This is a genomic window from Xaviernesmea rhizosphaerae, from assembly GCF_001938945.1.
Lineage (GTDB): Bacteria > Pseudomonadota > Alphaproteobacteria > Rhizobiales > Rhizobiaceae > Xaviernesmea > Xaviernesmea rhizosphaerae.
The window spans coordinates 397,407-450,976 of the sequence record NZ_MKIO01000021.1 but is presented as its reverse complement, the minus strand read 5'-3'; the positions used below and the strand labels follow the sequence as shown (position 1 = coordinate 450,976).

Sequence of the window (53,570 nt, the reverse complement as noted above, 5' to 3'; positions counted from 1 at the left end):
CTATGCGGAAACCAACAAGGTGATCGAGGCCGCCGGCGGCAAGTGGGACAGGCGCGCAAGGGCGCATGTCTTTTCCGGCGAGGCGCTGGAGGCCATCGAGCCGATCCTCCTGACCGGCAGCTACAGCCGGACGAAACAGGATTTCGGGCAGTTCGACACCCCGGAGCCCTTGGCCGATGAGGTCGTCACCCGCGCCGGCATCATGCCCGGCATGACCGTGCTGGAGCCCAGCGCCGGCATCGGCCGCATGGCCGCAGCAGCGCGCCGCGCCGGCGCCGCCGTCACCTGCTGGGAGATAGACGCCAGGCGCGCCGAGCCGCTGCGCGCGATCGCCGACAGCCTGACGATCGGCGATTTTCTGGCCGCCGCGCCGGCTGTAGGCTTTGACCGCGTGGTGATGAACCCGCCTTTCGCCCGGCAGGACGACATCCGCCACGTGATGCATGCGCACCGGTTCCTGGCGCCCGGCGGGTTCCTGGTCGCGATCATGTCGGCCGGCGTCCAGTTCCGCGAAAACCGGCTGTCGAGCGATTTCCGCGCTTTCGTCGAGGCGCAGGGCGGGGCGATCGAGCCCCTGCCCGACGGATCGTTTCGCGAGAGCGGCACCCATGTGGCCACCTGCTTGGTGACCCTGCCCGCCTGACCCTCTCACCCCCTCACATGAAGGAGACCCGCATGACAAAAGCCCTGCAGCGCATCACCGACGCCGAGCGCACCACGCGCGAGATGGCCGACCACATGCGCGCCTATCCCGGCTGCACCACAGGCGATCTCGCCTGCCATTTTCCGGCAGGCGACATCGCGCTCTACGGCGATGCTGCGGCAAAGCTGGCGCTGGCGGGCGACACCAAGCGCATCGACGGCAGGCGGAGTGCGCAGTGATGGACACGGCCGCCATCGCCCGCCGCCGCGCCCGCGCGGCGCGCGCCGAACGCAACGTCCGCCACACCCTGCTTTGGGCCACCACCGCCCTGATCGTCGGCGGGATCTTCTGGGCGGTTTTTCTGATGACGGTCTTTGGAGGACGATGAACCGCTTCGGCGTCCCGCGCCGATCGCGCGGGACTGCGAAACCGTTCCCCTCTTTGAAAGGAGCATGCCCCATGAAACTGCCTGACAGACCCACGCTCCAGCATCTGACCCGCCGCGCCTGGTATCAGGCGCCGATGGCCACGCTGGTCATTTCCGTCGCTTGCTTGCTCATCATCGGCACCCAGATGTCGCTGCAGCTGATCGAGATCGAGCGGCGCATGGCCATCGAGGCGCGGGTATGATCCGCCGGCTCCTGCCGGGCGCCAGCAACCGGCGCGACTGGCCGGCCAGCCTTGCCCTCGGCCTGCTCTTTTCGCTCGCCGGGCTTGGATATCTCGGCCTTGCGCTCGCGGTGATCCGCGCGCTCTGGCGCTAAGCCGCCGCCACAGCCAAAAAGCCCGGCCCTCCCGCCGCACCCGCGGCACACCCGACATCGACACCTCACCCCAACGCGCCCGCACAAGGAGACGCGAACGATGACGCATATCACCATCCTGCTGGACGAGGCCACGGAGGCGCGCCTGCGCCAGGCGGCCGAGGAGCATGACCGCTCGCCCGAGGACATCGCCTTCCTGACGCTCGCCGAAGGCCTTCACCACGCTTTCGTGACGCGCGAGGACGATCCCGGCGCAGACCTGCCGGCCCCGCATCCCGACTATGCACGCGCCCGCGCCGAGGCCGCAACGGGGCTGCTGTCATGACCACAGGCCCACGTTACCCCTCGATCCGCAACCGCCACATGCCCGCCGAAAGCGTGGTGCTGCGCGACTGGCACGCGGGCGTGACGCCCGTCCAGATGGCCGCGCGCTATGGCGTGGCGCGCAAGACGGTCATGAAATATCTGGCCGCCCGCACGCCCTTCTGGCGCGCCGAGCGCACCCGTCCGCTCATCGCCGATGAACGCCGCATCCTGGTCGAGCATATCGAGCGCACGGCCCAGAGCGATCAGATCTCGCTGATCTCCCTGCCGCGCAACAGCATGCACCTGGCCCAGCGCCGCGACAGCGGCACGATGCGAGGCCTCCATGTCTGACAGAAAAAACCACGTCACCTTCGCCGCGCAATGGCTGTACGTCCTACAGCCCTTCATCGAGTATGGCCAATCCCTTCCGGAGGAGACCACCTTTATCCACGGTCACCTGTTCGTGGAACCGGCGCGCCAGGGCGGCGCGCTGATCATCGCCGCGAACGCGCATGCGCTTCTGCTCATCCACGATCAGCAAGCCTCCTGCAGCGGACCACTCACCCTGGACGTTCCCGAAGATGCCTTTCAGGCCGCCACGCCGCCCGAGCCTGCGATCTTCTGGCAGGAGGGAGAGAGACTGACCGCCGAAATGCCGGAATGGATGCAGCCGGGGCGCTTCGTTGCGCACGACCATGGCATGTGGATCGAGCCGCGCATGCGCCATCCGCAGTGGGCCGAGGAGCGGCAGGACTTCTTCCCGATGCTCCAAATGAGCACGACCGTCCCTGCGGGATATACCGTTCAGGGCCTCGATTTCGAGATTACGCCCGGAATCAAGCCGCAGTGGCGCAGGATGCTGACTGCGGCCTTTGCCGATGCCGGCGACGGCGCGACAGCCCCGCTGGCCTTTGACCCGGCCATCGTCAGCCAATTCGACAGGATCTGCGCGCTGACCAGAAAGCAGTCCGGCGAAAAGGGCGCCGCAACCTTTCACCGCGCCACCAGGAACAGAGAGGGCACGCCCGGCCCCATCATCATGACCTTCGAGGGCCATCCGCACATTGTCGGCACCTACATGCCGCAGCGTGCCGACGGCTATGTCGGCCCGTCCTGGGCCCTGCTGCATGCGGCGCGCGAGGGAGGCAAGGCCAATGGCTGAGAAGAGCCTGATCGTCACCACCACATGGCGCAACGACAATCCCGGCACGATCTGGAACCAGCTTGCGCTCCGCCTAGGACGGCAGCCGACGAATGCGGAGGTGGCAGCGGAATGCCGGCAGATAATGCGGGAAGCGCGGAGCAACGCGAATGGCTGACCTCCCCGTCCCCTTCACCGGCGCCATGGTCCGCGCCCTGATCGAAGGGCGCAAGCGTCAGACCCGCCGCACGATCAAGAGACTACGCGGCGGAGCAGCATTTTGCCGGATTGCGGATCTTTGGCCTGCGCCCGCCGTCCTTGATTACAGATTCGAGGACGCGAACGGCGTCTGGCACGACATTAATAAAGACGAGCTGCTCGACCGCCTGCCCTATCGCGTCGGCGACCGTCTTTGGGTCAAGGAAAAATACCTGCCAGACCCTCCGGCGAACGATCCGTCGTGGGATGACCACACATGCACCTATGTCGAATGGAGCGGGTGCGGGAGCAAGGTCAGCGATATCCCACCAGCGCTGCGCCTGCCGGATCATGTCCTCTATGCGACAAATCCGTCCTTTTTCGGATACCAGATGCGCTGGCGCCCCGGCATGCACATGCCCCGCTGGGCCTCCCGGATCACGCTGATCGTGACGGAGGTTCGCGTGGAGCGCCTGCAGGCAATCCGTGAGGCCGACGCGATCGCGGAGGGTATCGAGCCACATAAGTCTGGATGGATGCCTTATGCGACCATGTTTTACGAGTCGGACGGCGTAACGCCCGCGAACTATCATGTTGATCCACGCATCAGCTATATGCAGCTCTGGGAGAGCATCAACGGTCCGCGGAGTTGGGACGAAAACCCTATGGTTGCCGTCTACACCTTCGCCCCGCCTATCCTCGCGAACATCGATAGCCTGCCAGGGGCTGCGCCATGACCCCAGCGCCCCTCGCCCACGCGCTCGCCCTCCTGCCCAATATCGTCGAGACCGCAGTCCTCGCCGCGCCTCGCTGGACCGAGAGCCGCAACGAGGCCGCCGCCCGGCTGGAACTCTGCCTCTATGAAGAAGGCACGGGCAAGGTCACGCCAATCGCCGTGATCCTGCCGGACTGCCCCTTTGCCGACCGGCGGCTGATGACCAACGCGCCGGTGTGGATCGCCGCGCTCCTCACTCTCCTGGCAGAGGTTTGGCGCCGCCTCGAGGCGCAGGGCCAGCCATGCCCCTTGGCCATCGCGCTGCCCGAAAGCCTCATCGACATCGATGCCGCCAAGGGAGCATGGCCCGTCATCCGCGATACATCCGGACTGGTGGAGGGGCGATGGGGCGAGGGCTTTGACACCACGACGGGCAAGCCGGGCGTGGAGCGGCTAGACCCGATGACTGGCGCATTCGAGCCGATCGCGACGGTGCTCCGCGCCTGCCCCTTCGACGACAAGCGCCTGCTCATCAGCGCGCCGGAGCACATCGCCGCCCTCGTGGCGCTCGTCCGCGACGCGCTGCGCCGCCTGCGCGCGCTGGAGCCGCCGCCCGCGCCAGCCCCGCCGCGCGGGCGCAAGGGCCCGGCCGACCACGCCCAGCTCGCCGGCATCCTCTGCGGCCAGCGGATCTTCCAGGTCTTCCTGGCTGAGCGCCACGGCGTCGAGAGCGCGGACGAGACCCGCGCCGCCAACCGCGTCCGCTCGCTCTGCCGCGTCACCTCGCGCGCCGAGCTCAACACCAACCCCGCCGCGGCCGGCGCTTGGCGCCGCTTGCATGACGAATTCCAGCTTTGGAGACAGGGACGATGACGTCAGGAGATCTCGCCCGCCTGCGCGCCGCCAACATTGCGCGTCAGGAGGAATGGTGCCCAGGCCGGAAGCCGGACATGAGCTTTCGCGCCATCGAACTCGCTGGCGAAGCTGGCGAGGCGCTCAATGTGGTCAAGAAGCTGGAGCGCGAGCGCCAGGGCTGGGCCGGATCCCGCGCTACACTCGAACAGCTGGCCGAGGAGCTGGCGGATGTCGTCATCTGCGCCGACCTGCTCGCCCTCGCCGCGGGCATCGACCTCGCCGTCGCCGTGCCGCGCAAGTTCAACGCGACATCGGAAAAGGTGGGGCTGGCAACGCGCATCGAGAGCGGCAGGGATGCCCTGCGCGCCGCCTACAAGCAGCTCGAGCAGCAGATGATGGAGGCGGGTTTCGCTGTCACGAGCAGCGAGCCTCTCGCTTACATCTCTCTGCAGACGCTGGTTCGGCTGGTCGCGGACAAGAGCGGTCAGTATCAGATGACGGTCCCGCGCGATCAACCCGGGCCGACAGAGATCGCGCTCTTCACCTGGCCCACGCCCTTTCCTGAAGCCGATCCGCCACAGCTGCAAAATGTCACGGCCGAGGGCGGTTGCGATCAACAGCCTGGAGGTGCTGCGGAAGCGGTGACCGCATCTGGGGCCGCAGCCTTGGAGAGCAGAAATGCCTGACCTCCTAACGCCGGCGGAGGCAGCGGCACAACTGCAAATTTCCGTACGCCAACTTCGTGACTTGACCGACGACGGGCAGTTGCGGTGGATTAACGTTGGCAGAGGCTCGGTGCGAGCCTTGCGCCGTTACGCGCAGGAAGATCTGGACGAGTTCAAAGCCAAACGATCGAAAGTCTCATGTCCCTCTACAAGCGCCCCGGCAAAGACACATATTCCTATGACTTCGTCGTCAGGGGCCGTCGATTTTCTGGCGATACTGGCGCAACGAAAAAGCGGGACGCAAAAGCCGTCGAAGACAATCAGCGGGAAATCGCCAAGGCGCTGATGGCAGCCGAGGCCGCCCTTCCATCCGACAGGATGGGTTTCGAGGCCGCAGCCTTGCGCTGGTATCATGAGATCGGCCAGCACCATAAAAACTATGAGACGACGCTGAAGGTGCTGGACTGGCTCAAGACCCAGATCGGCGGCAACACCGACCTGATGGACATTGACGACGCCCTAGTGGCGCGCATCGTCGCCAAGCGCCGCGGCGAGCGGGTAAGTCGCCGGCATGCCGATGGCAAGATCCATGAAGGCAAGCTCGTCAGCCCCGCGACCGTCAACCGAACCTGCACCCAGCCGCTGCGCGAGATCATCCTGCGCGCTCGCAAAGTCTGGAAGATCCGGACAGGCGATGTCCGATGGGGAGAGCATCTCCTGCGCGAGCCTCAAGAGCGCGTCCGCGAGGCCTCGATCGGCGAAGAGGACGCCATCATGTCGCAGCTCGAGCGCGGCTATGACGACGCGATCCGCTTCGCCTTCCTGAATGGATGTCGGCGGATGGAAATCCTCGGGCTGGAATGGTCACATGTCGACTTCTTTTCCCGGCGATTCACAGTGACAGGCAAGGGCGGGAAAATCCGCACCATCCCCATGTCGCAAGAGACGTTCGACATTCTGTGGTCGATCAAGGACCATCACCCCGTCAAGGTTTTCACGTTCGTCGCGAAAAGAACCGTAAAAAAAGAACAGCTGGTTCGGGGCCAGCGATACCCGCTCAGCGAGAGCGGTTTGAAGAGCGCGATGCGCCGGGCTGTCCCAGCGGCAGGCGTGGTCAACTTCCGGTTTCACGACACTCGCCATACAGCCGCCACCCGCGTGCTGCGCGCCAGCAATCTGCGCGTGGCGCAAAAGCTGCTCGGCCATGCCGATGTAGCCACCACAGCCAAATACGCGCACGCCCTCGATGATGACCTGCGCGCCGCCTTGGAGGCGACAGCAAATCCCACGAAAATTCCCACGAAGGACGATGCCACCGTGGCTAAGGAGTTTAAGATAAAGAGAAATTCGGAGTGAGGGGATCGTTCCCCCAGTCAAGTGCGCTACCGGGCTGCGCTACGCTCCGACACGGCGAGATCCCTATAGGACCAATAATTTAGGCGCAAGCCCCTTTTTCACTTTTCTTCAGAAAACGGGCCAGAAGCAGGTGCGTGACAGGATCTGACGGCATGATCTCCGCAAGGTCGCATTCGGGGCAAACCTGCCGCGCGCCGTGCAAGCAACAACCAGGCGCAGCGACACGCCAGAGTCAGAGCGCGGAATGCGAGCAATTGCCTGTATTTGCGTCGTTTCGGCGAAGGACCGTGTGAATTTTCGTATAAAATTAATAGCATAGGATCTAATAGAAAGCAGAAATTGCCTGCCGTAGATGACGAACAACGCAGATCCGTTCGTTGCCGATCGCGCGGCGTGACCTGGGGCCGTGCAGCAGGCCGAGAAACGCCAGAGGGTGTCGATGATGCGCCGCCAGTTCCCTCAAGAGCCTCCTCGCCCGGCCGAAGCGGCGATGATCAGAAGGACCAGCCGGCCGGCCGGTCCGCTCTTGCGCCTCCTTCGTTCCCGCAGTGGCGGTATGGCGCTGATCGGCGCGCTGACCCTGCCCATGGTGATCGGCGTCGGCGCGCTTGCTGTGGACTACGGCCGCGCGCTCAATAGCCAGGCGGAACAGCAGCGCGCCGCCGATCTCGCCTCCTATGCCGGCGCACTCGCCTATGGCGGCACCAAATCGACCGACAGCATGCGCGCGGCGGTGATCAATGTTGCCGCATTGCAGAAAATTCCCGCAAGCGCCGTCGTCGCAGAGCTGGTCGATTCGCCCCGCACTTCGGGCGCCAAGGCGGTGAATGTGACGATCACCACCAGCGGTCCGACCTTCCTTGCAAAGCTGTTCGGTACCAATGCGCTGACGATCCAGGCGATTGCCTCCACGGAGATTGGTAGCGGCAGCAGCGGCGATGCGGCCGGCTGTGTCATTGCGCTCGATGCCCAGGGCACCGGTGTCACGATGTCCGGCGGCACCACGCTCAATGTGCCCAACTGCACTGTGGCCTCCAACGCCACGATTACCTCGCCCTGCGGCACCAAGATTGTCACCAAGGGGGCCTTGTACAATTCCGCCTCGCCGCCCGATCAGCCAAGCTGGTGCCAGACGATCCAGAAGCAGGACGGCACGCCGGCGCCGATCAGCAAGGGCGTGACGGCCGATCCGCTGGCCAGCAATCCCGGCGTGCTGGCAGCGGTCGCCCGTTTCAACGACCAGCCATCGCTGCAGGCGCCGGCAAAACCGGCGACTGTCAATGGAGCGGATCTCGTTTTCGATCCCTGGGACACGAGTAAGCAGCAGGCGCTCAAACAGGCGCTTGCCGCGCAAGGCTGTCAGGCCAGCTATAGCGACAATGAAAAACTCTGGCGCGTGACCTGCACCAGCACATCGATGACCTTCGGCGATCTGATGATCGGCAGCAGCCTGAAGCTCGAGTTCAACCTCGCCGGCCCCGCTAACACGACCTATAATTTCAAGAGCATCCGTTCGACCGGTGGCGGCAGCTACGCCTTCGGCCCCGGCACCTTCACCGTGTCGGGCGGTATTTCTCTGAATGGTGATGCCGGCTCCTTCGGCGCAGGCACATTCCGCATCGGTCCTGCAACGAATGATTGCGGCTACAGCCTCTGCGGCAACAGCAACGGCCAGCTGACCTTTGCCGGCCCCTCCACCTTCGAGCTGTCCAACGGCGTCAAGGTGTCCGGCAGCAATGTCACCACGCTCGGCAGCGGCACGGGCAACAGCTACAAGATCGGCCCCTCCTCCGACGGGCGAGCCTTGTTCGTCGATAGCGGTTCCGCCTATCTCAGCACTGCGTCGAGCACGGCTCAGCTCTTCCGCCTGTGGGGCAAGGTCCAGAGCGGCGGCGGCACCTGCGTCGTCTTTCCCGCCGCCTCCCAGCACGACATCATGGGCTCGGTGGACATGGCCGGCGGGCTCGAATTCGGCTCCGGCCCCTATACGATCGACGGCTATATGGGCCTTGGCCAGAACAATGGCGGCTCGGTCACCTGCCAGGGCAAGGATCTGAGCTTTTCCGGCCGCGATGTCACCATCACCCTCTCGGGCAAGGAGACCATGACGAGCGATGCCTGCAAGGGCACCGCCTACTGCGCCTCCGCGGGCTATAAGGACATGGTGATGCGCGCACCCGGCTCGGGCCAGTTCGCTCAGCTTGCGGTGATCGGCCCGACCAAGGTCAAGGCCGGCGGCACGCTGACGGCCGGCGCGAGCGGCAGCAATATTTCCGGCGCCTTCTATTTCCCGCTCGCGCCGATTTCCATGAGCGGCGGTGCCTCGGCCCAGGATGCCTGTCTGTTCCTCATCGGCTCGGCCATCTCCATTTCCGGCGGCAGCGCGGCGGCGTCGCAGTGCGACAAGCTGCTGTCTTCGGGCGGGGGCGCCGGCAAGAGCGCGAAACTGGTGCGATAACCATGGTCCTTCCCTCTTTCCCCTCTCCCTCTTTCTCGCTTGCCCGCCTCGCCCGCGCGCGCGAGGGAATCGCGGCCGTCGAATTCGCCTTCATCGCGCCCCTCTTCGTGCTGCTGATGGCCGGCGTCTCCGATGTCAGCCTATTCATCATCAAGCGCATGAAGGCGGACGCGGCGGTGTCCTCGGCGGCGAACCAGGCTCTGACGAGCGGCGCCGGCCTGACATCCTCCACGGCAGACTCGACCGCCAATCTGCTCGCAGCCATCCTGCGGGCGCCGGACCCGGGTGGCACGGCGCGGATCCTCATCAATGGCAGCCGTCAATATGATGTGACCGCCACGACCATCACCGCCTCGGGTCCGGCCTCGGCGGCCGATGAATGCCGCTGCCCCACCAGCAGCGGCGGAACGATCACCTGGGGCGGAGCGGTCTCCTGTACCAGCACCTGCGCCAGCGGCGCCCCGGCCGGCAAATATGTCAGCATCGCCTATAATCGCCCCTACAAGACGATGTTTCCGAATTACGGCGTGATTCCCGGCAACGGCATCACCATCCAGACAGCGGCCCAGGTGCAGTAGATGCGTATTGCCAAGCTTGCCCGCGCCAGACAGGGAGCGACGGCGGTCGAATTCGCCATTCTCATCGGCCCGATGCTGCTCCTGCTGTTCGGGGGAATCGAGGTCTCCCGGGTGATGTGGATCAACCATGCGCTGGAAAAGGTCGCGCTGACCAGCGCGCGCTGCATCGGCATCCGCAACAATGCCTGCTCGAACGCGGGCGCCTATGACGCCAGCCGCGCCAACAGCTACGTCATCACCGCGGCAGCGGGTCTCGGCATCACCCTGGTCGCCTCGAATATCGTCATCGAGGATGGCGCAACCTGCTACGGCGCCACCGGCTTTTCCAAGGTGACGCTGACGAAGACGGTGACCTCGCCCATACCGAAGCTGATCGACCTTTTGTCAAACTCCGCCCATCAGCTCACGGCACAGGCCTGCTTCCCGACCGCGGCATCGTGAGATCCGATGCATGAAGGCGCGAAACGGACTGCCATGCTCCCATGGCAGTCTGCCTCGGCCAGCGCAGAATCCTGCCTCCGCCTTGCGCATGCCCCGCCCCGCTGAACCCTGCGCCAAGCCTGCGGCTCCGCTCATGAGCAAATTTTTCCTGTGGAAAAGCTTGCCGCCGATTCGCAAATCAGCTATGGAACAAAGCGGGAACACTTCTTCAGGAGCAGCCAGCATGAACCGGACCCAGGACGTCATCGCCTCCGCTCTCGCCGCCGTCGCTGCGTCGCGCGAAGCCCGTGAAGCCGCGGAGCGCCGCCGCCGCGAAACCTTTTCGCGCATCGATATTGCCCGCAAGCCGCAATACGAACCAAAGCAGCTGTCGCTGAAGCTTCACTGAGCAGGTCAGGCGAGAGGCGTTTTTGGGGCAAGTCAGAAATCCAGCCGCATGGCGAGCCGGCGTGCAGGATCGAGGCCTTTTGCCACCTCCGCGTCCAGAATGGCCTGAAGCCAGGGCAAGGATGCGTCATCGACGGGCCGGAAGCCCAGGGAAGCATAGAAGGGCGCATTGAAGGCTGCAAGACGGTCGGTCGTCAGCGTGGCGCCCGGCAGGCCGCTTGATCTCCCCTTGTCCAGTATCCCTTTCATCAGCCGCCGGCCGATGCCCTGGCGTTGCCATGCGGGGTGAACGTCGAGTTCGCCGACATGCAGCCAGCCCTGCAGCAGGGATGCGCCGACATAGCCAATCGGCTGCCCGGCCGCGTCCATCGCCAGATCGAGACAATCCGCCTCAAGATAGCGCCGGAGGTCCGCATCGCCGCTCACCGCAGCAGGGCCGCTGACGGCGCCGGCCCGGCGCAGGGTCTCAAAGGCCGCATGCTCGATCGCGCGCAGGGCAGGAAAGTCCTCGGCGGTCGCCGCGCGGATCAAGGAATCTGTCATCATCGCCTCGCCGACCTTCAGCCTGCGCTCGCTGTAGAAACAGGTCCGAACAGAACACGGGCACGTTCGGTCTCAGCGCACCTGATCCAAGAGGCGCTTGCATTCCAAGAGATCGTAAAGCGCCTCCTGCAGCAGCGCCCGATCCTCCTTGTTGATCGAGCCCTTGCCGATCGACACGTCGGCCATGTCCTCCTGGCTGCCGCCGAAGGAAAAGAAGCGGCGGCTGGCCGGCGGCTTGGCGCGGCCGACGATCTGGTCGTCCTCGCCATGCGCGATTTTCGACGTGCCATCCTCGTTGCTGGCGGCGGCCAGCGCCTCCACGGTCGCCAGATCGCCGCTGGCAATCGCTGCCACGAACTTGTTGCCGTTGAGCTTCAGCAGCTTCTGCACGCCCTTGATCGTATAGCCGTGATCATAGAGCAGATGGCGGATGCCCTTGAGAAGATCGACATCCTCGGGCCGGTAATAGCGCCGGCCGCCGCCACGCTTCATCGGCCGGATCTGGGTGAAGCGTGTCTCCCAGAAACGCAGCACGTGCTGCGGCAGGTCGAGTTCGTCGGCAACCTCACTGATGGTGCGAAAGGCGTCGGGACTTTTGTCCATCATGTCTGTCGAAAGCCTCTGGCGCCGCGCCGGCGCATGCGGATTGCTGGTGTCGTGGATCCGCGCCGACCGCACGAGCCGTCCGGTGCTTGGCGCCGCCGGGAAAGCCCGATCCGCAGCCCTGACGATGGCCCACGACATGAGGCCGGAGTTTCACACAAACAGGGCGAAGATCAATGGCTTATCGGCTGGTTTTCAACGCATTTCCTGACATGGCCGGCTCCTGAAACAGCCACGCGTGCGACAGCGCCGGATCAGGCCACTGCGCGCGGCATCGCGGGTCAGCCGCACGAAACAGAGAGACGCCGGGGCCGCGCGATCCTGTAACGGGCAGAGATGCGGGAAAAGCCGGCTGCCTCAAGGCGCCGGCGGGGCGGGCTTGGTCTTGGCCTTGCGGGCGAGATGCGCCTTGAGAACGCGCTGTTTCAGCACGTTGGAGGCCTTGAAGGTCATCACCCGGCGCGGCGAGATCGGCACTTCCTCGCCGGTCTTGGGGTTGCGGCCGATCCGCTCGTTCTTGTCGCGCACCTGGAAGGTGGCGAAGGAGGAGAGCTTGACGCTCTCCCCGCGCACGATGGCGTTACAGATCTCGTTGATGATCGTTTCGACCAGCTCGGCGGATTCGGTGCGCGAGAGTCCGACTTTGCGGAACACCGATTCGGCCAGATCCGCACGTGTTACCGTTTTTCCGCTCATCTTCCCCGCCGCTGTTGAGTGCGCTGATGCGGAGGGCAGACTATTGCCGAAGGTTCATCGGGTCAAGCGGTTCATTCCAATAGATAAATTCATTTACCAGCGCAGGAGGACCGAGCCCCAGGTGAAGCCGCCGCCCATGGCTTCGAGCAGCACGAGGTCGCCCTGCTTGATTCGCCCGTCCGATGCCGCGGCATGGAGTGCCAGCGGAATGGAGGCGGCAGAGGTGTTGCCGTGCCGATCGACGGTGACCACCACTTTTTCCAGCGGAATCCCGAGCTTCTTGGCCGAGCCGTCGATGATCCGGCGGTTGGCCTGGTGTGGCACCAGCCAGTCGACATCCTCCACGGTCGTGCCTGTCGCGGCGAAGGCGGCCTCGATCACGTCGGTGATCATGCCCACGGCATGCTTGAACACTTCGCGGCCTTCCATGCGCAGATGGCCGATCGTGCCCGTCGTCGACACGCCGCCATCGACATAGAGCTTTGCCTTGTGCGAGCCGTCGGAGCGCAGCTGCGCGGTGAGGATACCGCGATCGGCCACGGTGCCCTCGCCCTCCACCGCTTCCAGCACCACCGCGCCGGCGCCGTCGCCGAACAGCACGCAGGTGGTGCGGTCATTCCAGTCGAGCAGGCGCGAGAAGGTCTCCGCGCCGATGACAAGCGCCCGGCGCGCCAGGCCGGTGCGCAGATAGGCATCCGCCGTCGCCATGGCGAAGACGAAGCCGGAACAGACAGCCTGCATGTCGAAGGCCGCGCCGCCGGTGATTCCGAGGCGGGCCTGAATGTCGACGGCGGTCGCCGGAAAGGTATTGTCGGGGCTGGCGGTGGCGACGATGATCAGGTCGATCGCCTGCGGCTCGAGCCCTGCGCGCTCAAGCGCCTCGCGCGCGGCCGCCTCGCCCAGAGAGGCCGTGGTCTCGCCCTCCCCGGCAATGTAGCGCTGGCGGATCCCGGTGCGCTGCACGATCCATTCATCGGTCGTGTCGACCGTCTTTTCCAGTTCCGCGTTGGGAACAACCCGCTTCGGAAGCGCTGCTCCGAAACCGCGCACGACAGCTCTGATCATCTCTTGCTTTCAAATCTCGCCGCGGGCGGCAGCATCGCCTGTCGCCGCTTCCGGCGTCTGGACGGCCCGATATTTCGCCAGATCGGCCTGGATCTTATTCTTCAGCCCATTTCGGACCATGTCATGGCCGACATCGATCGCCGCCGCAAAACCCTCGGCATCCGCACCGCCATGGCTCTTGATGACGATGCCGTTCAGCCCGAGAAACACGCCGCCATTGACCTTCTGCGGATCCATCTTCTCACGCAGTCGGTCAAAGGCGCTCTTGGCCAGGAGATAGCCGATCTTGGCCATCAGCGTGCGCGACATGGCCGCGCGCAGATAGGAGGCGATCTGTCGGGCCGTGCCTTCGGCAGCCTTCAGCGCGATATTGCCGGAGAAACCTTCGGTCACGACGACATCCACCGTGCCCTTGCCGATATCGTCGCCTTCGACGAAACCGGAATAGTCGATGCCCTCGAAAGACGCCTCGCGAATCAGCCTTCCGGCCTCCTTCACCTCTTCCTGGCCCTTGATTTCCTCGACGCCGACATTGAGCAGGCCGAGCGTTGGCCGCTCCAGCTCGAACAGCGCGCGCGCCATCGCCCCGCCCATCAGGGCGAAATCCACCAGCTGGCGGGCATCCGCGCCGATCGTGGCGCCGACATCGAGAACGATGCTCTCGCCCTTCAGCGTCGGCCAGATCGCGGCGATCGCCGGGCGCTGAATGCCGGACATGGTGCGCAGGCAGAAGACGGCCATGGCCATCAGCGCGCCGGTATTGCCGGCGGAGACCACCACATCGGCCTCGCCACGGTTCACCGCATCGATGGCCTGCCACATGCTGGACTTGCCGCGACCGCGGCGCAGCGCCTGGCTCGGCTTCTCGTCCATGGCGATGGCGATCTCTGTCGCCTCGAAGCTGCTGGCGGCCTTGAGCTTGGGATAGCGCTCGAGAATCGGCGCGCAGATCGCCTGGTCGCCAAACAGGAGGAAGCGGATATCAGGATGGCGTTCCAGCGCCCGGGCAGCGCCCGGCAGGACGACCTCGGGACCGAAGTCGCCCCCCATCACATCAAGAGAAATTCTGATCACGCCCGCTCATTCCTGTTACGTCCAGCCGGCCGGCGTGGCATGCGCCCGGCCGGTTCTCGTTCTTCGGCCCGGGTGCATCTCGCACCGTCAGGCGACGCCATGCCATGCCGCCAACCAACGGCTTCTTGTCACAGGGCAGCCGAAAAGTCGCGCCCTGAGGCACAGGCGACATCGGAATGTACCGCGCGGCGCGCCGCGTCAATCCTTTTTCCAGTCTTTCAGCGCGGCAAAGGGGTTGGGGCGCTTCTCTTCCTTGGTCTCTTCCACCGGCGCCGGCGCGAAGGCCACGCCCGGCTTGCGCGGATAGGGATCGATGCCCAGCGCCGCATATTCCGCCACCGCCGCGCCGATATCGATTTCATCGCCGGAAAAAGTGTCGGGCATGTCGGGACCATCCGGATCGACGAACATCTCCGCGCTGTCATTGGCCGCAATGCGGGCAAGACGCGAATCCTCCGGCACGAAGATCGCTTCCACCTGCTCCTCAACCGTGCTTTCCACCGGCTCCAGCGTCACGACGCAGGCCTGTGTCAGCCGCGCCTTAACCCGGCCCACCATCTTCACGCCGTCGCGCTTCCAGCGCGTCAGCTTCACATCGGCGGTGAGCGCCTCCACCGACAGCACCTGCCAGAGCTCGGCGATTGCGACGCGCTCCCTGTCGTCCGCCTCGACATGCACCTCGAGCGGATTGTGCGACACGTGGCCCACGCGCACGCGATAGGAAAAGGGCGGTCTGTCTTTGAATGTCATGCTTCGTTCGTCCCGGAAATCAAGGTGAGGCTGCCGGTTTCCACCTCAGCCTCGGCGGTGGCGGCAAGCCGCGCCTCCGCCTCCATCATATAATGCGCCAATCCGCCCATATCAGGCGCTTCTGCCCCCGCCTGCGTATAAAGATTGCGGGCAAGGGCTGCGCGCAGCGCCTCGGCATCGCCGGCGTCCAGGGCTGCGGAATAGCTCTCCAGCCGGCCATAGAACATGCCGGCCAGACGCTTCATCCGCTTGGGCACGCTGAGGTCGCCGACCCCCAGCTCGCGGATCGAGTGATCGACATCCTGGAAAAAGGCATCGACGATCTCCTGGGCGATCTCCTGCCCCGCGCGCGCGCTCTGTCGCGTGCGGCGGAAATAGAGGATCAGCACCGCCGAGATCATCTCGAACCGGCCCATCACCGTATCGGGCACACCCAGCTCGGCATAAAGCCGCGGCTGCCGGGCCGAGGCCGTCAGCAGCTGATATTGCCGGGCGACGATTGCCGCATTGCCGTTTTTTTTGCCGAACAGCCCGAAGACCATGATTACGCCTAGGTTTGCCTGCTTCAAAAGCCGTGGGGGCCATTCATCCAAGCAACGGCCGCGCATCGTCATGTTGCATGATCGCGGAAGCTGGTTTACCGAAGCAGGCACAAAAAGCAATGGCGCGGCCGGAAGGCGGCGCCCGCCGCATCGTTCTCGCGGTGGCAGTCCAGGGGTAGATGTCGTTGACGGGACGCATTTTCATGACGCGGAACCTTTCGCAGGCCAGCAGCGCCGAAAACGGGCAGATGCAGGCCAGCGCGCCGGGCCGGGCCACGCTCGTGGCGCTGATGCTTGCCACGGCCGCCCTCGGCGGCTGCAGCGCAACGGCCGACTCACTGGGGCAGACCTATACCCAGGGCTATATCGTGGACCAGCAGACGCTGGCGCTGGTGCCGGTCGGCTCCAGCCGCGAGCAGGTGCTGCTGTCGCTCGGCACGCCGTCCACCACCGCCACCTTCGACAATGAGGTATTCTACTACATCTCGCAGAAGCGCCACCGCGCGGCGGCTTTCATGAATTCCAAGATCATCGACCAGTCGATTCTCGCGGTCTATTTCGACGATAAGGGCACGGTCGCCAAGCTTGCGCATTACACGCTGCAGGATGGCCGCGTCTTCGACATGATCACCCGCACCACACCGACCGGCGGCAAGGACATGACCTTCCTCGGCCAGATTCTCAGCGGGAATGGCGTCGGCAAGAGCATGGCGCGGTCGATCTTCGCCGACGGCGGCAACGGCAGCAACTGACGCCCGACAGCCGCAAGAGACAGCAAAAGACCCGCGCGAAGCGTTTCGCGCGGGTCTTTTCGTTTCCGAGTTAGAGCATCAGACTGAAAATCGTACGCAGTCCGATGCTCTAATTTTTTGTTTTTGCATCGGATTTTTCCGAAAACCGGTTCCCACTTTTCGGTCCGATGCTCTAGAAACATCGGCGTTTCCCGAAAGCCTGCCGCCGGCTTTTCGGTCCGATGCAACGTGCCGTCAGGCCAGAACAGCGAGCAGCAGCAAGGCGACGATGTTGGTGATCTTGATCGCCGGATTGACCGCCGGTCCCGCCGTGTCCTTGTAGGGATCGCCGACCGTATCGCCGGTCACCGAGGCCTTGTGCGCCTCGGAACCCTTGAGGTGGCGCACGCCGTCCTTGTCGACAAAGCCATCTTCGAAGCTCTTCTTGGCATTGTCCCAGGCGCCGCCGCCCGAGGTCATCGAGATCGCCACGAACAGGCCATTGACGATGACGCCAAGCAGCGAGGCGCCGAGTGCGGCAAAAGCCGAGGCCTTGGAGCCCGAAAGCGCCAGCACGCCGAAATAGACGAGGATGGGCGCCAGCACCGGCAGCAGCGAGGGAATGATCATCTCGCGAATCGCCGCCTTGGTCAGCATGTCCACCGCGCGGCCGTAATCCGGCCGGTCGCGGCCCTGCATGATCCCCGGCTTCTCGCGGAACTGCCGGCGCACTTCCTCCACCACCGCGCCGCCCGCTCGTCCCACGGCCGTCATGGCGATGCCGCCGAACAGGTAGGGCACCAGACCGCCAAAGATCAGCCCGGCCACCACATAAGGATTGGAGAGATCGAAGGAGATCGCCCCGACATCGGCGAAATAGGGGTAACGGTCGCCGTTGGCGGCAAAATAGGCGAGGTCGTTGGCATAAGCCGCAAAGAGCACCAGCGCGCCGAGGCCGGCCGAGCCGATGGCATAGCCCTTGGTCACCGCTTTGGTGGTGTTGCCGACCGCGTCCAGCGCATCCGTCACCTTGCGCACTTCGGGCGGCAGATGCGCCATTTCGGCGATGCCGCCGGCATTGTCGGTCACGGGGCCGAAGGCGTCCAGCGCGACGATCATGCCGGCAATGCCGAGCATGGCCGTGACCGCGATGCCGGTGCCGAAGAGGCCCGCCAGCTGATAGGTGGCGATGATGCCGCCGACGATGACGATGGCCGGCAGAGCGGTGGATTCCAGCGACACCGCCAGGCCCTGGATGACATTGGTGCCATGGCCGGTGACGGAGGCCTGGGCGATGGAATTGACCGGCCGCTTGTTGGTGCCGGTATAATATTCGGTGATGACGACGATCAGCGCGGTAACGATCAGCCCGACCAGCCCGCAGAAGAACAGGTTGGCGCCGGTGATCTCGCGACCGGCCACCGTGCCCAGCGTGCCCCAGCCGACGGTGACGCTCGTGGCCAGCGCCAGGCCGAGAATCGACAGGGCGCCCGTGGCGATCAGGCCCTTGTAGAGCGCGCCCATGATCGAGCCATTGGCGCCCAGCTTGACGAAGAAGGCGCCGGCGATCGAGGTCAGGATGCAGGCGCCGCAAATGGCCAGCGGATAGAGCATGGCCGTCTGCAGCACGGCCGTTCCGGCAAAGAAGATGGCGGCCAGCACCATGGTCGCGACGATCGAGACGGCATAGGTCTCGAACAGATCGGCCGCCATGCCGGCGCAGTCGCCGACATTGTCGCCCACATTGTCGGCGATGGTGGCGGGATTGCGCGGATCGTCCTCGGGAATGCCGGCTTCGACCTTGCCCACGAGATCGCCGCCGACATCCGCCCCCTTGGTGAAGATGCCGCCGCCGAGACGCGCAAAGATCGAGATCAGCGAGGCGCCGAAGCCGAGCGCCACCAGCGTGTCGATCACCGCACGCGAGCCGGGCTCCAGGCCGAGAAAGCCCGTCAGCACCAGAAACATCACTGAGACGCCGAGCAGCGCGAGACCCGCCACCAGCATGCCGGTGATGGCGCCGGACTTGAAGGCGATATCGAGCCCTGCGGCCAGGCTGACGGAGGCGGCCTGCGCCGTGCGCACATTGGCGCGCACCGAAACATGCATGCCGATGAAGCCGGCGAGACCGGAGAGCACGGCGCCCACCAGAAAGCCGAAGGCCGCCATGGCCGACAGAAGCGCCCAGGCGGCCAGGAAGACGACGGCGCCGACCAGCGCGATCGTGCCATATTGCCGCGTTAGATAGGCCTGCGCCCCCTCCCGAATGAAACCCGCAATCTCGCGCATGCGCTGATTGCCCTGATCCGCCGCCAGAACGACCCGTGTCGCCCAGACGGCATAGACCACGGACACCAGCCCGCATGCGATCACGCCCATCAAAATGGTCATCTCGCTCTTTCCTCCTCCGGCGGCCGGCGGGCCGTAACCCTCGACCGGTGCCGCCTCTCCTCTTTTCCGTCCCGGCACCTCCTCAAGCGCGAGAACGGAAAGAGACAGAGTGCGGCGGCGAAAAAAGCGCGTCAAGCGCCCGCCGCTGTGCAGAGCGGGGGCTAATCGTCACAAGGGGAGCGAAAAGAGCGTGCCGTGCGGCCTATTTGCGCACGTCCGTGCGGAACTGGCGGGCGATGCGGTCGAGCACGGCATTGACGAGCCGGGGCTCCTCGTCCTCGAAAAAGGCGCGGGCGATCTCGACATATTCAGTGATGATCACCGCGACAGGCACGTCGCGCCGCTCGACGAGCTCAAACGTGCCTGCGCGCAGGATGGCGCGCACGGTCGAATCAAGCCGTGACAGGGCCCAGTCGTCCTGCAGCGCCGCCTTGATCATCGGGTCGAGCGTGCGCTGGTCGCGCACCACGCCGGATACGATCGAGCGGAACCAGCCGGCGTCCGCCTTCAGATAGGTCTCGCCGTCGATATCCTGGCCCAGGCGGTGGGTCTCGTATTCGGCGACGATCTCCAGGACGCCGGTGCCGCCGACGTCCATCTGATAGAGTGCCTGAACGGCGGCGAGGCGCGCCGCGCCGCGCTGGTTGACTTGCTTGACGGCGGAGGCGCCATCGCTTTCAGGGGTGGTCTTGGTCACGGCTGGCCGCTCAGTTTCTTCTTCAGATCGATCATGGTGAGGCAGGCGCGAGCGGCAAAGCCGCCCTTGTCGCCCTCGGACTTGCGCGCGCGCGCCCAGGCCTGTTCGTCGTTTTCCACCGTCAGGATGCCATTGCCCAGCGCCAGGCTCTCGCTAACCGCAAGATCCATCAGCGCGCGGCTCGATTCGTTGGAGACGATGTCGAAATGATAGGTCTCGCCGCGGATAACCATGCCGAGCGCGACGAAGCCATCGTAATAGGTGCCATCCTCATCGGCGCCGTCGAGCGCCATGGCGATGGCCGCGGGGATTTCCAGCGCGCCCGGCACGGTGACGACGTCATAGGTCGCTCCCGCTTCGGTCAGCGCAGAGGTCGCGCCATCGAGCAGCGCATCCGACATGTCGTCGTAAAAGCGGGCCTCGATAATCAGGATATGCGGCTTTTCTGAATCGGTCATGGGGCATCCCTGCGGCAATGATGTGCGTGAGCTTTCTGGAATCTTGGGGGTCAGACCACGGCTTGCCGCGCTTGGCAAGCGATTTTCGTCGGGAGCGAGCCTGTGCAGCTTTCCGAAACCATACTAATGCAGAGACTCTTGATGTGAAGGAGCGCTCATCCATGCATGCCATGCCGGAAATGACGACAGATCGATTGATCCTGCGTCCGCATCGCGGCGATGATTACCAAGCCTTTTGTGACCTTTGGGCGGATCCCGACGTTGTTCGCCATATCAGCGGCAAGCCCTTCACGGCGGAAGAATGCTGGATTCGGCTCATGAACCGACCCGGCATGTGGCATTTCATGGGGTTTGGCTTTCTGGCGATCGAGGAGCGCGTGACGGGCCGCTTCGTCGGCGAGGCGGGATTTCATGAGGTCCGGCGCGACATGACGCCCTCCCTCATCGGCACGCTGGAGACCGGGTGGGTGCTGCTGCCAGAGTTTCATGGCAAGGGCTATGCCTTCGAGGCCATGGACGCCATGATCGCTTGGGCTGACGTTCACTTTGCCAGCCGCGACATGACCGCCATCATTTCTCCCGGAAACGAGCCCTCCTTCAAGCTGGCCGCCAAGCTTGGCTTTTCGGAATTTGCGCGCACGGATTATCATGGCGAGGTGGTGGTGCTGCGCCGGTCCGCTGCACGGAAAGCGACCTGAAGGCGATCAAGGAAGCTTTTTCGCGGGTAACGGCGTCAGTGCGTGAGGTCTCCTTAACCTCTGCTGGCTTCAATGAGCTTGGACGCCGTGAGAAACCCCGTCCAGCCGCCCGTCCGCATGCCTGGAACCAATGCCGATGCCGTCCATTCCCACGCTCGAAACCGAACGGCTGGTCCTGCGGCCCTATCGCCGGGACGACTTCCCGGCTTATGTGCACCTCTTCGCCGATGCCGAGGTGACGCGCTTCATCGGCGGCGTGCCCTTTTCGCGCGAACAGGCCTGGGCCCGTTTCCTGCGCCAGATCGGCATGTGGCACTATTTCGGCTTCGGCTTCTTCGCCATTCAGGAGCGCGCCACCGGCACCTTCATCGGCGAGGCCGGCTTTCACGATCTCCACCGCGTCATCACGCCATCGATCGAAGGCACGATGGAAACCGGCTGGGCGCTGGTGCCGCCCGCTCATGGCCAGGGCTATGCCACCGAAGCCGTGGCCGCAGCGCTCGCCTGGGCCAAGCAGAGCTTCCCTACCCTGCGCCGGACCTGCCTGATCGACGTATCCAACAAGGCCTCGCTCAGGGTCGCAACCAAGCTCGGCTTTCGCGAAGTCGCCCGCACCGTCTATCACGGTGCAACGGTCGTCATTCTCGAACGCTAATGCAGCATTGCAGAAACGGTCATCAAGATGCCCGTTTCTTTGATTTCCGCGTTTCAGGCCTCAGGCTTCGGAGCGGGAAATTCGGCCAGCCGCGCGGCATAGCGCGCCATCGTATCCACCTCGAAATTCACACGGTCGCCGGCCTGGCGCAGGCCCCAGGTGGTGACTTCGAGCGTGTGGCGGATGATCAGGACGTCGAAATCCGTTCCGCGGACCGCATTGACGGTCAGCGAGGTGCCGTCGAGCGCGACCGAGCCTTTGGGCGCGACGAAGCGCGCGAGATGCTCCGGCGCCCTGAGCCGGAAACGGGTCGCCTCGCCTTCCTGCTCGACCGAGAGAATCTCCGCCGTGGCATCGACATGGCCGAGGACGAGATGGCCGCCCAGCTCATCGCCCATTTTCAGCGAGCGCTCCAGATTGACGCGCGTGCCCTCGGACCAGTCGCCGATGGTCGACAGCCTCAACGCCTCCTCCCAGGCCTCCACCTCGAACCAGCGCTCGTTCGAGCCTTGTTCCGGCAGGCGCACGACGGTGAGGCAGACGCCGGAATGGGCGATGGACGCACCGATCTCGATCGTTTCAGGATCATAGGCCGTGGCGATGCGCAGCTTGACGCCGGCATCCAGCGGGCTGGTTTCGGCAACCGTGCCGACATCGGTGACGATACCGGTGAACATCAGCGGATCCTTTCGAAATGGCGGGCCGTGTCGGCACCGACCTGTTCTTCCTGCACCAGGGCAAAGCGCTCGGCAAGCAGGCTCTCGGGAAACGGTGTTTCCACGCCCTCAGGCCCGATCCGTACCCGGCCGGTGAAGAGGCGCAGCCGATCGATCCGGTCGGCTTCCAGAAAGGAGCGGATGACCTGCGCGCCGCCCTCCACCATCAGGTTGGACAGGCCTTCCGCGCCGAGATCGTCAAGCAGCGTCATCAGACCTTCCACTTCCTGAACGGCCACGCCGGCCGAGGCCAGCGCCGCCACGCGCTCGGGCTGCAAGGCGCGTGCGCCGGGCGCCGTGACGACCCGCGTGGGCACGCGTCCTGCCGTCTGCGCCAGCTTGCTTTCGACGGGCAAGGCCAGGCCACGATCGAGGATGAGACGCAGCGGAGAACGATCCTCCAGGCCGGGCAGGCGCACGTCGAGCATCGGATCGTCTTCCAGCGCCGTGCCGATTCCCACCAGAATCGCGTCGCTTTCCGCGCGCAGCCGGTGAACATCGGCGCGCGCCTCGGGCCCGGTGATGGCGACTTGGCCCCCGCCCCGCCGCCCGATCGTGCCATCGGCCGAGACGGCCAGCTTGACCGTCACCAGCGGCCGTCCGGCCGTCTTGCGCAGGAGATAGCCGGCCAGCAGATGCCGGCCTTCCGCCTCCAGAACGCCGCGCGTCACGGCGATGCCGGCGGCTTCCAGTCGGGCGAGCCCCCGCCCCGCCACACGTTCGTCGGGATCCTGCAGGCCGACGACGACGCGGGCAATGCCGGCATCAATCAGGGCATCGGCGCAGGGCGGCGTCTTGCCGAAATGGGAGCAGGGTTCGAGCGTGACATAGGCGGTTGCACCGCGGGCGGCCGGGCCGGCAAGGCTGAGCGCCTGCGGCTCGGCATGGGGGCGGCCGTCGCGCGCCGTCACGGCCTCGCCCAGAACGGTCTGGCCGTCAGGGGAGACGATGACGCAGCCGACGGAAGGATTGCTGCCGGTGGCGCCCAAATGGGTGCGCGCCAGCACCAGCGCGCGTCGCATCATCGCTTCATCCACGCAGGAGCCGCGCTGTTCCGGCATTCGCGTCAGTGCCCCGGATCGCGCGCGATCTTGGCGGAGATCTCGGCGATCACCTTCTCGAAGTCGTCTGCATGGGAAAAATCGCGATAGACCGAGGCGTAGCGGACGAAACCGACATCATCGAGGCCCTTCAGCGCCTCCAGCACCTGCAGGCCGATCTGTTCGGAAGCGATCTCGTTCTCGCCGGAGCTTTCCAGCCGCCGGACGATGCCGGAAACGGCGCGCTCGATGCGCTCTCGATCGACCGGGCGCTTGCGCAGCGCGATCTCGAAGGAGCGCATCAGCTTGTCCCGGTCGAAAGGCACCTTCCGGCCGGTTTTCTTGATCACGGTCAGTTCCCGCAGTTGCACCCGCTCGAAGGTCGTAAAGCGACCGCCACAGTCCGGGCAGATCCGCCGGCGGCGAATGGCCGTGCCATCCTCCGCCGGGCGACTGTCCTTGACCTGGCTGTCTTCCGATCCGCAATAGGGGCAGCGCATGGGAGCCGATTACATGTAGGGATACATCGGGAAGCGGCCGGTGAGCGCCACGACCTTCTCGCGCACGGCAGCCTCGACGGCGGCATTGCCCTCGTCGGAATTGGCCACCTTCAGACCGTCGAGCACCTCGATGATCAGATTGCCGATCTCGCGGAATTCCGCTTCCTTGAAGCCGCGCGTCGTGCCGGCCGGCGTGCCCAGGCGGACGCCTGACGTGACGAAGGGCTTTTCGGGATCGAAGGGAATGCCGTTCTTGTTGCAGGTGATGTAGCCACGGCCGAGAGCGGCCTCGGCGCGCTTGCCCGTCGCGTTCTTCTTGCGCAGGTCGACCAGCATCAGATGGTTGTCCGTGCCGCCGGAAACGATATCGAGACCGCCATCGACCAGGGTCTGCGAGAGCGCCTTGGCGTTCTTGACGATCTGGGCGGCATAGTCCTGGAATTCCGGCTGCAGCGCCTCGCCGAAGGCAACGGCCTTGGCAGCGATGACATGCATCAGCGGGCCGCCCTGCAGGCCGGGGAACACGGCCGAATTGAACTTCTTCGCCAGATCCTCGTCATTGGTGAGGATCATGCCGCCACGCGGGCCGCGCAGCGACTTGTGCGTGGTGGTGGTCGCGACATGGCAATGCGGGAACGGCGAGGGATGCTGACCACCGGCGACGAGGCCGGCAATGTGGGCCATGTCCACCATCAGATAGGCGCCGACTTCATCGGCGATCTCGCGGAAGCGCTTCCAGTCCCAGGTGCGGGAATAGGCCGTTCCGCCGGCGAGAATGAGCTTCGGCTTGTGCTTGCGCGCCTTCTCGGCCACGTCGTCCATGTCGAGAAGATGGTCTTCCGCGCGAACGCCATAGGAGATTACGTTGAACCACTTGCCGGACATGTTGACCGGCGAACCATGCGTCAGGTGCCCCCCGGAATTCAGGTCGAGCCCCATGAAGGTGTCGCCCGGCTGCAGGAGCGCCAGGAACACGGCCTGGTTCATCTGCGAGCCCGAATTCGGCTGGACGTTGGCGAAGTTGACGCCGAACAGCTTCTTGGCGCGCTCGATCGCCAGCTCCTCGGCGATATCGACGAACTGGCAGCCGCCATAATAGCGCTTGCCCGGATAGCCCTCGGCATATTTGTTCGTCATGATCGAGCCCTGCGCTTCCAGAACGGCGCGCGACACGATGTTTTCCGACGCGATCAGCTCGATCTCATGGCGCTGGCGACCGAGTTCCTTCTCGATCGAACCGAAGATTTCCGGGTCGGTATCGGCGAGCGAGCGCGAGAAAAAGGCTTCCTGGACAGCGGTATGGCTCATAGGGCGAACTCCTTGAAGGATGTGGCACGGTGTTTATCGTCCTCGCATGGCAAGGGCAAGCCGCGCAGGACGTTTTGCGCCATTTGCCACACCAGCGGCGGCGCGAAACAGCCATTCGCGCATCGGAGCCGAAAGCCGGGCCGATTTTCGCGATAATCCGGCGCCAACGCAGAAGACAGAGCCGCGGAGCAGCCCCGATTTTCGCTCCGATCTTCCAAACGGAAAAGGCCGCGCCCGGCGGGGCACGGCCTCATCGCATCCAAAATATCTGACGCGCTTACTGCGGCAGGCCGTCGCTGCCGCCAGTCACCGGCTCGATGCCGGTGGTGGTCTGCAGCGCCAGTTCCTGCGCGCCGTCGAGCTGGTAGATATCGTCGCGGAACTGGACGACACCGTCCTTGGCCGCCCAGGCGGTGATGTACTTGAAATAGACGGGCACTTCCTCGGCAAGCTTGATCGGCTGGTTCTGCCCGCCGCGAATCGTCGCCTCGATCTGCTGGCGCGACCAGCCGGGCGTTTCCTTGAGCAGCCAGGTGGCGAGGTCGCGCACGTTCTGCACGCGCACGCAGCCCGAGCTTTCGAAGCGGGCCAGCTTGTTGAACAGGCCCTGCTGCGGCGTGTCGTGCATGTACTCGTTGTTGGGGTTGTGGAAGTTGATCTTGGTCGAGGCCATGGCGTTGATCTTGCCCGGGTCCTGGCGGAACGTCAGGTTCGGCGCCTTGTCGGCGTTCCAGTCGATCGATTCGGGCGAGACCTCATTGCCGCTGCCGTCGATCAGACGGATGGCGTTGCGCTTGAGATATTCCGGATCCTTGCGCATCAGCGGCACGATGTCCTTTTCGACGATCGAGCGCGGCGCGGTCCAGTAAGGGTTGAGGATAACCTCGTAAATCTTTGAATTGATGATGTGCGTGGGACGAGACAGGCGCCCGACCACAGCCGTGTGGCGCTGCACGACCCGGCCGTTCTCCACTGCCTCGATATAGGCGGCGGGAATGTTGACCATGACGAAGCGGCGGCCGAGATCGCCGGACATGGACTGCAGGCGCACCAGATTGGTGTTGAGCTGCTGCAGCCGGACATTGGCCGTGACATTCATGGCCTTGATCGAATACTCGCCCATCACGCCATCCGGCGGCAGGCCATGGCGCACCTGGAAGCGCTTGACCGCGCCATCGACATAGGAGTCGAAGGAATTGGAAATGCCGGCCTCGCGCGGCAGGTCGCTGGCGATGATCAGCCATTTGCGCAGCGCCTGCACCGAGGGATCGGTGACGCCCAGCTGCAGCTTGACCTGCGGATTGACCGCCGGCCAGCCGCCATTCGTGACGATCGACTGATACTGACCGATGGCGGCCTGGGTGTTGGAAAGCGTGTCGAGGCCGAAAATCGGATTGTTCGAGGTAACCGAGACGGCGGCGCGCGAGGCCTTGGCGTCGAACTGGTCGTCCCACATGCCGCGACGCGGCGCGTCGATCACATCCTGCAGGGAATCCTGCGCGAACGCGCTGCCGGCGACCGTAACAGCGCCAAGCCCGGCGGCTGAACGGAGAAAGGTGCGGCGGGAAACGGGTTCGCGTTCGGTTTTCTTCGACATAATCCTACCATCCATGCTGCGGATCTTCATCCTGCCACAGCGCTAACATCGTCATGGTTAAGAATCGTTCAGATCTAGCCGATCCCGACGCGATAAATCGCTTCACACGTTCTCAACGCTTCGTGATGAATTGCCGGGGCGCACATGCGATGTCTCGTCCATCGCTGTCGGGACGATCGACCTGCCCAGCCCGGGATCAACCGCATCAAATAACGGGAATTCGCTCCCGTTTTAGCTGTCACAGCAATATGGCCAAAGCGTGTTTGGCGCGAGGCCCATCCGGCTGAGTAAAGGATGGTTGCGGGGCGATGGTGTCTTTCGCGCAACAGCCATTGCAGCGACCGGCCGCTGTTTTGGCGGCGCGCGGGGATGCAAAACGGCGAAGGCCGGCCGCTTCCCGTCTCGGAAGCGTCCGGCCTTGGAGGGACCCGCAAGCGCGGCGTGTCACATGCGATAGGCGATCGAGTCGTTCCAGAAGCGGTCAAGACGCTGCAGCAGGCGGTTCATCTGGCTGAACTCGTCGGTGCCAATGCCGCCGACCTTCTGGATCGAGCCGATATGGCGCTCATAGAGCTTGGCGACCGTCTCGGCGATTTCCTGGCCGTCGTCCGTCAGGCTGATGCGTACGGCCCTGCGGTCGATGCGCGAGCGCTGGTGGTTGATCAGGCCGAGATCGACCAGCTTCTTGACATTGTAGGAGACATTGGAGCCGAGATAGTAGCCGCGAGAGCGCAGCTCGCCGGCGGTCAGCTCGGCATTGCCGATGTTGAACAGGAGCAGCGCCTGGATCGGATTGACGTCGCTGCGGCCCTGGCGGTCGAATTCGTCCTTGATGACGTCGAGCAGGCGGCGGTGCAGCCGCTCCACGAGGTGGAGCGATTCCATGTAGAGGGCCAGAATCGCTTCTTCCTGCGGATCCTTGACCGGCGCGGGCTGCGCCTTGAGCTTCGCGTTGAGCATGATGTGACCTCTTCCTGTTTGATTGGCGGTCTTGTTGTTTTTACCCGCCTTGGACAGAAGCCTATCGAATGCCCATAAAACTCTACTTAAAACGCAGCGTTAACAGCCTGTTACGTTCAACGCCTCGCTTGTCAGGGTAAATCGTTCCTTGCGGCATGGGCCTGGCGGTAGCGCTGACGGGCGATCACGGCCCGAAACAGGACGAACACCACGGCCACCATTCCATGCAGGATCAGGATCAGCGGCTTCTCGCCGAAGACCTGTGTGTAATAGCCGTACATGACGATTTCGGTCGCGGCCGCGACCACCCAGATCACCGGCCCCCAGGAGACCAGCAGCCACAGGCCCAGAGCCGCCACGGGATAGGTGACCGCCAGCGTGGTGGCCACCACGCGCCACGGCACGGGCAGAAGATCGAAGCGCGCGATGCCGCCATAGGAATAGCCCACCAGCAGCGCCCAATAGTTCAGCCCGGACCAGAAACAGCCGAGCGCGACCAAGCGCAGGAAGAGGGCGAACAGTGTCTCGGCGAGCGAGACCTTGGGAAGCTGGACGGAGTCGAGGGACATGGCGGCGCACCATAAGGCCCTGCGTGCCCACGCGCCAGCGCCAATCGGAGCATGGCGGAGGCGTCGTTCACAGGCGCGTAGCGTCCCGCCGGCTGCGACCGCTCGCCACGCCCGTCGATCCGGCTTTTGCCGCATCCGGCCATGCGTGATAGGAGGACCGCATCTAGGGCCGTCTTCGCCGGCCCTTCTCTCCCTCAGCGATCGGACGATGCCATGACCGACAAGACCCATCTCGTGGACCATATTACCGGCCACCGCCGCATGCGCCGCAACCGCAAGGCGGACTGGACGCGGCGGCTGGTACAGGAGAGCCGGCTGACGGTCGATGATCTGATCTGGACGATCTTTCTGGCGCCGGGGCAGAATGTCATGGATCCGATTCCCGCCATGCCGGGGGTCAGCCGCATGAGCATCGACAAGGCGGTGGAGGCGGTGAAGGAGGCGGCCGATCTTGGCATTCCCGCCATCGCGCCCTTCCCGGATATCGAGATGGACCTGCGCGACCCCACGGGCTCGCACATTCTCGCCGACAATCTCATCAACCAGTTCACCCGTGCGGTGAAGAAGGCCGTGCCCGGCATCGGCATCATCACCGATGTGGCGCTCGATCCCTTCACCAGCCATGGCCATGACGGCATCCTGCGCGAGGGGATCATCGTCAACGACGAGACGGTGGAACAGGTGGTGCGCGCGGCCGTGCTGCAGGCCGATGCCGGCGCCGACATCATCGCCCCGTCCGAAATGATGGACGGCCGCATCGGCGCCATCCGCCGCGGGCTGGATGCGGCGGGGCATCAGGATGTCGGCATCATGTCCTATGCGACGAAATTCTCCTCCGGCTTCTACGGCCCCTATCGCGAGGCGATCAACACCGGCGGCCTGCTCAAGGGCGACAAGAACAGCTATTACATCAGCCCGGCCAATGGCATGGAGGCGGTGCGCGATGCAGCGCTCGATGTGGAGGAAGGGGCCGATATGCTGATGGTCAAGCCCGGCCTGCCCTATCTCGACATCTGTTGGCGGCTGAAAGAAAGCTTCGGCCTGCCGACCTTCGCCTATCAGGTCTCCGGGGAATACAGCCAGATCAAGGCGGCGGCGATGAACGGCTGGATCGACGGCGACCGGGTGATGATGGAAACCCTGCTCTGCTTCAAGCGGGCCGGCTGTGACGGGGTGCTCACCTATTTCGCCGTGGAGGCGGCGCGCAAGCTGGCAAAGGGCTGAAGAGCAGCGTGTCCTGACGAGCTGCGGCGCTGAGCGCACCCCGCGCGCTCGGTACCGAACCTGCGTGTTCCGGATGAAGCATGCCCCCTCTCATGCGTGCCATTGAATATGGCAGGACTGGCCTCCATATTGCATTTCGGACGACCGAAGGAGACTGCCATGTCCATGCGCACTGATGAAATTCGCCTGCCCCCGACCGAATGGACCGCCTATCGCGGCGTCCTGAGCCGGCGCGTCATGGCGTTCGTGGTCGACTATATTCTTGTCGCGGTGCTCTGGATCCCGGCAAGCATCGTGCTCGCCTTTGTCGGTGTTCTGACGCTTGGCCTCGCCTGGCTGCTTTATCCGGCGCTGTTTGCTATTGTTGCCATGCTCTATTTCGGCCTCACGGTTGGCGGTAGAGGGCAGGCCTCGCCCGGCATGCGGATGATGGGCCTGCGGATCGCGCGCACCGATGGCCGGCCGATGGATTTCCTGACCGCCATCGTCCATCTCGTGATCTTCTGGCTCGCCAATGCACTGCTGACGCCGTTCATCGTGCTGATCGGCCTTTTCACAGAGCGCGGCCGCCTGTTGCACGACTTCCTGATCGGCACGGTCACGATTCGCAGCGACAGCTATTGACGATCGAGTGAGTGTCCAGCCGTGGCGCCGATGCGCGCAACGATCTGGAAAAGACGGCCGACAATGCTACCCGGAATGCCCTTGTCGCGACGCGGCAGGGGCCTATTTTTTGCCTGTCATGAAAAGGTCTCGGGTGTGGCGCATGGCCAGCTTGCGCGGTGAGGCAAGCTTTGCCATCATCGCGCGATCCGCAATTCGCACCTGGACAGAGATCCGGCCACACCGCTCCCGATGAACACCCAAACCGCTCCGTCTCCGCAATTTTATCTCACGGCGCCCGCGGCCTGCCCATATCTGCCGCATGAGATGGAGCGCAAGGTCTTCACTCATATGGTGGGCGAGCGCGCGCCCGAGCTCAACGATCTCCTGACCCAGGGCGGCTTCCGCCGCTCGCAGAACATCGCCTATCGCCCGGCCTGCGAGAGCTGCCGCGCCTGCGTCTCCGTGCGCATTCTCGCCGGCGAATTCAAGCCTTCGCGCTCCATGCGCCGCATCCTGTCCACCAACAGCGATCTCGTCTCGGCCGAATATCCGGCAGAACCGTCGAACGAGCAGTACAGCCTGTTTCGCCGCTACTTGGACCACCGCCACCAGCGCGGCGGCATGTCCGACATGTCGGTGCTCGATTATGCGATGATGGTGGAGGACACGCATGTCCACACCAAGATCATCGAATATCGCCTGCGCGTGGAAGGCAGCGGGATTTCCGACACGGCCAAGGGACCGCTGGTCGCCACGGCGCTGACCGACCGGATGGGCGACGGCCTGTCGATGGTCTATTCCTTCTACGATCCGGAGCTGGTCGACCGGTCGCTCGGCAGCTACATGATCCTCGACCATATTCGCCGGGCGCAGGAGCGCGGCGTTCCGCATGTCTATCTCGGCTATTGGGTCAAGGGCTCACGAAAGATGGACTACAAGATAAAGTTCCTGCCGCAGGAACATCTGATGGCGCGCGGCTGGGAACGCTATGATGGCGAGCCCTATGCGCCGCCGGAGCCTGGTGGCCGTCCGGCCGTTCCGCGCTGACGGTATCATGAAAGCGCCTTCAAGCGACCGCCGCCGTGGCCTGGCGATCACGGGTCTCGGCGGTTTGGCCCTGTCCTTCGACATTCCCCTGATGCGCTCGGCCGACGGCGCCTTCTGGCCGGTTCTGGCTGCGCGCAGCCTGTCGATGCTGGTGGCGGCGCTGATCATCTGGTTGGTGCTGAACCGCGTGCTGGGGCGCGCACAACCGCTGCTGCCCGGCCGCGCGGGGCTTCTCGCCGCCCTGCTCTATGGTCTCGGCTCGGTGTTCTTCGTGGCCTCGCTGTTTCATACGGCCTCGGCCAATGTCGTCTTCCTCCTGGCCTTCACCTCGATGTTCGCAGCGCTGATCGCCTGGATCTTCCTGAAGGAGCGCCCGGCACCCGCCACGCTTGTGACCATGGCCGTGATGCTGGCGGGCGTCGCGCTGATCGTCGGCGGCGGCTTCGAGGGCGGTCATCTGACGGGCGATCTCATGGCGGTCGCCTCTGCCTTGAGCATCGCCGGCGCCATCACGCTCGGCCGTGCCAGCATGCGACCCATGGGCCTCGTGCCACTTGTCTCGGCCGCGCTGCCGGCCGGACTGGCACTGGCGATGATGGGCGATGGCTGGGCGATCCAGGCGCCGCAATGGGTGCTGCTCGACGGCTTCGTGCTTCTTCCGCTGGCCTTCTTCTGCCTGGCCACCGGCCCACGCTATCTCTCGGCACCCGAGGTCGGCATGTTCTACCTCCTGGAAACCGTTCTCGCGCCGGTCTGGATCTGGCTGATCTTCGCCGAGGCTCCGACAGGCCGCACGCTTGCCGGCGGCGCCATCCTGATCCTCGCCCTCTTCGCCCATGCCCTCTGGCAGATGCGCCACCGCCAAGCGGCCGAGGCGGCTCTTCGCTGAGCTTATCGCGGCGGTGGGAATGTGGTTTAATCTGCATGAGGGCAAGGCGGGCCGCGGGCGGCACCGTCACGTGGACAATGAGACCTTTGCAAATTTTCCCCTAGGTACGGAACCGAGGGAGATAGGAGACGATCATGCAGGTCGCCATTCAGAAAATCGATGATGCGGAAGGCATCGTCATTCCGAAGGAAGTGCTGGAGGAACTGGGCCTGAAGGCGGGGGACCTTCTGGAGATCGCTGCCGCCAAAGGCGTGATGACCATCACACCGGCTGAATCGACACGGTCACGCCAGCGCGCTGCAGCCCAGCAGTTCATGGATAAATACAAGGTTGCTTTGAAGCGGCTCGCAGAATGACGGAGCCGGTCTTTCTCGACAGATCGATCGTCGAAGATCTACACGACATGCAGATCCATCAGTTCGGCGGTGCTTCAGGGCTGCGCGACGAAGGCGCGCTTGAGTCGGCACTCGGCCGACCGATGAACAAGTTCCACTATGGCTGCGATGACATCATTGAACTCGCGGCAGCCTATCTGTTCGGCCTATGCCGCAATCATGCCTTCGTGGACGGAAACAAGCGGATCGCCATCGTAGCCGCAGCCGTTTTCCTGGCAGAAAACGGCTATGAGATCGAAACAGACGATACGACCCTTTATGACTTCGTCATCTCGATCGCATCCGCCCAGATGCAGGAAGAGGACGTTGTGCACATGCTAAGACGCATCGTCGTCAGGCGCGGCCCATGATTTTGGCCAGAGCGCTCCATCCCCTCACCCCGTAAACTTCCCGCTCCTCGGAAAGCCCTTGGGCACCAGTCTTCCGGCCTCGGCGCGGTCGCCCAGCCATTCGATCAGCTCCTCGCGCGTCTTGGAGAAGCTGCGGCCGGCGCTGTCGGCCCAGGTCAGGCCCTCCTCGATGGCGAAGCAGCGGATGTCGGAAATGCCGCCATCCTTGTAGCGCTGCAGGCGCACGCCCTTGCCGCGGCCCATTTCCGGCACCTGCGCCAGCGGGAAGACCAGCATCTTGCGGTTCTCGCCCACAACGGCGACATGGTCGCCCTTGATCGGCACAGCGAGCTTGACCTCGTCGGGCAGCGCCACATTCATCACCTGACGGCCCTTGCGGGTATTGGCGACGAGTTCGGTCTCGGCCACGATGAAGCCATAGCCCGATGTCGAGGCGATCAGGCGCTTGCGCGCGGGATCGTGGACGAAGGCCGCGAGCACATCCTGGTCGGTGTCCATGTCCACCATGATGCGCAGCGGCTCGCCATGGCCGCGCCCGCCCGGCAGCTTGTCGGCGCCGAGCGTGAAGGCCTTGCCGCCTGTCGTGACGATCAGCAGCCGGTCCGTCGTCATGGCCGGGAAGGCAAGCTTCGGCCCGTCGCCTTCCTTGAACTGCAGGCTGGACGTATCGGCGATATGCCCCTTGAGCGCGCGGATCCATCCCTTCTGCGAGATGACGATCGTCACGGGCTCCTTCTCGATCATCGCCTGCTGGATCGCTTCGACATCGGCCTGTGGCGCCTCGGCGAAATCGGTGCGACGGCGGCCGAGGTCGGTGGCCTTGGAGAAGCGCTTCTTCACATCGGCGATCTCGTCCGAGACCGTCTTCCACTGCTTTTCCGGGCTGTCGAGCAGCGCCTCGATGCCTGCCTTCTCCTTGGTGAGGTTGTCGAATTCGGTGCGGATCTCGAACTCCTCGAGCTTGCGCAGCGAGCGCAGGCGCATGTTGAGGATCGATTCGGCCTGGAGGTCGGTCAGCGAGAAGGCTGCCATCAGCGCGGGCTTCGCCTCGTCCTCCTCGCGGATGATGCGGATCACCTCGTCGAGGTTGAGATAGGCGATGAGATAGCCGCCGAGGATCTCCAGCCGCTTCTCGATCGCCGCCAGGCGGAAGCGCGAGCGGCGCTGCAGCACTTCGCGCCGATGCTGCAGCCATTCGAGCAGCACGTCGCGGATCGACATGACCTTGGGGATGCGTCCCATGGACAGGACGTTCAGGTTGAGCGGGAAGCGGCTTTCCAGCTCTGTCAGCCGGAACAGCGATTCCATCATGATCGTCGGATCGACGCTGCGGCTCTTGGGCACGAGCACCACGCGCACATCCTCGGCCGATTCGTCGCGGATGTCTTCGAGCAGCGGCAGCTTGCGGGCGATCAGAAGCTCGGCCACCTTCTCGATCAGCCGCGACTTCTGCACCTGATAGGGAATTTCGGTGACGACGATCTGCCATGCCCCGCGGCCGAGATCCTCCACCGACCAGCGCGCGCGCACGCGAAACCCGCCGCGCCCCGTGGCATAGGCCTCGATGATCGAGGCCCGGCCGTCGATGATGATGCCGCCGGTCGGAAAATCCGGGCCGGGCACCTTGTCCACCAGCTCCTCGATCGTCGCATCCGGCCGCTTGATCAGAAGCGTGGCCGCATCGCAGAGCTCATGCACATTGTGCGGCGGGATCGAGGTGGCCATGCCCACGGCGATGCCGGAGGAGCCATTGGCGAGCAGGTTGGGGAAGGCGCCGGGAAGAACCACGGGCTCGCGGTTCGATTCGTCATAGGTCTCGCGGAAATCGACCGCATCCTCATCGATGCCGCCCAGAAGCAGCTCGGCGACCGGCGTCATCTTCGATTCGGTGTAACGCATCGCCGCCGGGCTATCGCCGTCGATATTGCCGAAATTGCCCTGCCCGTCGACCAGCGGATAGCGAACGGAAAAATCCTGCGCCAGCCGCACCAGCGCATCATAGATCGACTGGTCGCCATGGGGATGGAAATTACCCATGACCTCGCCGACGATCTTGGCGCATTTGCGAAACGCCGTGTTGGAGCGCAGCCCCATCTCGCTCATCGCATAGACGATACGCCGATGCACCGGTTTCAGCCCGTCGCGCACATCGGGTAGCGCACGATGCATGATCGTCGACAGCGCATAAGCGAGGTAGCGCTCTTCCAGCGCCGCCTTGAGATCGACGGGCTGGATATGATCGTCTGGCCCGGAGGGCGGAAGGCTCTGTCCCATGGGCTTCTGCTACCTCAACAAAAGGTGAACATCAAGCGCGCGCCGTCCCGCGCTTTGTGGACAAGCCGGGCAAACGGCCTGTTTCATCGTCGCGGCCTGCGCCCTATAGTGCCGCCGCTGCGCCGGACGATGGCATGGCGCAAACGAAATGAAAAGCAACCGACCGGAGGAAACCCCTTGATGACCCTGAGCCGCCCCACTCGTTCCACGCCCTTGCGCAAGCGGGCCGTTGGCAGCCTGCTGGCAGGCGTCGCCCTCTTCGCGCTGGCCGCGCCGGCCTTCGCGCTCGACGGGGCCGACATGGTCCGCAAGCTCAATGCCGCCTATTCGCCGTCTGGCGGCCAGATCGCCTATCAGGCGATCGAGGTGGAAGGCGATGTGGTGACGCTCAAGGGCGCCAGCCTCAATCCGCTCAACCAGCCGCCCATCCCGCTCGGCGACATCGCCTTCGAGGGCGTGGCGGAAAAGGATGGCGGCGCCTATTACGTGGAAACGGTCGCGTTCCAGGATCTGGACATGACCCAGGAGGACAGCCACATCACCGCGCGTGACATGGCGATCGGCGGTCTGCAGATCCCGGCCTCCACCACCGGCAACACACTCGACAATCTGCTCTACTACCAGACCGCCGCCAGCGGCCCTGTCACCGTCACCGTGAAGGGCAAGACGGTGTTCTCGATGGAAGCGACGGAAAGCAACGTGTCGCGCCAGGAAGGCGACAAGGGCCTGGAATTCGACGGCAGCGCCACCGGCATCAAGATCGCGCTCGACACGGTCGAGGATCCGAAGTCGCGCGAGACCATCGACAAACTCGGCCTCTCCACGCTGAACGGCGAAATCTCCATGGAAGGCAATTGGGAAGTGGGCAGCGGCACGCTGTCGCTCGACAATCTCGAAGCGGACTTCGACAAGGTCGGCAAGCTCTCCATGACGCTCGGCATGTCGGGCTATACGCCGACCTTCATGAATGCCATCCAGCAGGCGGTGAAGGCCGCCGAGGAGAACCCGAACAAGGAGCAGGCGAACCAGGCGCTGGGCATGTCCATGCTCGGGCTTCTGCAGCAGCTGACGTTCAACACGGCGGAGATCCGCTTCGACGACGCCTCGATCACCCAGCGCCTGCTCGACTATTTCGGCGCGCAGCAGAAGGTCAGCGGCAAGCAGCTGGCCGAATCGCTGAAGGGCCTGACGCCGCTGATGGTGGCGCAGCTCAACATCCCCGAACTGCAGAACCAGATCTCGAACGCGGTCAGCACCTATCTGTCCGACCCCAAGAGCTTCACCATCAGCGCCAATCCGGAAAAGCCCGTGCCTTTCCCGATGATCGCCGGTGCCGCCATGGGCGCGCCGAACACGCTACCCAAGATGCTGGGCGTGAGCGTGGAGGCCAATGCCGGCGAGTGAGCCGGAGGCCATCTGAAACAAAAGAGCGCCGGCCCCTGGAGGCCGGCGTTTTCTTTCGGAAGTGCGCGCAACGCCGGCTCAGTGGCCGGCCGGAAGCGCCTGGCCCTCCTTGTCGTGCACAGCGAAGCGCTCCAGCAGCGGCGCGCTGGCCGCATTTACGCCAGTGACTTCGACCGCCACGCCATGGCGGCGATATTTCAGCACCACCTTGTCCAGAGCACCGACCGCGCTGATGTCCCAGAAATGGGCGGCGCTGACGTCGATCCGCACGGCCGGCACCGGCTCGGCAAAGTCGAAGGCGGCGATGAAGGCCTCGGTCGAGGCGAAGAACAGCTGGCCATCGACGCGATAGGTGCGCAGCCGGCCATCCGCGCTCAACTCGCTGCGCACATGGAAGAGCCGGGCCACCTTGCCGGCGAAGAAGACGCCGGACAGGAGCACGCCGACCAGCACGCCCTTGGCCAGATCATGCGTACCGACGGTGGTGACCACCGTCGCCAGCATCACGATGGAGGAGGATGGCGGATTGCGGCGCAGATCCAGGATCGAGCGCCAGGAGAAGGTGCCGATCGAGACCATGATCATCACGGCCGTCAGCGCCGCCATGGGGATGATGCGCACGAGATCGTCCAGCACCAGGATCAGCACCAGCAGGAAGGCGCCGGCCACGAAGGTGGACAGGCGGCCGCGCCCGCCCGAGGTGACGTTGATCACCGACTGCCCGATCATGGCGCAGCCGCCCATGCCGCCGATCAGGCCGGAGGCGATGTTGCTCACCCCCTGCCCGACACATTCCTGGCTCTTGGAGCTGCCGGTGTCGGTCATGTCGTCGACGATCTGCGCCGTCATCAGCGATTCCAGCAGGCCGACCGCCGCCAGACCAAAGGAATAGGGCAGGATGATCTGCAATGTTTCCAGGGTCAGCGGCACGTTGGGCAGCGCGAAGATCGGCAGGGTCGAGGGCAGCTCGCCGAGATCGCCGACCGTGCGCAGATCCATGCCGGTGAAGACGGCCACCGCCGTGAGAGCGACGATCGCCACCAGCGGCGATGGGATCGCTTTGGTCACATAGGGAAAGAGATAGATGATCGCCAGCGCTGCGGCGATCATGACATAGGTCAGCGGCGGCACGCCAATCAGCTCGGGTAGTTGCGCCATAAAGATCAGGATCGCCAGCGCATTGACGAAGCCGGTGATGACCGAGCGCGAGACGAAGCGCATGACCCGGCCGAGCTTGAGGAAGCCGGCGGCGATCTGGATGACGCCCATCAGCAGCGTGGCGGCGAAGAGGTATTCGAGCCCGTGCTGCTTGACCAGCGTCACCATCAGCACGGCGGTGGCGGCGGTTGCCGCCGAGATCATGCCCGGACGGCCGCCGGCAAAGGCGGAGACGCAGGCAATGGCGAAAGAGGCGAACAGGCCGACCTTGGGATCGACCCCGGCAATGACGGAAAAGCCGATGGCTTCGGGAATGAGCGCGAGGGCCACGACGATGCCGGACAGGAGATCGCCGCGGACATTGCAGAACCATTCGCGCCGGTAGGACGTGAGTGTTGTCGTCATGAGGATGTTTTTCGCAAAGATCATGCATCAGGCGCAGGCATGAGAGCGCGGCGCGGGGGAAATCAGGGGATGCATGTGCGTTGTCTGGCGGATCGGCGGCCAGAAGAGCCACCCGGAGTCACACCGGGTCCGTGGTGATCGGACGCTTATAAGGGCAAAGGCAGGCGGACGCAACGACTGACAAGACGCGCGCGCTTCAGCTCTCTGGGTCGGTCTTGCGGGTGAGATAGAGGGCCGCGCCGAAAGGCAGGCTGACGGCGAGCCCGATGGCCACATCGAGCAGACGGTTGAGCCCGGCGGTTTCCGGCCCCATCAGCTGGATCAGCACGGCGGAAACGCCGGCCTGGATGGCGAAGACCGCCGGCTGGCCGAAGGACGCGCCAATAGCCAGCGACAGGAACACGGCAAGCCCGACGCGAAATTCCCAGGCTGGCCCCGGAATGAACAGAACCGCCTCGCCGATCAGGATGCCGAGGGTGACGCCCAGGAGCACGTTGACGCTCTGGCGCACATGGCTGGCAATGCCCGGCGCCAGGCAGATGATGGCGCCGACGGCGGTGAAAACCGGCTGGGGATGGCCGAGCAGCCAGCGGGAGGTCGCATAGGCGATGGTCGCGGCCAGTGCGGCGGCAACCGCACGCGGCAGGGCGTCTTTCAACCGCCCCCACCACGCCGCGAATGCCGCCGGCATGAGAGCCTCAGTCCTTCTTCGGCTGCGGTACGACGCGCAGGCCGAGTTCGCGCAGCTGCGTCGGCGTGGCCTCGCTCGGCGCGTTCATCAGAAGATCCTGCGCCTGCTGGTTCATCGGGAACAGCGAGATTTCGCGCAGGTTCTTGGCGCCGACCAGCAGCATGATCACCCGATCGATGCCGAAAGCGCAGCCACCATGCGGCGGCGCGCCATACTGGAAGGCGCGGTACATGCCGCCGAAGCGATCCTCGACATCCTGCTTGGACAGGCCGACGAGCTCGAAGGCCTTGACCATCAGCTCCGGCGACTGGTTGCGGATCGAGCCCGAGGCGATCTCGAAGCCGTTGCAGACCGCGTCATACTGGAAGGCCTTGATCGTGAGCGGATCCTGGTTTTCCAGCGCCTCGAGCCCGCCCTGCGGCATGGAGAAGGGGTTGTGGGCGAAGTCGACCTTCTTTTCTTCCTCGCTCCATTCGTAGAACGGGAAATCGACGATCCAGCACAGCTCGAACCGGTCGCGGTCGACCAGGTTCAGCTCCTCGCCGGCCTTGGTGCGGGCTTCGCCGGCGAACTTGTAGAACTTCGCCGGATCACCGGCGACGAAGAAGCAGGCGTCGCCATCATCGAGACCCAGCTGCGTGCGGATCGCGTCGGTGCGCTCGGGGCCGATGTTCTTGGCAAGCGGGCCGGCGCCTTCCAGCACCTCGCCTTCCTTGCGCCAGAAGATATAGCCGAGACCCGGCTGGCCAGTGGACTGCGCCCAGGCATTCATCCGGTCACAGAAGGCGCGGGAGCCACCGGTCTTGGCCGGGATCGCCCAGACCTCGACCTTCGGGTTCGACGCGATCATGTTGGCGAAGACCTTGAAGCCCGAGCCGGCGAAATGCTCGGTCACGGCCTGCATCTCGATCGGGTTGCGCAGGTCGGGCTTGTCGGAGCCATACTTGCGGATCGCCACGTCATAGGGAATGCGCGGCCAGTCCTTCGTCACCGGCTTGCCCTCGGCGAACTTTTCGAACACCTCGGTGATGACCGGCGCCATCGTGTTCCAGACGTCTTCCTGCGTGACGAAGCTCATCTCGACGTCGAGCTGGTAGAACTCGCCCGGCAGGCGGTCGGCGCGCGGGTCTTCGTCGCGGAAGCAGGGCGCGATCTGGAAGTAGCGGTCGAAGCCGGCCACCATCAGGAGCTGCTTGTACTGCTGCGGCGCCTGCGGCAGGGCGAAGAAGGTGCCGGGATGGATGCGGCTCGGCACCAGGAAGTCGCGCGCGCCTTCCGGCGAGGAGGCCGTGAGGATCGGCGTGGTGTATTCGGCGAAACCTGATGCGTTCATGCGGTTGCGCATGTCGGCGATGATCTGGGTGCGCTTGACGATGTTCTTGTGCAGCGTCTCGCGGCGCAGGTCGAGGAAGCGGTACTTCAGGCGCACGTCCTCGGGATAGTCGGGCTCGCCGAAGACCGGGAGCGGCAGCTCCTTGGCGGCGGAAAGAACCTCGATCTCCTGGGCGTAAAGCTCGATCTCGCCCGTCGGCATGGCCTTGTTGACGGTTTCGGCCGTGCGCGCCTTGACCAGCCCGTCGATGCGGATCACCCATTCGCCGCGCACCTGCTCGGCGGTCTTGAAGGCCGGGCTGTCGGGGTCCACCACCACCTGGGTCAGACCGTAATGGTCGCGCAGGTCGATGAAGAGAACGCCGCCATGGTCGCGCACGCGATGCACCCAGCCGGAAAGGCGGACATTGGCGCCGACATCGGAGGGTCTCAGGGCGGCGCAAGTGTGGCTGCGGTAAGGATGCATCGGTCTGTCCTGAAGTCTCGAGAAGGCAAAAGCTTCGCCGCCCCGACAGACAGGCCCCCATGAAGGGATGTCCGAGGCGGCAGTGCAAAATCGGGCGGACAAGCGCATGGACACCGGGCTTTGTCAAGGGAAAGCCGCCCGCGCCCGCCCCTGGAGCCGCGCTTCACCGCAGGCCCGCGCGGCGGCCTGCCGCAATCTCAGCTCTTGGGCGCGCCATGCCGCCTGGCGAGAAGCGCATCGGCCACGAGAAGCGCATCGCGATTCGCCTCCACCGCATGCACCCGGAAGATCGCCGCGCCGGCCATGCGCATCAGCGCGCTGGTCGCCGCCGTCGCGACATCGCGCGCCGCCGCTTCGCGCCCCGTCAGCGTGCCGAGGAAGCGCTTGCGCGAAGTGCCGACGAGCAGAGGAAAGCCGAGCGAAAAAAGTTCGGGCAGCCGGTCCATCAGAGCCAGATTGATCTCGGCCGTTTCCTTGGCAAAGCCAAAGCCCGGATCGAGCACAATCGCGGCCTCCGCCACCCCCGCCCGGCGCGCCACGGCAAGCGAGTGGGCAAAGAACAGGGTCTGGTCCTCGATCACGTCGTCATGCCGCGTCCGGTCGCGGCCGGTGTGCATCAGGCAGAGGCCGGCGCCGGCCTTTGCGGCCACATCGGCCACCTCAGGCTCGCGCCAGAGGCCGTGGACATCGTTGATGAGATGCGCGCCGGCGGCAATGGCCAGCCGGGCGGTCTCGGCGCGGTAAGTGTCGATGGAGAGAATGGCGTCGGTCTCGGCCGCGAGCGCCGCGATCACGGGCAGGATACGAGCCTGTTCCTCCTCGGCGCTCACCGGTGCTGCGCCCGGGCGGGTCGATTCACCGCCGATATCGAGGATCTCGGCGCCTGCGGCGAGGCAGGCTTTGCCATGGGCCACCGCCGCGCCCGGATCCAGATGCGCCCCGCCATCGGAGAAGCTGTCGGGCGTCACATTGACGATCGCCATGATCAGGGCCTTGGGCCCCAGAGTCAGGCTGCGGCCATGGGCGAGCGCCCAGTCTCTGGGCGCGAAGGGATCAATCGTCATTGCCTCTTGCTCTGCGGTCATGGGCTCTCGGGTCATGGTGTCTCGGGTCATGGGCTCTCCGGTCGTCATGGCGCACCTGCCGGCATGAAACAGACCCTTGCCCCAGGCCACAGGCATCCGACTGCCAAAGCTGCGAGAAGGGCCTGCAAGAGCGACCTGCAAAAGGGGCGTTCAACACAGGCGGGCGCTTTCTTCTTGCATCAGCGCAGGCTATGCCCGAAGCTTGGCCCCACTTCAATCGCCCGGACCGCTTCCCATGTCTCTCGTTCCGTCCCGCGCCTTTTCCTCCCGGTCCAGCGCGTCTCTCCTGCGCGGCTGTCTCGTCGCGGCCCTGCTGACGATCCCGGCGGCCATCACCCATGCCGAGACACAGATGGTCAAGACCATCACCTATTTCCCCATCGGCGGAAACACGGCGGAGGAACTGGACAAGGCGCTCTCGGCCCATGGTCCCCTGATGAAGAGCACGGGCGCGCGCCATCCCGGCGCCACCAAGATCAAGTTCGGCGGCACGGTCAGCTATGTCAGCCAGGGCAATCGCTGCTCGGTCGGCACCGCCAAGGTGACGCTGGCGACCCGACTGATCCTGCCGCGCTGGACCCGGCGCGCCCATGCCGACAAGGATCTCGGCCTCGTCTGGGACACGCTCTCCGCCGACATCAAGCGCCATGAGGAGCGCCATGCCGAGATCGCCCGCAACTATGCCCGCGATCTCGAACGCGCCCTGACCGGCCTGCCGCCCCGGGCCGATTGCGCCGCCATGCAGGCGGATGTCGCCAAGGCCACGGCCACGGTTGTGGAAGCGCATGACAAGGCGCAGGCCGATTTCGACCGGCGCGAGGCGATCAATTTCGATCGCCGCATGATTCGCCTGCTGAAATACCGGCTGGAGCAGATCCGCGAAGACGAGCCGAAGTAATTCCACCGGTCGCGACGCATGCGATCCAGAGTTGGAAAATTGGCAACATCGCTTTAAATCATTGAATTCATTTTACTGCGCGCATCTGGATGATCAGATGCGTGCCGCCGCGCGCTATCATTTGCCGCCGCGGACCGAACGCCCGCCACGCAACGACGCCCGCGCGCGTCCTCGATCTCACCACAGCAAATCACCCATAAATTCTCACGATGGAAGAAACCATTGATTCACAGTATTGTTGGATCATAGACATCAAGACAAGCAGTCGAGGCAATCGACAGCGACGCAAAGAATACAGATCATCGATCGTGATGCTGATAAAGCTTGTCGCGATCGAGTGGAGACTGCTTGAGCTTTTGCCGAATGATACGGCAGCTGACAGACTTTATTTGCGAGACTGCCACAATGGCGTGGCTGGAAAGAGCGACGGGCGGTAAGCTGCGATGCGGGTGCCGCAGCCCCGATGGCCTCGCTCCTTGCGAAACTCCACCGGCCATGATGGCACGGCGCACATGATCTTGATCCTTCCCTGCGCAGGCACCGGCTCGGCGACGAGCGGACATGCGCAACCGCGACCTCGCATGGCCCCAGGCCGGCGGAACGGGCGCGACCGGCACGATGTTCTCCTGGCGTATCCCCAGGCATTGCGGATGTTCCCTCCCTCTTCCGCCATGCGATGCGCCCTCCTAGCCCCGCCTGTCCAGCGACGGACCGGCGGGGCTTTTTTTGTCTGCAAGAAGGGAGCCTAGAGCCTTTTCGCCATCAATCAGCAGTCGGTCATATTCTTGCAGCAAAGAAGACGGATCGCTGACGAGGATGGATGCGGCAAGGGTGGCCCGGCAGGCGGGCGCGCGGCCTGTCCGCCACGCTCACGGAGCCCGGAGCATGCGCTGTTCTCACCCTTTCCTTGGCCGTGTCTCCCTTGGCCTCGCCCTTCTGCTTCTGGCCGGGACCGCCGTCGTTACCGATCCCGGCCGCGCGCGAAGCGAGGAGAACGCGCCGGAGAGCGATCGCAGCCGTCATGAGGTCAGGGAGTACCGGATCAATCCGGACCTGACGATGGAAAGCTGGATCACCATCGACGAGACGCCGATCAAGCCGGGCGAGAAGGCCGAGAACACCCGGCATTCTCTCAGCTATTCCCCCGAGACGGAGACGCTCGACGTTGCCGAAGCCTGGACCGTAAAACCTGACGGCACGCGCATGAGCGTGCCGCCCGAGGATATCTTCACCCGCTCGAAGGAGCAGTCGAAGAACGCCCCCGGCTTTAATGCGGATCAAAAGGTCACCGTGCTCTTTCCGCAGGTGGGTCCCGGGACCAAGGTTCACATCCGCTGGCACACGGTGCGGCGGCAGCCACAGCTCTTCGGCGTGAACATTCTGGAAGTGGCTCCCCGGGACCGCCGAGTGGAGGACGAGACCGTGCTGATCGATGCGCCGGCGGATCTGGCGCTGCGCTGGTTTGCCGATCCCGGCATCGAGACCGAGGACCGCACGACCGGGAACCGCCGCGTCATCCGGGCGCATCTGACCGGCATTCCCAAGCTGCGCGTGACCTATCCGACCGTGGCGGATGCGCAGTTCCGCCCACGCTTCATGGCCACCACCCTCACCCGACTGGAGGAAAATGGCGACCGGATCGCCGGCCAGACTGAAGAGCATCTTGACCCGGCCACAGCCGAGCGGGTCAAGCATCTGGCCGACTCGATCGTCGGCGAGAAGAAGGGGCTGGACGCCGCCGCCGCGATCCATGACTGGATCCGTCAGAACATCGCCTATACGGCGCTTGACCTGAATCCGAATGACGGTTGGGTCGAGCATCCGGTCGGCAAGATCCTGGACAATGGCTTTGGCGACTGCAAGGACCAGTCCGCGCTGATGCGGGCCCTGCTACAGGCCGAGGGCATCCGCGCCGAGCGTGCCGTGGTCCAATGGGGCAGTCTCTATGAGCCGATGCCGATCCCTGTCGCCTGGCAGTTCAACCATGTGATCGTCTACCTGCCGGACTTCGACCTGTTCGACAATCCGACGGACAAGCAGGCCCCCTTCGCCACGCTGGACGACGGGCTGGTGAACAAGCAGGCGATGATCATCGGCAAGCCGAGCCGGCTGATGCGCCTGCCGGATGCGCAAGCCGACAAGGTCCACATCACCAACCGGTCCGACCTGACACTTGGCGCCGACGGCACGCTGACCGGCCATGCGACGGTCACCGTCTCGCCCTGGGCCGTGCGCTATTACCAGTTCGAGACCGAGGACAAGGCGGCGTTTTTGACGCGCAATCTGGCAAGCAATGGCCAATATGGCGAGGGAAAGCTGACGGTGAAAAAGCCGGCAAGCTGGCGTGATGACCTGACGATGACCGCCAGCTGGACCGCGCCGGCCGTGGTGGACCTGTCGCAGACTGACGCCGTCCTGCCGCTGCAGGCAGGCTTCGACACCGAGCCCCTGTCCGGCAAGGCCAATCTGCTGCATACGGACGTCAAGGTCGCGCCGTTCACGAGCGAGGTCGGCACATTCGACTGGAACATGACCATCGCGCTTCCTGAGGGCTTCAAGGCAGAGTCCCTGCCGGCATCCGTTCATCTTGCCAATCCGGCCGGCCAGTTCGACAGCACGGTCGAGGCGCAGGGCAACAGGCTCGTCATCACCCGCCGGCTGGTGATGACGCGGCTGGTCACGGCGCCGAAGGATTATCCCGAACTGAAGGCGCTGATGAGCGCCGCCGTGAAGGCCGGCCGCAGTTATGCCATCCTTACACACCTGCCCCCCGCGCAGCGCGGCTGAGCGCCGATCGCGTATCGGACAGAAGTGGGAACCGGCTCCCACTTCTCGACCGTGACGCTCCAAAGGAGCCGAACCCGTCCAAGGGAAGCCGATCGCTCCGATCGGCCGCCCGGCTTGTGCGAGATCAGGGCCGCTCCCCCGCCTCCACCTCGTCGGCCATCTGCAGGAGCAGTCGCACCAGGCCGCCGGCGCGCTTCTCGTCTTCGGCGAGCTTGCGCGCCAGGACATCGCGCAGGTGCAGCATGGCGGCATCCACGCCCGGCGGCAGCGGCGCACCGGCCTGCGGACGGCCCTCGTGACCGTGACCGTCGCGCCTATGCCCCTCGTGCTTGTCGTGCCGCTCGCGCTTCTCACGATGCTCGCCGGCCATTTTCAGCCGCTCCAGGAGCTCCTGCGCGCGCTGGCGGTGCTCGTCCAGATGGGCCTTGCCGTCATCGGTGATGGCGAAGCGCTTTTTGTTGCCGTCTTCCTGCGCGCTGGCATGGCCGGCTTCTTCCAGGAAGGTCAGCGTGGGATAGACCACGCCCGGGCTCGGCGCATAGGCGCCGCCGGTCATCGCTTCGATCTGGCGGATGATCTCATAGCCATGGCTGGGCTCCTTCTCGATCATCAGCAGTACCAGGAGCCTGAGGTCGCCCTGCCCCAGAAGCCGCGTGAAACGCCCGCCCTCATCGCCATGGCCGCGGCCGCCGCGCCCCTCGGGATGGCCATGGCGCCCCTGCCGCTCGTGCCGGCCACCGATCGCCAGCAGGAGATCGCGATCGTGACGACCGCCAACCCATTCAAATCCAAACATATCGAACTCCTTTCGATTTGATTTCGATATATCTTATGCGCCTGCCATGGCGCCTCGTCAACAGATATATCGAAATAGATCGTAAATGGCGTCACATGCTTTGATTGGATCGTGTTTCTGGCGGAGTTAGCCGGACGTAGGTGGCGTTCAGGTCAGGAGAAACTGAGTAATTGAAAAGATATTTGATATATCGAAAAGCACGCCCGCCGCGATACCCCACCGGCATCCCCCGCTCCGCGCCAAAAGAAAAAGGCCGGCCCCGAGATCCGGAACCGGCCTTTCGCATCAAGACAAGCCTAAAAAGATCAGCCGACGAAGGCGCGCTCAATCACGAACTCGCCGGGCTTGTTGTTAGCGCCTTCGGTGAGGCCGGCCGCTTCAAGAAGCTCCTTGGTTTCCTTGAGCATCTCGGAGGAGCCGCAGATCATCGCGCGGTCGACCGCGGGATCGAAACCGGTCATGCCGATATCGGAGAACAGCGTGCCATTGCGGATCAGGTCGGTGATGCGCCCGGTCTTGTCATAGGCCTCGCGCGTCGTGGTCGGATAATGGCGCAGCTTGTCGCCCACCAGTTCCGCCAGGAATTCATGGTTGCGGATCTCTTCCATCAGGTCGAGGCCATAGGTCAGCTCGGCCACCTCGCGGGTGGTGTGGGTCAGGATGACCTCTTCGAACTTTTCGAAGGTCTCCGGCTCGCGAATCAGGCTGGCGAAGGGCGCGATGCCGGTGCCGGTGGAGAACATGAACAGGCGGCGGCCGGGGGTAAGCGCGTCGAGCACCAGCGTGCCGGTCGGCTTCTTGCGCATCAGCACGGTGTCGCCGGGCTTGATCGCTTGGAGATGCGAGGTCAGCGGGCCATCCGGCACCTTGATCGAGAAGAACTCCAGCTCCTCGTCCCAGGCCGGGCTGGCGATCGAATAGGCGCGGTAGATCGGCTTGCCCTCGACCATCAGGCCGATCATGGCGAATTCGCCGGAGCGGAAGCGGAAGCTTTCCGGGCGGGTCATGCGGAAGCGGAACAGCCGGTCGGTATAGTGCTGAACCTCGGTGACGGTTTCAGCGAACACGCCGGCCGGAATGGTGGCGGCGAAGTCTTCGGTCTTGGCCGGAGCATTCATGTCGATGTCGATCCTTCGATGGTGCCGCTCGCCATCTGCCGCCTCCGACACGGGGTTTGCCCCCGCATCCCGGCGCCTCCGGCGCGCATGCTTTACGTCAATATGGCCTCGCCATTCCGCTTCGCAACAGCGAAAACGTTTCGCAACCGACAGGCGCGCGCGAAAGGGCGGCTGCCGGTTGCCTTATTTTCCGTCCCAACCCTTGCGAACCGACCGAACCCGTCGAAGCTGGCCGGCCGGGGTCGGATGTCAGGAAACGCGCCGCCAGCTATAGCCGCCGGCCTTGTCGGCCGGCTTGGCGGTCGGCTGGTAGTGATGCGGAATGCCGGGCAGACAGTTTTCTTCCAGGCGCTTGATCGCCGTGGCATTGGTCACGGCGACGCTGTCGATGCCGCAGCGCAGCATCAGGGGGATCTGGTCGATCAGCACGTCGCCAACCGCGCGGATCGCGCCATGATAGCCGAGACGGCTGCGCAGCAGCGAGGCATGGCTGAAGCCGCGCCCGTCATTGAAGGCCGGGAAGGACAGCGCCACCAGCGCAATGCGGTCCAGGAAGGGCTGCAGGGCGATGACATCGTCGGCAGGCGCGATCAGCACGCCGAGCTCGCGCTCGCCATCCCCCGCTTTCGCCAGGAAATCGGCAAGCGGCAGAAGCGGGCGCTCATTGTGGCCGGCCTTGGTCTCTTCCGTCTCGATCACCCAGGGGTCGTCGCTGACAAAACCGGCCTCGTTCCAGATCTTCGGCGTGGTGCTCATCATCAGGTCCCCTTACGCTGCGGCCTGGGTGGCGCCATAGAGCGCATCCTTGAAGGGCTGGGGGCCGACCCGGCGATAGGCCTCCAGGAAGGTCTCCGACTGTTCCAGCCGCAGGCCGAGATAGGTGTCGACGATGGTCTCCACCGCATCCGTGACCTTCTCCGGCTCGAAGCCGCGGCCGATGATCTCGCCGATCGAGCTGTTCTCGTCGCCCGAGCCGCCCAGCGTAATCTGATAGAGCTCGGCGCCCTTCTTCTCCACGCCCAGCAGGCCGATATGGCCGACATGGTGATGGCCGCAGGCATTGATGCAGCCGGAGATCTTGATCTTCAGCTCGCCAATTTCTGCCTGCCGCTCGGCCGCGCCGAAGCGGGTCGAAAGCTCCTGCGCCAGCGGAATGGAGCGCGCATTGGCCAGCGCGCAATAATCCAGCCCCGGACAGGCGATGATGTCGGTGATCAGGCCGGCATTGGCGGTTTCGAGCCCATGCGCCAGGAGGCCGCGATAGAGAGGCTCCAGATCGGCCAGCGCCACATGCGGCAGGATCAGGTTCTGCTCATGGCTGACGCGGATCTCGTCAAAGGCGAATTCCTCGGCCAGATCGGCCACCGCATCCATCTGCTTGTCGCTGGCATCGCCCGGAATGCCGCCGATCGGCTTCAGCGAGACGGTCACCATGCCGTAATCGGGGTGCTTGTGCGGGGCAACGTTCTGATCGACCCAGCGGGCGAAGCCGGCATCGGCCTTCTTCCAGCGCGCCAGCGCCTCCCAGCCTTCCGGCCGGTTCTTCAGCTCCGGCGGGGCAAAATAGGCGGTGATGGCGGCGATATCCGCATCGGGCAGCTTCAGCTCGCTATCCTTCAGCTGCAGGAATTCCTGCTCCACCTGGCCGGCCAGCTCTTCTACGCCGGTTTCGTGCACCAGGATCTTGATGCGCGCCTTGTACTTGTTGTCGCGACGGCCGTGCAGGTTGTACACGCGCATGATCGCGGTGGTGTAGGAGAGCAGATCCTCTTCCGGCAGGAAATCGCGGATCTTCTTGGCGATCATCGGCGTGCGGCCCTGCCCGCCGCCGACATAGACGGCAAAGCCGATTTCGCCTGCCTCGTTCTTCTTCAGATGCAGGCCGATATCATGCACCTGGATCGCCGCGCGGTCGCGCTCGGCGCCCGTCACCGCGATCTTGAACTTGCGCGGCAGGAAGGAGAATTCCGGGTGGACGGAAGACCATTGCCGCAGAATTTCGGCATAGGGGCGCGGATCGGCCACCTCGTCCGCGGCGGCGCCGGCGAAATGGTCGGCCGTGACGTTGCGAATGCAATTGCCCGAGGTCTGCAGCGCATGCATCTCGACGCTGGCGAGCTCGGCCAGAATATCGGGCGTATCGGCCAGCCGCGGCCAGTTGTACTGGATGTTCTGGCGCGTGGTGAAATGGCCATAGCCGCGGTCATATTTGCGGGCGATATGGGCGAGCATGCGCAGCTGCTTGCTGTTCAGCGTGCCATAGGGAATGGCCACGCGCAGCATATAGGCATGCAGCTGCAGATAAACGCCGTTCATCAGGCGCAGCGGCTTGAACGCATCCTCGGCGAGCTCGCCCGACAGGCGCCGGCCGACCTGATCGCGAAACTGCGCGACACGCTCGGACACGAAGGCATGATCGAATTCGTCGTAACGGTACATGAAACTGTCTTCTCTTCCTCAGGCGGCTTCAAAGGGGCCGAGAAGCCCGCGATAGCCAGGCGCGTAGTCGATGGTCGGGCCTTCCGCGCGGATGCGTTCGCGCAGGCGCAGCGGCCGCAACACGCCGTCCTTCTCTTCGATCTCGATGACGTTGACGTCAACCACCTTGTTGTCGGCAACGGCGGCCTTGCCGCTGGCTTCCAGCGCGGCGACGGCCTCGGCATGGCGGGCGACGAAGGCGTCCTGCAGATTCTCGACCCACTGGCCGGAGGCATCCAGCCAGACGGAGATTCCGTCCGACAGACGGTTTGCGGTCAAGACCTTGTCGCTCATCTTCATGCCCTCACGCGTTCGTTCTTCTTGTCAGCAGGCAAAAGCCGCTCGCCCTCGTCGCCGCCGGCCCTTGCGCGCGACAGCGGCTGCGAGCGGTCGAAATTGGCGCCGGCCACCGCTTCGCCGATGATCACCATCACGGGGCCGCTCAGATCCTCGCGATAGGCCAGGTCCGGCAGATCGGCAAGGGTGCCGTGCATGAGCCGGCGATTTTCCCGGCTGGCATTCTCGACAACCGCAACAGGCGTTTCGCGCGGCAGGCCGGCTTCGGCCAGGCGCTCGGCGACCGAGGCGGCAACCGTGCGGCCCATATAGACCGCGACCGAGGCGCCGGAGACGGCAAGCCGCGCCCAGTCCGGCAGCACCGCGCCGGTCAGATCGTGGCCCGTGGTGAAGACCAGCGAGGAGGCGACACCGCGCAGCGTCAGCGGCAGCTCGAAATCGGCGGCGGCAGCCAGCGCCGACGTGATGCCCGGCACCACCTCATAGGCGATCCCCGCCTCGCGCAGCGCCGCCATCTCCTCGCCCGCGCGACCATAGACCAGCGGATCGCCCGACTTCAGCCGCACCACGCGCTTGCCCTCGCGGCCAAGGCGCACCAGAAGCTGGTTGATCTCGGCCTGCGACTTGGAGTGACAGCCCTTGCGCTTGCCGACGGAAAGTCGCTCGGCATCGCGCCGGCCCATATCGACGATCGCCTGCGGCACCAGCGCGTCATAGACCAGCACATCGGCTTCCATCATCACCCGCTGGGCGCGCAGCGTCAGCAGGTCTTCCGCGCCCGGGCCGGCGCCGACGAGCCAGACACGCCCCTCGGCAGCCTCGGGCGCCTTGAGCAGACGGGTGGCGGCACGGCGCGCGGCCGAAAGATCGCCATCGGCGACGGCATCGGCGACGGGGCCAGAGAAGAAATTACGCCAGTAGATCCGCCTGGCGCTGCCGCGCGGCAAAAGCCGGTCGACGGCATGGCGATAGGCGGCCGCCAGGCTCGCCAGCGCGCCGAGCGAGGGCGGCAGCATCTGGTCGATGCGTGCGCGGATCATCTGCGCCAGCACCGGGCCCGCCCCTTCCGTGCCGATGGCCACGGCCACGGGCGCGCGATTGACCAGCGCCGGCGTGATGAAATCGCACCATTCCGGCTGATCCACCGCATTGGCCGGGATCTTCGCCGCACGCGCGGCGGAAACGATCGCCTGATCGAGAAGAGCCTCGCCTGTGGCCGCGAAGACCAGCGCCATGCCTTCGACCTGTTCAGGCGCGAAGGGCGCATTGACCTGCTCGATGCCGCGCGCCTGCAGGAAGGCGGCATAGTCGGGCTCCGGCTCGTCGACGAAGGCGATCAGGCGCGCCTGCGTGTTCAGCAGCAGCCGGGCCTTGGCATAGGCCTCGTCGCCGTTTCCGAACACGGCTACAGGCTTCCGCGCGACGCGGAAGAAGGCCGGGAAAACGGTCAGCGCTTGCGACATGATGAAAAGGAACTCCGGATCACGAATTGCGCGGCACTATGCCGGAAACGACCATCGACTTGAAGGAACAGTTGTTCGCCGCTTTTTGCCCCACCGTATTCTTTTGCTCGCCATTATGAAATATGGAGCAAATGTCACCCCCGCGGGCATCCGATCGCCCGCCCTTTCCGGAGCCAGCCCATGCCCCAAGCCTTCTCCGAGGACGCCCTCGCCGCCCGTCTGCTCACCGTCATCGAAGAAGACATCCTGCCCTTGACCCGGCGCGGCGTGGCCGCCGGCAACAAGGTGTTCGGCGCAGCGATTCTGCGCAAATCCGACCTGTCGCTGGTGATCGCCGAGACCAACAATGAGCTGGAAAACCCGCTGTGGCATGGCGAGGTGCACACGCTGAAGCGCTTTTACGAACAGGCCGAAAACCGCGACACGCGCGACCTGATCTTCCTTTCGACGCATGAGCCCTGCTCCATGTGTCTCTCGGCCATCACCTGGGCCGGCTTCGACAATTTCTATTATTTCTTCAGCCATGAAGATTCCCGTGACAGCTTCGCCATTCCCCACGACCTGAAGATCCTGAAAGAAGTCTTCACGCTGGAGCCCGGCGGCTACAACCGCCGCAATGCCTTCTGGCGCTCGGCCTATCTCGGCGACATGGTGGCGGCCTCGGCCGATGCGCAGAAGGCGGCGCTGCAGGCGCAGATGGACCGCATCCACGCCGACTACGCCGCGCTGTCCGACCAGTACCAGGCCAGCAAGGCCGACAACCATATTCCGCTGAACTGAGGCATGCCGATGACCGACCGGCCCGAGACCGATCCCGTGATGACGCCGGCGCGCGATATTTCCGGGCTGATTGCCATCATGCGCGCGCTGCGCGATCCCGAAACCGGCTGCCCCTGGGACATCGTCCAGACCTTCGCCTCGATCAAGCCCTATACGATCGAGGAGGCCTATGAGGTCGCGGATGCGATCGATCGGGAGGATCTCGACGATCTGCGCGAAGAGCTGGGCGACCTCCTTTTGCAGGTGGTGTTCCATGCGCGCATGGCCGAGGAACAGGGCGCCTTCAGCTTCGGCGACGTGGTCGAGGCCATCACCGCGAAGATGATCCGCCGCCATCCGCATGTCTTCGCCCGCAGCGCGGCCGACACGCCCGAAAGCGTCAAGCGGCAATGGGATGCGATCAAGCAGGAGGAGAAGGCCGAGCGTGCCGAGCGCCGCGCCGCCCGCGGCCTGCCGCCCGAGCCGGCGAAGAGCCATCTGACGCCCGTCAAGGCGCATGGGCCGGCGCTGATCGAGGCGCTGGAGCTGCAGAAGCGCGCGGCCACCGTCGGTTTCGACTGGGCCGACCCCGCGCCAATCCTGGACAAGATCGAGGAGGAGATCGGCGAGCTGCGGGAGGCGCTCGCCGCCGGCCGGCAGGACAAGGTGGCCGACGAGCTGGGCGACCTGATCTTCGCGCTGGTCAATCTCGGCCGTCACGTCGCGGCCGATCCGGAAGAGGCGCTGCGCGGCACAAACCGCAAATTCCGCAAGCGTTTCAGCTACATCGAGCACGAACTTTCCGCAGCGGGCGAGACGCTGGACGCAGCCTCTCTCGACCGGATGGAAGCGCTCTGGCAGGCGGCCAAGCAGCACGACTGACTGCTCTGGCGCTTTAACCGAAGCGGCGGCCCGCATGGGCGGCCGACCGCCTGATGCAAGCTCCTAGTGGTCTGATTTCGACATTTGCTACCGTTCGCGGCACCCTCGGGGGCAAATGTCAAAATCTTAAAGACCACCACCAACTATTTGTCTCTAGTGGAGTTTTCGAATTTGACATTTGATCCTTGAGTTCGCGGCATATGGGTATCAAATGTCAAATTCATTCCACTCGCGGTGTCAGACGATGAACATCCCCGCGTCGAGCGTGATCGACTTGTCGAGATACAGCGCGAAATCCACCTTTCGATCGCCGTCGAGATCGGCCGTCACGATCGTCTTGATGCCAGTCTTCTCATAGCGAAGCTCGCCGCCACGGGTGGAGAAGGCCTCGGTGCCAATGAAGGTGAAGCTTTGCTTGCCGGCGCTGCGCGTCATCGCGTCGATGGCGCTGAGGTCGATGCGGTCGCCTTCGGACGGGCTGAAATCGGTGATGCGGTCATACGCCTTGAGGGTGCTCTGCGAGGCGGACCGGAAGACGAAGCTGTCGGCCCCGGCGCCGCCGGTCAGCACGTCCGCGCCCTCGCCGCCGATGAGAAGGTCATCGCCGGCGCCACCCAGAAGCACATCCTTGCCCGCGCCACCATCGAGGCTGTTGTTGCCAGCATC

61 protein-coding genes, 1 pseudogene and 1 other annotated feature (2 of these 63 cut by a window edge) are annotated in these 53,570 nt (G+C 64.6%); of the genes and pseudogenes, 33 read left to right on the top strand and 29 right to left on the bottom strand.

The genetic code is table 11. The features are described 5' to 3' along the window. The 18 genes and pseudogenes from BJF92_RS05915 to BJF92_RS25020 all read left to right on the top strand — a co-directional run. Window positions 1–643, top strand: partial view of a methyltransferase gene (locus BJF92_RS05915; RefSeq protein ID WP_075633815.1) — the 3' portion only. The gene continues 95 nt to the left of window position 1, outside the view; the window shows 643 of its 738 coding nt (coding positions 96–738); its start codon lies off the left edge, out of view; it ends in the stop codon at window positions 641–643. A gap of 32 nt (window positions 644–675) precedes the next feature. Continuing rightward, a complete protein-coding gene (locus BJF92_RS05910; protein WP_075633814.1) occupies window positions 676–882 on the top strand; it encodes a hypothetical protein in 207 nt (68 codons plus the stop codon). After that, on the top strand, window positions 882–1,031 hold the full coding sequence (locus BJF92_RS25495) for a hypothetical protein (protein ID WP_158032197.1): 150 nt from the start codon (window positions 882–884) through the stop codon (window positions 1,029–1,031). The genes BJF92_RS05910 and BJF92_RS25495 overlap by 1 nt, the downstream gene beginning before the upstream one ends. Before the next feature lie 71 nt (window positions 1,032–1,102). Further along, window positions 1,103–1,273 (top strand): hypothetical protein, encoded by a 171-nt coding sequence (locus BJF92_RS25490; RefSeq protein WP_158032196.1) that lies wholly within the window; start codon window positions 1,103–1,105, stop codon window positions 1,271–1,273. Then, window positions 1,270–1,407, top strand: coding sequence for a hypothetical protein (locus tag BJF92_RS25485; RefSeq protein WP_158032195.1), 138 nt, complete (start codon window positions 1,270–1,272; stop codon window positions 1,405–1,407). Before BJF92_RS25490 ends, BJF92_RS25485 begins: the two co-directional genes overlap by 4 nt. A 100-nt stretch (window positions 1,408–1,507) precedes the next feature. After that, window positions 1,508–1,732, top strand: coding sequence for a hypothetical protein (locus BJF92_RS05905; protein ID WP_075633813.1), 225 nt, complete (start codon window positions 1,508–1,510; stop codon window positions 1,730–1,732). Then, window positions 1,729–2,064: a hypothetical protein gene (locus BJF92_RS05900; protein ID WP_143523919.1), complete on the top strand. Its 336-nt coding sequence runs from the start codon at window positions 1,729–1,731 to the stop codon at window positions 2,062–2,064. Before BJF92_RS05905 ends, BJF92_RS05900 begins: the two co-directional genes overlap by 4 nt. After that, window positions 2,057–2,875: a hypothetical protein gene (locus BJF92_RS05895; RefSeq protein WP_075633811.1), complete on the top strand. Its 819-nt coding sequence runs from the start codon at window positions 2,057–2,059 to the stop codon at window positions 2,873–2,875. Before BJF92_RS05900 ends, BJF92_RS05895 begins: the two co-directional genes overlap by 8 nt. After that, the gene (locus BJF92_RS25480; RefSeq protein WP_158032194.1) at window positions 2,868–3,032 is read left to right on the top strand and encodes a hypothetical protein; all 165 of its coding nucleotides are present in this window, start codon (window positions 2,868–2,870) and stop codon (window positions 3,030–3,032) included. Before BJF92_RS05895 ends, BJF92_RS25480 begins: the two co-directional genes overlap by 8 nt. After that, entirely contained in the window at window positions 3,025–3,789 is a 765-nt protein-coding gene (locus tag BJF92_RS05890; RefSeq protein ID WP_075633810.1) for a hypothetical protein, read from the top strand. Before BJF92_RS25480 ends, BJF92_RS05890 begins: the two co-directional genes overlap by 8 nt. Further along, on the top strand, window positions 3,786–4,640 hold the full coding sequence (locus tag BJF92_RS05885; RefSeq protein ID WP_075633809.1) for a hypothetical protein: 855 nt from the start codon (window positions 3,786–3,788) through the stop codon (window positions 4,638–4,640). Before BJF92_RS05890 ends, BJF92_RS05885 begins: the two co-directional genes overlap by 4 nt. Next, window positions 4,637–5,308: a MazG-like family protein gene (locus tag BJF92_RS25725; protein WP_075633808.1), complete on the top strand. Its 672-nt coding sequence runs from the start codon at window positions 4,637–4,639 to the stop codon at window positions 5,306–5,308. Before BJF92_RS05885 ends, BJF92_RS25725 begins: the two co-directional genes overlap by 4 nt. Then, window positions 5,301–5,462, top strand: a pseudogene (locus BJF92_RS26405) (helix-turn-helix domain-containing protein); the annotation flags it as partial. The gene BJF92_RS25725 and the pseudogene BJF92_RS26405, both read left to right, overlap by 8 nt. A gap of 23 nt (window positions 5,463–5,485) precedes the next feature. Next, complete coding sequence (locus tag BJF92_RS05870) at window positions 5,486–6,643, top strand: tyrosine-type recombinase/integrase (protein WP_078057858.1); 1,158 nt, start codon at window positions 5,486–5,488, stop codon at window positions 6,641–6,643. Window positions 6,644–7,199: 556 nt separating this feature from the next. After that, complete coding sequence (locus BJF92_RS05865; protein WP_075633805.1) at window positions 7,200–9,101, top strand: pilus assembly protein TadG-related protein; 1,902 nt, start codon at window positions 7,200–7,202, stop codon at window positions 9,099–9,101. Window positions 9,102–9,103: 2 nt separating this feature from the next. After that, on the top strand, window positions 9,104–9,679 hold the full coding sequence (locus tag BJF92_RS05860; protein WP_075633804.1) for a TadE/TadG family type IV pilus assembly protein: 576 nt from the start codon (window positions 9,104–9,106) through the stop codon (window positions 9,677–9,679). Continuing rightward, window positions 9,680–10,120 carry a TadE/TadG family type IV pilus assembly protein gene (locus BJF92_RS05855; RefSeq protein ID WP_075633803.1) on the top strand — a complete coding sequence of 147 codons (441 nt, stop codon included), beginning with the start codon at window positions 9,680–9,682 and terminating at the stop codon, window positions 10,118–10,120. Between the two features lie 133 nt (window positions 10,121–10,253). Next, window positions 10,254–10,508 (top strand): hypothetical protein, encoded by a 255-nt coding sequence (locus BJF92_RS25020; protein ID WP_143523917.1) that lies wholly within the window; start codon window positions 10,254–10,256, stop codon window positions 10,506–10,508. A 32-nt stretch (window positions 10,509–10,540) separates the two neighbouring features. On the opposite strand, the gene BJF92_RS05850 is transcribed toward BJF92_RS25020, so the two are convergent. Continuing rightward, on the bottom strand, window positions 10,541–11,050 hold the full coding sequence (locus tag BJF92_RS05850) for a GNAT family N-acetyltransferase (RefSeq protein WP_075633965.1): 510 nt from the start codon (window positions 11,048–11,050) through the stop codon (window positions 10,541–10,543). A 72-nt stretch (window positions 11,051–11,122) separates the two neighbouring features. Continuing rightward, complete coding sequence (locus BJF92_RS05845) at window positions 11,123–11,653, bottom strand: MerR family transcriptional regulator (RefSeq protein ID WP_078057879.1); 531 nt, start codon at window positions 11,651–11,653, stop codon at window positions 11,123–11,125. 1 nt (window position 11,654) lies between these two features. Between BJF92_RS05845 and BJF92_RS25015 the strand changes: the two genes are divergently transcribed. Beyond that, on the top strand, window positions 11,655–11,864 hold the full coding sequence (locus tag BJF92_RS25015; RefSeq protein WP_143523916.1) for a hypothetical protein: 210 nt from the start codon (window positions 11,655–11,657) through the stop codon (window positions 11,862–11,864). 146 nt (window positions 11,865–12,010) lie between these two features. Here BJF92_RS25015 and BJF92_RS05840 read toward each other — a convergent pair whose 3' ends face one another. The 5 genes from BJF92_RS05840 to BJF92_RS05820 form a co-directional block, all read right to left on the bottom strand. Then, window positions 12,011–12,349 carry an integration host factor subunit alpha gene (locus BJF92_RS05840; protein ID WP_075627705.1) on the bottom strand — a complete coding sequence of 113 codons (339 nt, stop codon included), beginning with the start codon at window positions 12,347–12,349 and terminating at the stop codon, window positions 12,011–12,013. Between the two features lie 93 nt (window positions 12,350–12,442). After that, the gene (locus BJF92_RS05835; RefSeq protein ID WP_075633802.1) at window positions 12,443–13,414 is read right to left on the bottom strand and encodes a beta-ketoacyl-ACP synthase III; all 972 of its coding nucleotides are present in this window, start codon (window positions 13,412–13,414) and stop codon (window positions 12,443–12,445) included. A 9-nt stretch (window positions 13,415–13,423) separates the two neighbouring features. After that, window positions 13,424–14,488 carry a phosphate acyltransferase PlsX gene (gene plsX, locus BJF92_RS05830; protein ID WP_075633801.1) on the bottom strand — a complete coding sequence of 355 codons (1,065 nt, stop codon included), beginning with the start codon at window positions 14,486–14,488 and terminating at the stop codon, window positions 13,424–13,426. 198 nt (window positions 14,489–14,686) lie between these two features. Then, window positions 14,687–15,238 (bottom strand): YceD family protein, encoded by a 552-nt coding sequence (locus tag BJF92_RS05825; RefSeq protein ID WP_075633800.1) that lies wholly within the window; start codon window positions 15,236–15,238, stop codon window positions 14,687–14,689. Next, window positions 15,235–15,780: a ubiquinol-cytochrome C chaperone family protein gene (locus tag BJF92_RS05820; protein ID WP_075633799.1), complete on the bottom strand. Its 546-nt coding sequence runs from the start codon at window positions 15,778–15,780 to the stop codon at window positions 15,235–15,237. Before BJF92_RS05820 ends, BJF92_RS05825 begins: the two co-directional genes overlap by 4 nt. A 248-nt stretch (window positions 15,781–16,028) precedes the next feature. On the opposite strand from BJF92_RS05820, the gene BJF92_RS05815 reads away from it, so the two are divergent. Next, window positions 16,029–16,532, top strand: coding sequence for an outer membrane protein assembly factor BamE (locus tag BJF92_RS05815; RefSeq protein ID WP_075633963.1), 504 nt, complete (start codon window positions 16,029–16,031; stop codon window positions 16,530–16,532). Between the two features lie 234 nt (window positions 16,533–16,766). On the opposite strand, the gene BJF92_RS05810 is transcribed toward BJF92_RS05815, so the two are convergent. From BJF92_RS05810 to ribH, 3 genes are all read right to left on the bottom strand, one after another. Then, window positions 16,767–18,902, bottom strand: a complete 2,136-nt coding sequence (locus tag BJF92_RS05810) for a sodium-translocating pyrophosphatase (protein WP_075633798.1) — start codon at window positions 18,900–18,902, stop codon at window positions 16,767–16,769. Window positions 18,903–19,104: 202 nt separating this feature from the next. Further along, complete coding sequence (nusB, locus tag BJF92_RS05805; protein ID WP_075633797.1) at window positions 19,105–19,599, bottom strand: transcription antitermination factor NusB; 495 nt, start codon at window positions 19,597–19,599, stop codon at window positions 19,105–19,107. Continuing rightward, the gene (gene ribH / locus BJF92_RS05800) at window positions 19,596–20,057 is read right to left on the bottom strand and encodes a 6,7-dimethyl-8-ribityllumazine synthase (RefSeq protein ID WP_075633796.1); all 462 of its coding nucleotides are present in this window, start codon (window positions 20,055–20,057) and stop codon (window positions 19,596–19,598) included. The genes nusB and ribH overlap by 4 nt, the downstream gene beginning before the upstream one ends. Window positions 20,058–20,218: 161 nt before the next feature. Here ribH and BJF92_RS05795 point away from each other — a divergent pair, with 161 nt between their 5' ends. Together BJF92_RS05795 and BJF92_RS05790 are read left to right on the top strand one after the other, a co-directional pair. Next, entirely contained in the window at window positions 20,219–20,755 is a 537-nt protein-coding gene (locus tag BJF92_RS05795; protein ID WP_075633795.1) for a GNAT family N-acetyltransferase, read from the top strand. Between the two features lie 136 nt (window positions 20,756–20,891). Beyond that, a complete protein-coding gene (locus BJF92_RS05790) occupies window positions 20,892–21,410 on the top strand; it encodes a GNAT family N-acetyltransferase (protein ID WP_075633962.1) in 519 nt (172 codons plus the stop codon). Between the two features lie 53 nt (window positions 21,411–21,463). Here BJF92_RS05790 and BJF92_RS05785 read toward each other — a convergent pair whose 3' ends face one another. From BJF92_RS05785 to BJF92_RS05755, 7 genes are all read right to left on the bottom strand, one after another. Then, window positions 21,464–22,087 (bottom strand): riboflavin synthase, encoded by a 624-nt coding sequence (locus BJF92_RS05785; protein WP_075633794.1) that lies wholly within the window; start codon window positions 22,085–22,087, stop codon window positions 21,464–21,466. Then, entirely contained in the window at window positions 22,087–23,148 is a 1,062-nt protein-coding gene (ribD, locus tag BJF92_RS05780) for a bifunctional diaminohydroxyphosphoribosylaminopyrimidine deaminase/5-amino-6-(5-phosphoribosylamino)uracil reductase RibD (RefSeq protein WP_078057878.1), read from the bottom strand. Before ribD ends, BJF92_RS05785 begins: the two co-directional genes overlap by 1 nt. 44 nt (window positions 23,149–23,192) lie before the next feature. Then, window positions 23,193–23,666, bottom strand: a complete 474-nt coding sequence (gene nrdR, locus BJF92_RS05775) for a transcriptional regulator NrdR (protein WP_075633792.1) — start codon at window positions 23,664–23,666, stop codon at window positions 23,193–23,195. Window positions 23,667–23,675: 9 nt separating this feature from the next. Then, window positions 23,676–24,974: a serine hydroxymethyltransferase gene (gene glyA / locus BJF92_RS05770; RefSeq protein ID WP_075633791.1), complete on the bottom strand. Its 1,299-nt coding sequence runs from the start codon at window positions 24,972–24,974 to the stop codon at window positions 23,676–23,678. Window positions 24,975–25,251: 277 nt separating this feature from the next. Next, the gene (locus BJF92_RS05765) at window positions 25,252–26,571 is read right to left on the bottom strand and encodes a L,D-transpeptidase family protein (protein WP_075633790.1); all 1,320 of its coding nucleotides are present in this window, start codon (window positions 26,569–26,571) and stop codon (window positions 25,252–25,254) included. A gap of 444 nt (window positions 26,572–27,015) precedes the next feature. Then, entirely contained in the window at window positions 27,016–27,531 is a 516-nt protein-coding gene (gene ldtR, locus BJF92_RS05760) for a transcriptional regulator LdtR (protein ID WP_075633789.1), read from the bottom strand. Between the two features lie 131 nt (window positions 27,532–27,662). After that, entirely contained in the window at window positions 27,663–28,100 is a 438-nt protein-coding gene (locus BJF92_RS05755; RefSeq protein WP_075633788.1) for a DUF6163 family protein, read from the bottom strand. Between the two features lie 213 nt (window positions 28,101–28,313). Here BJF92_RS05755 and hemB point away from each other — a divergent pair, with 213 nt between their 5' ends. The 6 genes from hemB to BJF92_RS05725 all read left to right on the top strand — a co-directional run bounded on the left by hemB (window position 28,314) and on the right by BJF92_RS05725 (window position 32,611). Beyond that, window positions 28,314–29,324, top strand: coding sequence for a porphobilinogen synthase (gene hemB / locus BJF92_RS05750; protein WP_075633787.1), 1,011 nt, complete (start codon window positions 28,314–28,316; stop codon window positions 29,322–29,324). A gap of 159 nt (window positions 29,325–29,483) precedes the next feature. Continuing rightward, window positions 29,484–29,948 (top strand): RDD family protein, encoded by a 465-nt coding sequence (locus tag BJF92_RS05745; RefSeq protein WP_075633786.1) that lies wholly within the window; start codon window positions 29,484–29,486, stop codon window positions 29,946–29,948. A gap of 231 nt (window positions 29,949–30,179) precedes the next feature. Further along, window positions 30,180–30,977: an arginyltransferase gene (locus BJF92_RS05740; RefSeq protein ID WP_075633785.1), complete on the top strand. Its 798-nt coding sequence runs from the start codon at window positions 30,180–30,182 to the stop codon at window positions 30,975–30,977. A 7-nt stretch (window positions 30,978–30,984) separates the two neighbouring features. Next, window positions 30,985–31,866, top strand: a complete 882-nt coding sequence (locus tag BJF92_RS05735; protein WP_075633961.1) for a DMT family transporter — start codon at window positions 30,985–30,987, stop codon at window positions 31,864–31,866. A 134-nt stretch (window positions 31,867–32,000) separates the two neighbouring features. Further along, complete coding sequence (locus BJF92_RS05730) at window positions 32,001–32,222, top strand: AbrB/MazE/SpoVT family DNA-binding domain-containing protein (protein WP_075633784.1); 222 nt, start codon at window positions 32,001–32,003, stop codon at window positions 32,220–32,222. Then, a complete protein-coding gene (locus BJF92_RS05725; protein ID WP_075633783.1) occupies window positions 32,219–32,611 on the top strand; it encodes a type II toxin-antitoxin system death-on-curing family toxin in 393 nt (130 codons plus the stop codon). Before BJF92_RS05730 ends, BJF92_RS05725 begins: the two co-directional genes overlap by 4 nt. Window positions 32,612–32,635: 24 nt before the next feature. Here BJF92_RS05725 and parC read toward each other — a convergent pair whose 3' ends face one another. Next, window positions 32,636–34,885, bottom strand: a complete 2,250-nt coding sequence (gene parC / locus BJF92_RS05720) for a DNA topoisomerase IV subunit A (protein ID WP_075633782.1) — start codon at window positions 34,883–34,885, stop codon at window positions 32,636–32,638. A 180-nt stretch (window positions 34,886–35,065) separates the two neighbouring features. Here parC and BJF92_RS05715 point away from each other — a divergent pair, with 180 nt between their 5' ends. Continuing rightward, window positions 35,066–36,289: a hypothetical protein gene (locus tag BJF92_RS05715; protein WP_075633781.1), complete on the top strand. Its 1,224-nt coding sequence runs from the start codon at window positions 35,066–35,068 to the stop codon at window positions 36,287–36,289. Between the two features lie 78 nt (window positions 36,290–36,367). Here BJF92_RS05715 and BJF92_RS05710 read toward each other — a convergent pair whose 3' ends face one another. From BJF92_RS05710 to folP, 4 genes are all read right to left on the bottom strand, one after another. Beyond that, the gene (locus BJF92_RS05710; protein WP_075633960.1) at window positions 36,368–37,852 is read right to left on the bottom strand and encodes a SulP family inorganic anion transporter; all 1,485 of its coding nucleotides are present in this window, start codon (window positions 37,850–37,852) and stop codon (window positions 36,368–36,370) included. Between the two features lie 78 nt (window positions 37,853–37,930). Continuing rightward, window positions 37,931–37,986 (bottom strand) — a sequence feature (sul1 is cis-regulatory element that is thought to sense ions involved in sulfur or methionine metabolism; They are found in Alphaproteobacteria). Between the two features lie 62 nt (window positions 37,987–38,048). After that, entirely contained in the window at window positions 38,049–38,543 is a 495-nt protein-coding gene (locus BJF92_RS05705; protein ID WP_075633780.1) for an FUSC family protein, read from the bottom strand. Window positions 38,544–38,550: 7 nt separating this feature from the next. After that, window positions 38,551–40,341 (bottom strand): aspartate--tRNA ligase, encoded by a 1,791-nt coding sequence (aspS, locus tag BJF92_RS05700; RefSeq protein WP_075633779.1) that lies wholly within the window; start codon window positions 40,339–40,341, stop codon window positions 38,551–38,553. 197 nt (window positions 40,342–40,538) lie between these two features. Then, entirely contained in the window at window positions 40,539–41,405 is an 867-nt protein-coding gene (gene folP, locus BJF92_RS05695) for a dihydropteroate synthase (protein WP_075633778.1), read from the bottom strand. 256 nt (window positions 41,406–41,661) lie between these two features. Here folP and BJF92_RS05690 point away from each other — a divergent pair, with 256 nt between their 5' ends. Both BJF92_RS05690 and BJF92_RS05685 read left to right on the top strand, forming a co-directional pair. Beyond that, window positions 41,662–42,324: a DUF922 domain-containing Zn-dependent protease gene (locus BJF92_RS05690; RefSeq protein WP_075633777.1), complete on the top strand. Its 663-nt coding sequence runs from the start codon at window positions 41,662–41,664 to the stop codon at window positions 42,322–42,324. Window positions 42,325–43,209: 885 nt separating this feature from the next. Further along, entirely contained in the window at window positions 43,210–45,111 is a 1,902-nt protein-coding gene (locus BJF92_RS05685) for a DUF3857 domain-containing protein (RefSeq protein WP_075633776.1), read from the top strand. A 124-nt stretch (window positions 45,112–45,235) separates the two neighbouring features. Here the strand turns inward: BJF92_RS05685 and BJF92_RS05680 are convergent, their stop codons facing one another. The 6 genes from BJF92_RS05680 to cysG all read right to left on the bottom strand — a co-directional run bounded on the left by BJF92_RS05680 (window position 45,236) and on the right by cysG (window position 51,263). Further along, window positions 45,236–45,907 (bottom strand): PadR family transcriptional regulator, encoded by a 672-nt coding sequence (locus BJF92_RS05680; protein ID WP_075633775.1) that lies wholly within the window; start codon window positions 45,905–45,907, stop codon window positions 45,236–45,238. A gap of 305 nt (window positions 45,908–46,212) precedes the next feature. Continuing rightward, entirely contained in the window at window positions 46,213–47,025 is an 813-nt protein-coding gene (locus tag BJF92_RS05675; protein WP_075633774.1) for a ferredoxin--NADP reductase, read from the bottom strand. A gap of 249 nt (window positions 47,026–47,274) precedes the next feature. Continuing rightward, the gene (locus BJF92_RS05670) at window positions 47,275–47,781 is read right to left on the bottom strand and encodes a DUF934 domain-containing protein (RefSeq protein ID WP_075633959.1); all 507 of its coding nucleotides are present in this window, start codon (window positions 47,779–47,781) and stop codon (window positions 47,275–47,277) included. A gap of 12 nt (window positions 47,782–47,793) precedes the next feature. Beyond that, window positions 47,794–49,464, bottom strand: a complete 1,671-nt coding sequence (locus BJF92_RS05665) for a nitrite/sulfite reductase (RefSeq protein ID WP_075633773.1) — start codon at window positions 49,462–49,464, stop codon at window positions 47,794–47,796. A gap of 18 nt (window positions 49,465–49,482) precedes the next feature. Then, on the bottom strand, window positions 49,483–49,797 hold the full coding sequence (locus tag BJF92_RS05660; RefSeq protein WP_075633958.1) for a DUF2849 domain-containing protein: 315 nt from the start codon (window positions 49,795–49,797) through the stop codon (window positions 49,483–49,485). Window positions 49,798–49,799: 2 nt separating this feature from the next. Next, the gene (gene cysG, locus BJF92_RS05655) at window positions 49,800–51,263 is read right to left on the bottom strand and encodes a siroheme synthase CysG (protein WP_075633772.1); all 1,464 of its coding nucleotides are present in this window, start codon (window positions 51,261–51,263) and stop codon (window positions 49,800–49,802) included. 180 nt (window positions 51,264–51,443) lie between these two features. Between cysG and BJF92_RS05650 the strand changes: the two genes are divergently transcribed. Beyond that, on the top strand, window positions 51,444–52,043 hold the full coding sequence (locus BJF92_RS05650) for a nucleoside deaminase (RefSeq protein WP_075633771.1): 600 nt from the start codon (window positions 51,444–51,446) through the stop codon (window positions 52,041–52,043). A gap of 39 nt (window positions 52,044–52,082) precedes the next feature. Further along, a complete protein-coding gene (gene mazG / locus BJF92_RS05645) occupies window positions 52,083–52,904 on the top strand; it encodes a nucleoside triphosphate pyrophosphohydrolase (protein WP_075633957.1) in 822 nt (273 codons plus the stop codon). Window positions 52,905–53,141: 237 nt separating this feature from the next. Here mazG and BJF92_RS26240 read toward each other — a convergent pair whose 3' ends face one another. Continuing rightward, window positions 53,142–53,570: the end of a M10 family metallopeptidase C-terminal domain-containing protein gene (locus BJF92_RS26240; protein ID WP_075633770.1), read on the bottom strand. The gene runs 1,281 nt beyond the window's last position; only the last 429 of its 1,710 coding nucleotides appear in the window; the start codon falls outside the window, past its right edge — the gene reads right to left on this strand; its stop codon occupies window positions 53,142–53,144.

Excerpts from the sequence above, each read along its gene's own strand:
- BJF92_RS05910 (WP_075633814.1), top strand. The coding sequence starts at position 676 with ATGACAAAAGCCCTGCAGCGCATCACCGACGCCGAGCGCACCACGCGC.
- BJF92_RS25495 (WP_158032197.1), top strand. The coding sequence starts at position 882 with ATGGACACGGCCGCCATCGCCCGCCGCCGCGCCCGCGCGGCGCGCGCC.
- BJF92_RS25490 (WP_158032196.1), top strand. The coding sequence starts at position 1,103 with ATGAAACTGCCTGACAGACCCACGCTCCAGCATCTGACCCGCCGCGCC.
- BJF92_RS25485 (WP_158032195.1), top strand. The coding sequence starts at position 1,270 with ATGATCCGCCGGCTCCTGCCGGGCGCCAGCAACCGGCGCGACTGGCCG.
- BJF92_RS05905 (WP_075633813.1), top strand. The coding sequence starts at position 1,508 with ATGACGCATATCACCATCCTGCTGGACGAGGCCACGGAGGCGCGCCTG.
- BJF92_RS05900 (WP_143523919.1), top strand. The coding sequence starts at position 1,729 with ATGACCACAGGCCCACGTTACCCCTCGATCCGCAACCGCCACATGCCC.
- BJF92_RS05895 (WP_075633811.1), top strand. The coding sequence starts at position 2,057 with ATGTCTGACAGAAAAAACCACGTCACCTTCGCCGCGCAATGGCTGTAC.
- BJF92_RS25480 (WP_158032194.1), top strand. The coding sequence starts at position 2,868 with ATGGCTGAGAAGAGCCTGATCGTCACCACCACATGGCGCAACGACAAT.
- BJF92_RS05890 (WP_075633810.1), top strand. The coding sequence starts at position 3,025 with ATGGCTGACCTCCCCGTCCCCTTCACCGGCGCCATGGTCCGCGCCCTG.
- BJF92_RS05885 (WP_075633809.1), top strand. The coding sequence starts at position 3,786 with ATGACCCCAGCGCCCCTCGCCCACGCGCTCGCCCTCCTGCCCAATATC.
- BJF92_RS25725 (WP_075633808.1), top strand. The coding sequence starts at position 4,637 with ATGACGTCAGGAGATCTCGCCCGCCTGCGCGCCGCCAACATTGCGCGT.
- BJF92_RS05870 (WP_078057858.1), top strand. The coding sequence starts at position 5,486 with ATGTCCCTCTACAAGCGCCCCGGCAAAGACACATATTCCTATGACTTC.
- BJF92_RS05865 (WP_075633805.1), top strand. The coding sequence starts at position 7,200 with ATGGCGCTGATCGGCGCGCTGACCCTGCCCATGGTGATCGGCGTCGGC.
- BJF92_RS05860 (WP_075633804.1), top strand. The coding sequence starts at position 9,104 with ATGGTCCTTCCCTCTTTCCCCTCTCCCTCTTTCTCGCTTGCCCGCCTC.
- BJF92_RS05855 (WP_075633803.1), top strand. The coding sequence starts at position 9,680 with ATGCGTATTGCCAAGCTTGCCCGCGCCAGACAGGGAGCGACGGCGGTC.
- BJF92_RS25020 (WP_143523917.1), top strand. The coding sequence starts at position 10,254 with ATGAGCAAATTTTTCCTGTGGAAAAGCTTGCCGCCGATTCGCAAATCA.
- BJF92_RS05850 (WP_075633965.1), bottom strand. The coding sequence starts at position 11,050 with ATGACAGATTCCTTGATCCGCGCGGCGACCGCCGAGGACTTTCCTGCC.
- BJF92_RS05845 (WP_078057879.1), bottom strand. The coding sequence starts at position 11,653 with ATGGACAAAAGTCCCGACGCCTTTCGCACCATCAGTGAGGTTGCCGAC.
- BJF92_RS25015 (WP_143523916.1), top strand. The coding sequence starts at position 11,655 with ATGTCTGTCGAAAGCCTCTGGCGCCGCGCCGGCGCATGCGGATTGCTG.
- BJF92_RS05840 (WP_075627705.1), bottom strand. The coding sequence starts at position 12,349 with ATGAGCGGAAAAACGGTAACACGTGCGGATCTGGCCGAATCGGTGTTC.
- BJF92_RS05835 (WP_075633802.1), bottom strand. The coding sequence starts at position 13,414 with ATGATCAGAGCTGTCGTGCGCGGTTTCGGAGCAGCGCTTCCGAAGCGG.
- BJF92_RS05825 (WP_075633800.1), bottom strand. The coding sequence starts at position 15,238 with ATGACATTCAAAGACAGACCGCCCTTTTCCTATCGCGTGCGCGTGGGC.
- BJF92_RS05820 (WP_075633799.1), bottom strand. The coding sequence starts at position 15,780 with ATGGTCTTCGGGCTGTTCGGCAAAAAAAACGGCAATGCGGCAATCGTC.
- BJF92_RS05815 (WP_075633963.1), top strand. The coding sequence starts at position 16,029 with ATGCAGGCCAGCGCGCCGGGCCGGGCCACGCTCGTGGCGCTGATGCTT.
- BJF92_RS05810 (WP_075633798.1), bottom strand. The coding sequence starts at position 18,902 with ATGACCATTTTGATGGGCGTGATCGCATGCGGGCTGGTGTCCGTGGTC.
- ribH (WP_075633796.1), bottom strand. The coding sequence starts at position 20,057 with ATGACCGATTCAGAAAAGCCGCATATCCTGATTATCGAGGCCCGCTTT.
- BJF92_RS05795 (WP_075633795.1), top strand. The coding sequence starts at position 20,219 with ATGCATGCCATGCCGGAAATGACGACAGATCGATTGATCCTGCGTCCG.
- BJF92_RS05790 (WP_075633962.1), top strand. The coding sequence starts at position 20,892 with ATGCCGTCCATTCCCACGCTCGAAACCGAACGGCTGGTCCTGCGGCCC.
- BJF92_RS05785 (WP_075633794.1), bottom strand. The coding sequence starts at position 22,087 with ATGTTCACCGGTATCGTCACCGATGTCGGCACGGTTGCCGAAACCAGC.
- ribD (WP_078057878.1), bottom strand. The coding sequence starts at position 23,148 with ATGCGACGCGCGCTGGTGCTGGCGCGCACCCATTTGGGCGCCACCGGC.
- nrdR (WP_075633792.1), bottom strand. The coding sequence starts at position 23,666 with ATGCGCTGCCCCTATTGCGGATCGGAAGACAGCCAGGTCAAGGACAGT.
- glyA (WP_075633791.1), bottom strand. The coding sequence starts at position 24,974 with ATGAGCCATACCGCTGTCCAGGAAGCCTTTTTCTCGCGCTCGCTCGCC.
- BJF92_RS05765 (WP_075633790.1), bottom strand. The coding sequence starts at position 26,571 with ATGTCGAAGAAAACCGAACGCGAACCCGTTTCCCGCCGCACCTTTCTC.
- ldtR (WP_075633789.1), bottom strand. The coding sequence starts at position 27,531 with ATGCTCAACGCGAAGCTCAAGGCGCAGCCCGCGCCGGTCAAGGATCCG.
- BJF92_RS05755 (WP_075633788.1), bottom strand. The coding sequence starts at position 28,100 with ATGTCCCTCGACTCCGTCCAGCTTCCCAAGGTCTCGCTCGCCGAGACA.
- hemB (WP_075633787.1), top strand. The coding sequence starts at position 28,314 with ATGACCGACAAGACCCATCTCGTGGACCATATTACCGGCCACCGCCGC.
- BJF92_RS05745 (WP_075633786.1), top strand. The coding sequence starts at position 29,484 with ATGTCCATGCGCACTGATGAAATTCGCCTGCCCCCGACCGAATGGACC.
- BJF92_RS05740 (WP_075633785.1), top strand. The coding sequence starts at position 30,180 with ATGAACACCCAAACCGCTCCGTCTCCGCAATTTTATCTCACGGCGCCC.
- BJF92_RS05735 (WP_075633961.1), top strand. The coding sequence starts at position 30,985 with ATGAAAGCGCCTTCAAGCGACCGCCGCCGTGGCCTGGCGATCACGGGT.
- BJF92_RS05730 (WP_075633784.1), top strand. The coding sequence starts at position 32,001 with ATGCAGGTCGCCATTCAGAAAATCGATGATGCGGAAGGCATCGTCATT.
- BJF92_RS05725 (WP_075633783.1), top strand. The coding sequence starts at position 32,219 with ATGACGGAGCCGGTCTTTCTCGACAGATCGATCGTCGAAGATCTACAC.
- parC (WP_075633782.1), bottom strand. The coding sequence starts at position 34,885 with ATGGGACAGAGCCTTCCGCCCTCCGGGCCAGACGATCATATCCAGCCC.
- BJF92_RS05715 (WP_075633781.1), top strand. The coding sequence starts at position 35,066 with ATGACCCTGAGCCGCCCCACTCGTTCCACGCCCTTGCGCAAGCGGGCC.
- BJF92_RS05710 (WP_075633960.1), bottom strand. The coding sequence starts at position 37,852 with ATGACGACAACACTCACGTCCTACCGGCGCGAATGGTTCTGCAATGTC.
- BJF92_RS05705 (WP_075633780.1), bottom strand. The coding sequence starts at position 38,543 with ATGCCGGCGGCATTCGCGGCGTGGTGGGGGCGGTTGAAAGACGCCCTG.
- aspS (WP_075633779.1), bottom strand. The coding sequence starts at position 40,341 with ATGCATCCTTACCGCAGCCACACTTGCGCCGCCCTGAGACCCTCCGAT.
- folP (WP_075633778.1), bottom strand. The coding sequence starts at position 41,405 with ATGACGATTGATCCCTTCGCGCCCAGAGACTGGGCGCTCGCCCATGGC.
- BJF92_RS05690 (WP_075633777.1), top strand. The coding sequence starts at position 41,662 with ATGTCTCTCGTTCCGTCCCGCGCCTTTTCCTCCCGGTCCAGCGCGTCT.
- BJF92_RS05685 (WP_075633776.1), top strand. The coding sequence starts at position 43,210 with ATGCGCTGTTCTCACCCTTTCCTTGGCCGTGTCTCCCTTGGCCTCGCC.
- BJF92_RS05680 (WP_075633775.1), bottom strand. The coding sequence starts at position 45,907 with ATGTTTGGATTTGAATGGGTTGGCGGTCGTCACGATCGCGATCTCCTG.
- BJF92_RS05675 (WP_075633774.1), bottom strand. The coding sequence starts at position 47,025 with ATGAATGCTCCGGCCAAGACCGAAGACTTCGCCGCCACCATTCCGGCC.
- BJF92_RS05670 (WP_075633959.1), bottom strand. The coding sequence starts at position 47,781 with ATGAGCACCACGCCGAAGATCTGGAACGAGGCCGGTTTTGTCAGCGAC.
- BJF92_RS05665 (WP_075633773.1), bottom strand. The coding sequence starts at position 49,464 with ATGTACCGTTACGACGAATTCGATCATGCCTTCGTGTCCGAGCGTGTC.
- BJF92_RS05660 (WP_075633958.1), bottom strand. The coding sequence starts at position 49,797 with ATGAGCGACAAGGTCTTGACCGCAAACCGTCTGTCGGACGGAATCTCC.
- cysG (WP_075633772.1), bottom strand. The coding sequence starts at position 51,263 with ATGTCGCAAGCGCTGACCGTTTTCCCGGCCTTCTTCCGCGTCGCGCGG.
- BJF92_RS05650 (WP_075633771.1), top strand. The coding sequence starts at position 51,444 with ATGCCCCAAGCCTTCTCCGAGGACGCCCTCGCCGCCCGTCTGCTCACC.
- mazG (WP_075633957.1), top strand. The coding sequence starts at position 52,083 with ATGACGCCGGCGCGCGATATTTCCGGGCTGATTGCCATCATGCGCGCG.